Below are 55861 nucleotides of genomic sequence, written 5' to 3' on the forward strand. Positions count from 1 at the left end.
ATCTACACCGCGCCTAGATCGTCGGCAGCGGCAGATGTCTATAAGAGACACCTATGAGACGTGACGCGTGACGCCGGTGCGACGACTGCGCCAATAAAAAAGCCACGGATTCAGCATCCGTGGCTTTTTTCGCAGACTCGTCGCGAACGCCTCGACGAAGCGCCACCCCGAGTCTCAAAGCATCCGCATTACTTCGCGTTCACTGCCTTGCGTGCGTTGGCCGACGCCACTGCCGTCATGTTGATGATCCGGCGCACGGTCGCAGCCGGCGTCAGGATATGCACAGGCTTTTCCGCGCCCAGCAGGAACGGACCGACCGTCACGCCTTCGCCGCCGATCATCTTCAGCAGGTTGTACGTGATGTTCGCCGCTTCCACATTCGGCATGATCAGCAGGTTGGCTTCGCCGGTCAGCGTCGTGCCCGGGAACGCAGCCTTGCGCACGGCTTCCGACAATGCCGCATCGCCATGCATTTCACCGTCGATCTCGAGCCACGGCGCGCGTTCTGCGATCAGCTTGCGAGCCGCGGCCATGCGTTGCGACGACGACGACGGCGCGCTGCCGAAGTTCGAATTCGACAGCAACGCCACCTTCGGCGTGATACCGAACTTCTCGATTTCACCCGCGGCCAGCATCGTCATATCGGCGAGCTGCTCGGCGGTCGGCGTTTCGTTCACGTACGTGTCGCAGATGAACAGATTGCGGCCCGGTAGCATCAGCAGATTCATCGCGGCGAAGTTCTGCACGTTGTCCGCCTTGCCCAGCACCTGCTCGATGAACTTCAGATGCGTGTGGTACTGGCCGATCATGCCGCAGATCATGCCGTCCGCTTCGCCGAGGCGCACGAGGATCGCGCCAATTAGCGTGTTGAACTTGCGCATTGCGGCCTTCGCCACGTCCGGCGTTACGCCTTCGCGCGCGCCAAGTTCGTGGTACGCCTGCCAGCATTGCTGATAGCGCGGATCGTCTTCCGGATCGACGATCTCAAAGTCTTCCCCGCACTTGAGCTTCGAGCCCATCTTCTTCAGACGCATCTCGATCACCGACGGACGGCCGACCAGAATCGGCTTGGCGATCTTTTCCAGCAGCACGAATTGCGCGGCACGCAGCACGCGCTCGTCTTCACCTTCGGCGAACACGATGCGCGCCGGCTCCGACTTCGCCGCGGCGAACACCGGACGCATCACCATGCCCGTGCGATACACCGTCGTGCCGAGTTCTTCGCGATACGCGTCCATGTCCTTGATCGGACGGGTCGCAACGCCCGAATCCATCGCCGCTTGCGCGACGGCCGGCGCGATCTTGATGATCAGGCGCGGATCGAACGGTTTCGGAATCAGATACTCGGGGCCGAATTCCAGCGAGTGGCCTTCGTAGGCCTTCGCGACTTCATCGCCCTGATCGGTTTCTTCGGCCAGCTCGGCGATTGCACGCACGCAAGCGAGCTTCATTTCTTCCGTGATCGTGGTGGCGCCGACATCCAGCGCGCCGCGGAAGATAAACGGGAAGCACAGCACGTTGTTGACCTGGTTCGGATAGTCCGAACGGCCGGTCGCGATGATGCAGTCCGGGCGAACCTTCCTGGCGTCTTCCGGGCGGATTTCCGGCTCCGGGTTCGCCAGCGCGAGAATCAGCGGCTGGGTGCCCATTTCGGCGACCATCTCCGGCTTCAGCACGCCCGCGCTCGAGCAGCCGAGGAACACGTCGGAGCCGCGGATCGCGTCAGCGAGCGTGCGTGCTTCGGTGTTCGCCGCGTAGCGTTCCTTCGACGGATCGAGGTTGCCGCGGCCTTCGTAGATCACGCCCTTGGAGTCGGTGACGAGAACGTTCTTCTTCGACAGGCCCAGATTCACCAGCAGGTCCAGACACGCGATTGCCGCAGCGCCCGCGCCCGAACACACCAGCTTCACTTCGTCGAGCTTCTTGCCGACCACTTTCAGGCCGTTCAGGATGGCCGCCGACGCGATGATCGCAGTGCCGTGCTGATCGTCGTGGAAGACCGGAATCTTCATACGTTCGCGCAGCTTCTTCTCGATGTAGAAGCACTCGGGCGCCTTGATGTCTTCGAGGTTGATGCCGCCGAGCGTCGGCTCGAGCATCGCAATCGCTTCGACCAGCTTGTCCGGATCGGACTCGGCAAGCTCGATGTCGAACACGTCGATGCCTGCGAATTTCTTGAAGAGACAGCCCTTGCCTTCCATGACCGGCTTCGCAGCGAGCGGGCCGATGTTGCCGAGACCGAGCACGGCCGTGCCGTTCGTGATGACGCCGACGAGGTTGCCACGCGAGGTGTACTTCTGCGCGTCGAGCGGCTCGTCATAGATCGCCATACAAGCCGCGGCAACGCCAGGCGAGTACGCCAGCGACAGATCGAGCTGGTTCGATAGCGGTTTGGTGGGCGTGACCGAAATCTTGCCAGGTTTCGGATTCTGGTGGTATGCGAGAGCGCTTTGCTTAAGTTGTTCGTCCATTTTTTGGCCTGCGAGACGTAAGAAATTGGGCCCGGCACACCGCACCGTCAGCGTCGCGTGCATCTATCGAATGGGTAATCGATTGAGGCGGTTTTCGCTTGCGCCGGTTGGGCGCCGCGTCGAACCTCGCCGGAGGACAGGACGATGCGGAGTGCTTCGCGGGTCGGTTAGTGTACACCCCGCATGAGTCGATGGACTGACTGGTTAACACGGCTCACCATCGGCGAAACAGCGCTTGTGCAATGCTGCAGCGCGGCATCCAGCGGCCCTCTTGGGGTTTGTCATCTGCAGGTCACGGACAGGCTGTTCGCGCTCACTCGAGCTCGGCGCCGCGTCGTTCGGGAATCAGGAAGAGTGTCGCGAGGATGTCGAGCAAATAGATCGACGCGAGCAAAGCGAGCGCCGCGCCGAACGAATAGCGCGCGGCCAGAGCGCCGACCACCACCGGCCCGAAACCGCCGACCGCGCGGCCGACATTGAACAGCACATTCTGCGCAGTGGCGCGCGCATCGGTCGGATAGAGCTCCGAGATCAGCGCACCGTAACCGCCGATCATGCCATTGACGAACACGCCCATCGCCGCGCCGCCGATCAGCAGCGCCATCGGCATGCTCAGGTGAGCGTAGACGAACACCATCACCACCGCGCCCGCCTGGTAGAACAGAAAGGTCGGCTTGCGGCCGAAGCGGTCGGCGGCGATGCCGAACAGCCAGATGCCGCACGCCATGCCCAGAACCGTCGCGGAGGTCCACAGTCCGGATTTGGTCAGCGAATAGCCGAAGGTTTTCGACAGATAGCTCGGCAGCCAGATCATCAGGCCGTAGTAACCGAAGTTCTGCACCGAACAGAGAATTGCCACGCCGATGCTGGCGCGCGTGGTGCGGCCATCGGCCACCAGCAATTTCAGCGGCAGCTTGCGCATGCCGCGCGCCACGCGCTCGGTGAAGAGCGCCGGTTCCTCGACGCGGCGCCGCACGAAGAACGACACCACCGCCGGCAACAGCCCGAGCGCGAACATGCCGCGCCAACCGATCACCGGCAAGAGCAGCGGCGTCAGTAAGGCTGCGGCCAACACGCCGAGCTGCCATCCCAAGCCGACATACGACGACACGCGCGCCCGTTGCGACGCCGGCCATGCCTCGGCAACCAGCGTCATGCCGATGCCGAACTCGCCGCCGAGCCCGATGCCGGCAATGGTCCGGTAGGTCAACAGATCGGCATAGCCTTGCGCCAGCGCGCACAAGCCGGTGAACACGGCGAAGATCAGGATCGTCCACGTCAGCATGCGCACGCGGCCGAAATAGTCGCTCAGCACACCGAAAATCAGACCGCCCGCCACCGCGCCGATCAGCGTCCAGGTGACCAGCGAGCCGGCCTGCGCGGAGCTCAGATGCAGATCGGCCGCGATCACCGGCAGCATGAAGCCGAGGATCAGCAGATCAAAGCCGTCCATCGCGTAGCCGAGCACCGAGGCGATCAGCGCCCGGCCGGCGTAGCCATTTCTCACGGATGCGAGGCGGTCGGTGGCGGAGGGAGCGGCGTTCATTGAAAGCATTCCGTAGGTCGAATGGGCGGCAGCGGCGGCAAACGCCCGAGAAATTCGCGTGAGTGTAAAGGCGCCCCTGACAGCCCACAAGCGAACCAAAAAGCGCTCGTGGATGCGGGCGCCCGATGCGCCCTTCGATGCCCGCCGAAGCCTGCCCGATGCGTCCGTTATGACCGTCATTCGCTGCGGCCACGCACGACAGCCTCCTCGGAAGAGCCTGTTTCGGGTAAAATGTCGGCCTACGCGCGCAGCAAAAACCGGCCTGCACTCCACTGACCGGCTGCGTATTCTGCCCAGCATGGCGCGGAATACCCCGCTTGCTGCGCCACCGGGCCCCGCGCCCGCTTCTCCCCGCTCACACCCAAGGATCCGCCCATGACAGGCTTCGATCGCCAGACGATCTCCGACACGACCGCCAAAATGCTGCTGGAAGTGCAAGCAGTGCACTTCAACGCGGAGAAACCGTACATTTTCACGTCCGGCTGGGCGAGCCCGGTTTATATCGACTGCCGCAAGCTGATCTCGTATCCGCGCGTGCGCCGCGGCCTGATGGAAATGGCCGAGTCCACGATTCTGCGCGACGTCGGCTATGAGCAGATCGACGCGGTCGCCGGTGGCGAAACCGCCGGCATCCCGTTCGCGGCATGGCTCTCCGATCGCCTGATGGTGCCGATGCAATACGTGCGCAAGAAGCCGAAGGGTTTCGGCCGTAACGCGCAGATCGAAGGCCTGCTGACCGAAGGTCAACGCGTGCTGCTGGTCGAAGACCTGACCACGGACAGCCGCAGCAAGATCAACTTCATCAATGCGCTGCGCACCGCCGGCGCCACGGTGAACCACTGCTTCGTGCTGTTCCACTACAACATCTTCAAGGAAAGCGTGTCGGTGCTGAAAGACATCGACGTCGATCTGCACGCGCTCGCCACGTGGTGGGACGTGTTGCGTGTCGCGAAGGAAAACAAGTACTTCGACACCAAGACGCTCGACGAAGTGGAAAAATTCCTGCACGCGCCGGCTGAATGGTCGGCGGCGCACGGCGGCGCAACTTCGACGCCGCAGTAAGGCTCTCCGCCTCGCGCGGATCGAATAAAAAGGGCGCCTGTCTTATCGACAGGCGCCCTTTTCTATTTTTGCCTTAAGTCTCGTATGCGACCTTAAGAGACTCCGCCTTTGTCTTCCGTTGAATGCGACGACAGGTTCAGCAAGCCATTACTCTGCGCGTATTGAAACAACTCGGAATCCCGTTCGATGCCGAGTTTGCGCATGGCGGTGTTCTTCTGCGTGCTAATGGTCTTGATGCTGCGGTTGAGATGCTCCGCGATTTCCTTGATCGTCATGCCCGACACGAACAGACGCACCACTTCCAGTTCGCGTTTCGACAGCATCACTTCGTCGTTTTTGCCACCGGCATTCATGCGCAGTGTATCGAGCGACGCCTTGACCGACGGGCTCATGTATTCGAGGTTGCGGCTGACGTGCTGCACCGCGAGCCCGATATGGCTGAGATCGTCCGACTTGTTGACGACTGACGTCACACCGAGTTCGCTCAGCCGCTTGAGCAACGCGGCGTTTTCGAGCATCGTCAGGACGACGATGGGAAGGTTAGGGAAATTGCGGCGCAGATAGCCAATCAGCGGCAAACCGTCGCCGTATTGACCGCCTGGCATTGCCAGATCCGTGACGAGCACGTCGCACGCAATGGTTTGCAGCACCTTGATCAATTCGGTTGACTGTCGCGCACGCGCGACGACCTGTAGACCGGGAAACTTGAGCAAAGCCTGTTCGGCGCCGAACAGAATAACCGGATGGTCGTCAGCGACCACGACCCTGACTGGATCTTGCATTGCCCTCCCCTCGACAGATAAACCACTCTGCAAAACTTCCGACATGTCTTATGTATTCTAGTTACTGAAACAGGTGAGGACGCGGCCTATCTCCGCGCGGACAATTCCTCTGACTATAGCCGATTCCGGTCTGCAAATTCCAGCGGGCCACGACAATGATGCGTCGTAGAGCTAATGTTAGACTTGAATCGACCTTGAGGCACAAAATAGGGACAATAACCATCGCGAGGACAACCGCCTCGCGCCCTCACAGGAGAACCGGCACATGCGCTCGCGTTGCCTGGTTGTTTCGATTGCTTCGCCGTTCCGCCGTCTGCCGTCGTTCCCCTGCGCCATGCTGGGCCTCGCCCTACTGGCCGCTCACGGACCACACGCCCTCGCCGAAGGCGCGTTTGCGCTGACCAGCGCCAGCTTTCGTGCGGGCGGCACCGTGGCGGACGCTCAGGTTTTCAATCAGGACGACTGCAAAGGCGGCAACCGCTCACCGCAACTTTCGTGGCACGACGCGCCGCCCGGCACGCGCAGCTTCGCGGTCACCATGTTCGATCAGGATGCGCCGGGCCGCGGCTGGTGGCACTGGTCGGTGGCGGGCATTCCGGCCACGGTCAGCAGCTTGCCGGAGAACGCCAGCTCTTCCGGCTTCCTTAGCAAACTCGGTGCGGTCGAAGCGCGCAACGACTTCGATACCGACGGCTATGGCGGCCCCTGTCCGCCGCCAGGCAAACCGCATCGCTACATCATCACCGTTTATGCGCTCAGCACCGCCGACCTGCGCCTCGCGCAAGGCCGTCCCGCGCTGATGTTCGATCACGAGATCGGCACCGCCACGCTCGGCTTTGCGCGGATGGTGGTCAACTACGGGCGGTAGTCTCGCGCACCGCAGCGCGTCGCGTGCAAACCGGACCGCATGGCCGCCGGCACGAGCCGGGGCTGGTGTATGGCTTGCGTCGCATTGCCGCCCGCGCGGAAATTCTGTCATCCGCGCACGCTAATGTGCAGCCTGGCGGTGTGCGCCATGCTTGCCGCTGTCGCGCCGCTGCAGGAGCGCACCATTGCCGTGCCCGGCCCATTGTCTTTTCACTTTGCTGGAGTTGTCATGTCGAAGATCGTCATCGTTTATCACAGCGGCTACGGCCACACGAAGAAAGCCGCCGAGTCCGTGCTGGCAGGCGCCCTCGAAGCCGGCGCGGACGCGAAACTGATGCCGGTCGGCGAGGTCGACGATGCAGCCTGGGCCGAACTGGCCGCCGCCGACGCCATCATCTTCGGCGCGCCGACCTACATGGGCGGCCCCTCCGCCGACTTCAAGAAATTCGCCGATGCGAGCTCGAAGCCGTGGCTCGAGCAGGCGTGGAAGGACAAGATCGCGGCCGGCTTCACCAACTCCGCGACCATGAACGGCGACAAGTTCTCAACGATCCAGTATTTCGTCACGCTGGCCATGCAGCACGGCATGATCTGGGCGGGCACCGGCATGATGCCGTCCAACACCAAGGCGGCGACCCGCAATGACCTGAACTATGTCGGCGGCTCTACCGGCCTGCTCACACAGTCACCGGCCGACGCCTCGCCGGAAGAAGCACCGCCTCCCGGCGATCTCGAGACGGCGCGCATGTTCGGCGCACGCGTAGCCGCAGTCACGGCGCGCTGGATCGCCACCGCCCGCTGACGCGTGGATTGCGGCGATCCGGCCGGCATCGGCGTGCATCTGCCGCATAACGGGTCACGCCGATGTCATGTTCGGCGGGCATCGTCGTTTTTTCACCCCTTTTGCACGTCCGGCGCCGTCAGGTCTTAAAATGACGTTCCGGCGCGGTGTCGCGCCCCGTTTCCAGCAAGCCAGTGAGATCGAGATGAGCACGAAAGTTTTTGTCGACGGACAGGAAGGCACGACCGGCCTGAAGATTTTTGAATACCTGTCGCAGCGCGCCGACGTTGAGATCCTGCGTATCGAAGAAGCGAAGCGCAAAGACCTCGAAGAGCGCCGTCGTCTCATCAACGCGTCGGACGTCACGTTCCTGTGTCTGCCCGATGTCGCCTCGCGCGAATCCGCTGCGCTGGTCGAAAACGATCACACCGTGCTGATCGATGCCAGCACCGCGTTCCGCACGTCCGCCGACTGGGCTTACGGCCTGCCCGAACTGGCCCGCTCGCAACGCGAACGTCTGCGCACGGCGAAACGCATTGCCGTACCGGGCTGCCATGCGTCGGCCTTCGTGCTCGCCATGCGTCCGCTGGTCGAAGCAGGCGTGGTGGCGCCCGAGTTCGCGGCGCACGCTTACTCGATCACTGGCTACAGCGGCGGCGGCAAGAAAATGATTGCCGACTACGAAGCCGGCGGCAACGACAAGCTCAAGAGCCCGCGCCCGTACGCGCTCGGTCTCACGCACAAGCATCTACCGGAAATGGCCGCGCATACGGGCCTGAAGTCGGCGCCGATCTTTACGCCGATCGTCGGCGACTTCTACAAGGGTCTCGCGGTCACCACCTTCTTTTCGCCGAACCAGTTGGCGAAGAAGGCCACGCCGCAAGATGTGCAGGCGCTGTTCGCCGAGTACTACGCGGGCGAGGCGTTCGTGCATATCGCACCGTTCGACGCGGAAGCGAACCTCGACAGCGGCTTCTTCGACGTGCAGGCGAACAACGACACGAACCGTGTCGACCTGTTCGTGTTCGGCAACGAAGAGCGCTTCGTGACTGTCGCGCGTCTGGACAACCTGGGCAAGGGCGCGTCGGGCGCGGCGATCCAGTGCATGAACCTCGCGATCGGCGCCGCTGAGGAAAGCGGCTTGAAACGCTAATCTAGTTCGACATTACGGACGGTAATTCACCGTCAATATATTGAAAGGCCGGTCTGCGAAGACCGGCCTTTCTGTTTTAAAAGTCCGCCACTCAAAATTCCCTTTCCGCGTTTAATCAGTGATAGCCCGCATTACCTAAAAATTAAAAATCGGACTGCTAAAAAACCGCCGGTAATTCATTCCTGATATCACACGCATAGCGCATAGTTTTCCGCATAGGGAAACTCCGGATTTTTTCGCGAACGGTCGTTCGTAGATGATAGAGCCATTTTGCTCAAAGGCTTGCCTGGCAAGGGTGTGCGGCGAAGCAACGATGCCGCACGCCCAGCAAAAAATCCTTTTTTGTTTAAAAGGGCCGCAAGTGGCCACGCGGCGCGCGTTCGGCATAAATTGCGCTGTTTGAATCGGTCTTTTTAGACGGCTCATTCAATTGACAGCCATTATCCGGACAGCGAAATTAGCTCGCACAATTACATGAAGGGAGACAGCTGCATGTCGCACGCCATTACTCGAGGCCTCGCGATGGCCATTGCCACGGCCCCATTCCTGATTGCTTGCGGCGGTGGCAAGGCCGACAATCCAGGCGCGATTAACACACCGCAATGTTCAGGCGCGAGTTGCGGCGTGCAAGGTCCGCCCGCCTCGGGCGCCGGCGCGGCGGCGTTGTGCCCGGCGACGGCCGACATCGTCAAGAGCACCTTCCTCGGTGGCGCGGGTAGCGGCGAAGTGGTGCAACTGAATATCGACGCGACGGCGATGACCTACACGCTGAAGTGGCTCAGGTCGCCGATCCCGCTGACCAGCGCCGACGTCACGATCACGCGCGAAGGCACGCAAATCACCGGTGCGGTGATTCATCCCCCGACCGGCACGCTGCCGACCGCCGAGCAGACCCGTTGCGCGTTCATTCTCGGCAAAGGTACCGGCATCGCGCCTGCCAACGGCACGACCTACACGACACCGGACTTCGTCAACAACCCGAACCCGCCGATGATCCTGGTCGGCCAGGGCGTGGCCGGCGGCGGCATTCCGGGCGCGACCGTCGAGTACGACGGACTGACCATCATTCCTGGCGTCATCGATCACGTCGGCGCGGTGCCGAACCGGCACTTCGATTTCTATCCGTTCCTCGGCTTCGCCACCACGACGAGCGACGTCACCAAGCTGGCCGGCACCTACAACGGTCTGCTGTACCACCTGGTGCCATCCGGCTCGTACGCGGCGACCGCGACCAACACGGTCGAAACCTTCGACGCGGCCGGCAACTGCACGGGCTCCAATCCGGCGAACGCGGCCTTTACGCCGAGTTCGAGCGGCTGTCTGACGACGGGCACGGCGTGGACCGCCAACAGCAGCGGTTACTTCGACAGCCAGAATGCGCCGCAGATCGGCACGCAGCTCAAGCTGCCGCCGCTGAATCAGCCGAGCGGCGTGTCGGCGCAGGCGCACATGATCCTCGGCCAGATCAACGGCGCGACAGTACCGCTGGTGATCCGCACGGGCTCCGTGAATCTGGGCACGCCAGTGTTGCTCCACTCCGACGCCAAGGTCGACGACGAGTCCGGCATCGCGATGCTCGCCGCGGCCACACCGCTTGCCTCCGGCGGCTTCGACGGCGGCTACGTGGGCGCCGACTCCAACTTCAAGTACACCGCGGCGTTGATCCAGGGCGGCGTCGGCACCTTCATCAACCCGTCGACTTCCGCAGGAGAAGACGGCTTCGGCCTGGGCTACGCATTGCCGAGTCCGGGACTGGTCGGTGTCCAGCAGGCCAACGGCCAGACCGGCCTCGCGATCGCGTCCGGCGGGCTGTATGCGATCGAGATTCAAGGGACCGTCAACGGCGGCGTGGCGCCGACGTCGCAACTCAGCAGCACGGCTTCGAGCGCGCCGTACTTCGGCATCGGAGCGCAAATCAGCAAGTGAGCAACGCAAGTAAGCCTCAGCGGACCGGCAGTGGGCAGTACGAGAGACAAATAGCAAAAAGGTGGCGGGACTGGGAGCCGGCCACCCACAACGAGAAAATTCTGGAGGCGGTATGAAATGGAGAATCCTTTCGGTGCTCGCTCTTGCTGCACCGTTGCTGGGGGCGTGTGGTGGCGGAGGAGGAGGCGACGGGCCCGTGACGGAGGTCCGCCTGTGCCCGGCGTCGCTGGACTACGGCACGGTATTCACAGGCGGCGGCGGTGACGGCGAACTGGTCAAGCTGCAACTCGATACGACCAAGATGACCTGGCAGATCAATTACATCGAGTCGCCGATCCCGGCGACCACCGGCACCGTCGTCCCGACGCGCGCGGGCCAGACCGCCAGCGGCTCGCTGACTCAGGAAACCTTGCTGCCGACCAACAAGCTCAACCAGTGCGCATTCCGCCTGAACGGCGCGAGTCTCGATCCGAATCGTCCGGCGCGGATTTTCGTCGGCGAAGGCGTGGCGGGCGGCACGATCCCCGGCGCGGAAATTTCGTTCGGCGGAATTCTCGGCGTGGGCGCCGTGCCGGATACCAAGTTCCCGTACTACCCGTTCATCGGTTTCTCGTCGATTGAAACGAATCTCGCGAACGTGGCCGGCACGTACAACCAGCTCGGCTATCACCAGGTGCCGTCGCAAAACTTCGCGCCGGTCGCGGTCGATTCGAAGATCACCATCAACGCGGACGGCACGTGGACCGCGTGCGACAACTCCGGCGTGAACGCGGGCAAATGTCAGCAGCCGGGCGGCAACTTCGCGCCGTCGGCGGATGGCAGCGGCGCGTTCCAGACCAACAACTTCCTGGGCCAGGCGAAACCGACACTCGCGACGACGCCGGAAGCGCGCGGCTACATGATCGTCGGCAAGCTGCGTAACCAACTGGTGCCGATCCTGGTGAGAACGGGCGCGGCGAACTCGTCGGTGACTGTGCCGCAAAACGGCGCGCTCGGACCGTACGCCGACGATGAATCGGGGATCTCGATTCTGTCGCCGCAAAGCGCGATCACGGTGAACTCGCAAAACGGTGAGTACATCGGCGTGGATAGTCAGTTCGACTACCGCACCACGGCGCTCGAAGGCACCCAGGCGACGCTGCTCGATCCGTTCAACGCCTCCCAGGCATCACTGGCGACGGCGTTGAATCTGGACTTCACGCAAGCCGTGCCTGGCGTGGTGACGACGACGCAAGTAGGCGCCGCGACCGGCACTACGCCGACCGGAAAGATGATCTTCACGGGCGGTGTGTTCGGCTACCTCGATCTGACCAACGCGGCCTCGCCGTACTTCACCATCGGCGCTTTCGTCCAGTAACGGACGCAGCACGCGCCGCCAATCCGCAACGTGGCGTTCGCGTCCCGGCTGCAGCGCAGCGCAACCGCGCGGCGGCCGGCGCCCAACGAATACGCAGCGCGCCGGCGTGGTCGCCCACCTGCCGCCGCTTGCCGCGCGCGATGAGTTTCAGCGCGCCTCAGGAGGAACAAGATGAAAAAAATCTATTTCGCGTTACTGGCCGCCAGCCTGTCTGCTGGCGCGCACGCCCAGCAAGCGGGCGACAATGTCGCCGTGCTCGGCTGGTTCCACGTGATGCCGCAGGATTCCAGCACGCCGCTCACCACCCACGTCGCGCCGACGCCGATCAACACGCCGCTGCGCCTGCCGAGTTCGTTCACCTCGGCCGGCACGAGCTTGTCGACCAATAGCGCCGACACCGTGGGCCTCGTGTTCAGCCATTACCTCACCGATCACATCGCCGTGACGACGGTGGCGGGCGTGCCGCCAGTCTTCAAGATCTATGGCCACGGCACCATCAAACCACCGGGACCGGCCGGCGCGCTTGGTCAGCAGGATCTAGGCGATCCGCAGGCCAACCCGATCGTCAAAAGCGTGCGCCAGTGGAGCCCGGCGCTGCTGTTCCAGTACTACTTCAATGCACCGACGGCGAAATTCCGGCCGTTTGTCGGCATCGGCGTGTCGTACAACTGGTTCTCCGACGTTCAGTTGAGCCAGAACTTCGTGACATCGACGCAAAACAACCTCGGCGCCGTGCTGGCCGCCGGCGCGGGCAAGCCGGGACAGACGCAGGTGTCGGCGAAAGCATCGTCGTCGTGGGCGCCGGTGTTCAACGCGGGCCTCGCGTACAACATCACCGATCACTGGGGCCTCGTGGCTTCGGTCACCTACATTCCGCTGAAGACGACCTCGTCGGTGATCATCAAGGCGGCGGACGGCACGGAACTGGGAGTGTCGAAGGCGGACCTGAAGGCCGATCCGATCATTTCGTTCCTGGCCGTCTCGTACAAGTTCTGAGTTCGGTCCAGACGCAACAAAGCCGGTGGCCCTGCGCAAGGGTCAGCCGGCTTTGTCTTTTCTGGGGCGCTGGAAATTCAGGGCAAAAAAAAGCCCGCCTAAGTGGGCGGGCTGAATCCATATCAGAGGAGACATGGAGGAGACAAGACAAACTATAGCAAACGGCTTGGTGCGGCGCAACATGCAAATTAGGGTAGACCCTCAGCGTTGTAAATACGCAACAATCGACTCAATGTCTTGCCGCCTCCATTGACGCAGCGCTACGACGTGCGCTCAGTGGCGCACCAGCGCCATCATGGCGCCGAAGCCGACGAACACGCCACCCGTCAGACGATTGAACATCCGGGCGACGCTGCGGCTCTTCAACTTCGCGCCGATGCGTGTGCCGAAACCCGCGTACACGAGATACCAACTCACCTCGATCACGGCGAAAGTGGCAACGAGCACGCCGAACTGCGGCAACTTGGGCTGCGCCGCGTCGATGAATTGCGGCAACAGCGCCGCGGCGAACAGAATCGCCTTCGGATTGCTGCCCGCGACCAGAAAGCCGTTGCGGAACAGCGCGAAGCGCGAGCGCGCGGGCTTCGCGGCCAGTTCGTCGGCGTCGCCGGCAGCGGCTTCGTCAGCCGGCGTGCGCCACGCCTTGATGCCGAGATACACGAGGTAAGCCGCACCGATCATCCGCAGCGCGTTGAACATGGCCGGCCACGCCTCGAGAAACACGCCGAGGCCCGCCGCCGACACCGCCAGCATCAGCACAAGCGCCGACAGGCAACCCGCCATAGTCGCGCTGGAGCGGCGCAGGCCGTGCTGGGCGCCGTGCGTCATCACGAGCAGCATGTTGGGACCGGGAATCGCGGAAACGACGAAGACAGTGGCGACGAACAGCCACCAGGTATGCAGACTCATGGGAATCAGGGCGGATAAGGGATCGGGCGGCTATTATGCCCGCCCGCGCCGGTCAGTGCCGTCCTTCAGTGCCGCCGGTCAGTTGCTCCTAGCGCCCGGCTCGCCGCGCGGCGACCTGGCCCAGCACCGCGAAATCCTTGTCGCCGTCGCCGTGAGCCACGGCTTCGAGCAGGCTGTCGCGCACCACGCTGGCGATCGGCAGCGGTGTCGTCACGGCGTCGGCCGCGGCCAGCGCGAGACGAATGTCTTTCAGACCGAGACGCGCCTTGAACAGCGCCGGCTCGTAGCGCTGCTCCGCGATCAACTTGCCGTAGCCGGAATAGACCGGTCCCGGAAACAGCCCGCTCGTGATGACGTCGAGGAAATCCTGCATGGCGAGACCGTGCCCGGTCACCAGCGTGGCCGCTTCGCCGAGCGTCTCGACCGCCGCGCCGAGCATGAAGTTAGCGGCGAGCTTCATGACGTTCGCCTGCTGCGGCAGTGAACCGATGCGCCAGGTCTTCTGGCCGATCGCGTCGAAAATCGGCTGGACGCGGTCGATCGATTCAGCCGGGCCGCCCGCGACGATGGTCAGCTTGCCCGCCGCCGCGACATCGGGCCGGCCCATCACCGGCGCGGCGACGTAGTTGACGCCGCGCGACGCGTGTGCCGTCGCCAGTTCCTCGGCCAGCGCCACCGAGATCGTCGCCATGTTCACGTGGATCAGCCCGCGCGGAGCGTGTTCCAGGAGTGAAGCGGTGATGACCTCACGCAACGCGCTATCGTCGGCGAGCATCGAGAACACGGCGTCGCCCGCAAACGCTTCGGCCGGCGTCGCGACGATCCGCGCGCCCGCGTCGGCGAGCGGCTGCGCGCGCTCCGGTGAGCGGTTCCACACGCGCACCTGATGCCCGGCTTTCAAAATGTTTGCAACCATCGCGGCGCCCATCTCGCCGAGACCGATAAAACCGATGTCCATCTGTCGCTCCGTCTTCTAAAGAACTCGAAGTAAAGCACACCCATGCGACACGTGCAGGACAGCACGCAAAGAAACACGGTGCGATACTGCGGTGATGGTGACCGCGACATTCCGCTTCTACGAGGAGCTGAACGATTTTCTCGCCCGGCCGCTGCGCCGGCGCGCGTTCAGTTACGCCTGCGCACCGGGCGCCTCCGCGAAGCACATGATCGAAGCGCTCGGCGTGCCGCACACCGAGGTCGAACTGATTCTGGTCAACGGCGAGTCGGTGGGTTTCAATCATCCTCTCGCAGACGGCGATCGCATAGCCGTCTATCCAAAGTTTGAAGCGCTCGATATCCAGCCGCTTCTGCGTGTGCGCGAGCGGCCGCTGCGCGTGGTGCGTTTCATCGCCGATGCACATCTGGGCGGCCTTGCGCCGCTCCTGCGGCTCGCCGGCTTCGATACGCTCTACGACAACCACTATCCCGACGCCGACATCGAAGCGCTCGCCGCCGCGCAGCAGCGCATCGTCCTGACACGCGACCGCGAGTTGTTGAAACGCCGCAGCATCACGCATGGCTGCTACGTCCGCACGCTCAGGCCGCGCGAACAATTGCGCGAAGTGTTTGAACGGCTCGATCTGGCCGGTAGCGCGCAACCGTTCCGCCTGTGTCTGATGTGCAATGTGCCGCTGCGGCGCATTCCCAAAGAGGAAGTCGGCACGCGCGCGCCCGACGGCGTGCTGGAACGGCATGCCCAGTTCGTTACCTGCGACGTATGCCGCCGCGTGTTCTGGGAAGGCACGCATTGGCAAAGAATGCGCGCGCTGATGGACAGCGTGGCTACCGCGCCGAGTCGATCCGAGTGAGCTTCAATCGAGATTCATCCCGGTTCGCATTGCACCTGGCAAACCACGCGCACGGAAGCAGAACGCCATGCGTTCGCGCGACGCTCGGCGCGGTGCGTACAATGCGGGATTACTTATCTGGCAGAGGCCTTCCGTATGGCGATGAAAAAAACCGACCTTGAAAAGAACAAGGCACTCAAGCTGAACAACGCAATGAAGCTGTCGACCGCCGACCGTTTCGGCAAAGCCGCCGCGGCCGAGCCGAAGCTCGATCGCCGCGAACAACGCAAGCTCGATCAGGCGCAGGGCCTCGTCGCGTTTGCATGCAAGCTGAACGGCGATCTGGTGACCGAACTGAAAGAGCGCGCCGCGACCCATCCCGAAGGGATGACCGGATTGCTGAACGAAGTCATCAAGCGCGGCCTGGCCGGCTAATCGCCGTAAAAAAACCGCCCCGAATGCAAAAAGGCCAGAGCTTGTGCTCTGGCCTTTTTGCTTGCGACGCCTTCATCCGGAACGCGCTGCACCAGCCGGCTAGCGGCGCCGTGCGGTCGACCGGTAAAGCTGGCCCGAAGGATCGGGCGGCAGCTTAGTTTTGCGTGCCCTTGTCGTTCGTGCCAGCTGCCGAAGCGGCTGCCGAAACCGGAGCGCGCTTGCCGTGCGTCGTCAGCTTCTTGACGTGATGCTTCTTCGGCGCGCTTGCTGCAGCAGCCGGCGCTGCGTCCGACGCTTGTGCGAAAGCTTGAACAGAAACCAGCGCGATCGAAGCGGCTGCGAGCGAGACGATAACTTTTTTCATGTGTTGTTCCCCAAACCTGGACGACTGAGTCAATGTGAATGAATAGCTGCACGGTGAAGCAGACAGGGCTTGAGGCGCCTTCCCGCTCCCCGCGGGAGAGTATTACCCAGTGTAGGCGGTTTGTCATGCCCAAAACTCGATATGTATTTTCCGGGAGACAGCTTGCTTTCGACCCGCTTTCACTTGTTAAGCAGCCCATACCAGGGGATTTACCTAGACCTTCTCAAACCAGATTGCGCAGCAGGCTGGCGTTCTCCAAAAGGGTCGGCAACACCCGGTGCAGCGCGGCATTGGCCGACTCCTGTCCGATCGGCATGCTGACGCTGATCGCCGCCACGACCGAACCATGCCGGTCACGCAGCGGCACCGCGACACCGCGCACACCCAACTCCAGTTGCTGGTCGGTGACCACGTAGCCATGGCGGCGAATTTCGCCGAGCACATCGCGCAACTGTTGGATCGTCGAATAGGTGTGGGGCGTGAACACCTTGATCGGATACGACGCCAGCCACTGCTCGATGCTCTCCGGCGCCTGGAACGCCAGCAGGACCAGTCCCGCCGACGACAACGGCGCGGGCGCGCGCGAGCCGAGCACGAAACCGACCGCCATCGCCCGGTTCACGCCGTTGCGCGCCACGTACACCACATCGTGTTCGTCGAGGATCGCGACCAGCGCGGTTTCCTGCACCGTCGCGGTGATGCGCTGGAGGAACGGCTGCACGGTGCGCGGCAAGCGCGCCGAGTCCAGATACGACTGGCCGAGCCGCAAGACACGCGGCGCGAGCCAGAACAACTTGCCGTCGGTATCCACGTAGCCAAGTTCACGCAGCGTCAGCAGATAACGGCGCGCCGCCGTGCGTGATAGACCCGCGCGGCCGGCCACCATGGTAGGCGTCATGCGCGCGTGCTCTTCGTCGAATGCTTCGATGATCGCCAGCGCTTTCGCGGCGCCGGCGATCCAGTCTTTCTCGTCCATTGCGTTTGCCTGAAAATCGGCTGGTGGTTGGGTCGGTCGTGTGCCGCGTATCGTGGGTGACTCGCGCGATTATCGCGCGAGTCAGCGGAGAAACGAGCGGTCAAGGACCGGCTGAAGGAATATATGCGCGATCGTGTTCAAGTGTTTGCTGCGTCTCTGGCTTCTTGCGCACGCGGATAAAATCGACGCCTGCCTGTCGCAACTCACAACAACCGAATTAGAAAGACCACCCTTGAAAGCCGAAACCCGCCAACACCTGCGCGCCAATCTCCTGATGCTGATCGCCGCGATGATCTGGGGCTCTGCGTTCGTCGCGCAACGCCTGAGTCTCGACGCCATCGGACCGTTTCTGTTCACCGGCCTGCGCTTCCTGCTAGGCGCGCTCGTCGTGCTGACGCTGATCATCTGCGTGCGGCGCTCCGCGCTAGCTGAACTGTCGAAGCGCGAACCCGGCGGTGCACGCGAGCTGCTCGGCGCCGGCGCGCTGCTCGGTGTAGTGCTGGCCGCCTCGATTTCGTTGCAACAGATCGGCCTGCAATACACGAAGGTCGCCAACGCGGGCTTCATCAGTTCGCTGTACGTAGTGATCGTGCCGCTGCTGGGCGTGCTATTCAAACATCGCATGGGGATCGGCACGTGGCTCGGTGCGGCGCTCGCGGCCGTGGGCATGTATTTCCTGAGCGTCAACGAGCACTTTTCGATGCTGTACGGCGACTGGTATCAGCTCGCCGGCGCGCTCGTGATCTCCATTCAGATGATGCTGGTCGGACGCTTCGCGCTGCGTCACGACACGCTGATGCTCGCGCTCGTTCAGTTCGTGACGTGCGGGCTCGCGTGCCTTGTCGTCGGTCTCGCCGTCGAACCGTTCAGTCTTGCGGTGATCGCGCGCGCCGCGCCGACCATCCTGTACGGCGGGGCGCTGTCAGTCGGCATCGCCTACACGATTCAGGTGGTCGCGCAAAAACACGCGGCGCCGTCGCACGCGGCGGTGATTTTCAGCATGGAAGGCGCGTTCGCCGCGCTTGCGGCCTGGCTCGTGCTTGGCGAGACACTGTCGGCGCGGGCGCTGTTTGGATGCGCGTTGATGCTCGTTGGTTTGATCGTGTGTCAGGTGATGCCGGCATGGCAACGCGGGCGTGAACGCGTGCCTCACGCGTCGTCTTGAGGATCCAGCCAGTCGCCCCATTCGACGCCGAAGCGTGCGAGGCATTTGCGCACGCGCTCGGCGCAATCGGGTTGCCTGCTGCCCTTCAGGCAGCCCGCGGATGCGCATAGAGCGCAGGCGTATCGGCGGTCGGCGGAAACACGCACCAGCAGCCGTCGTCGTGACGAAAGAAGAACAACCCGCGCGAGCCCGCCCCCAGCGATGTCTCAACGCGTACATAACGCCGCCCTCCCAGGCGAGTACGGCTGAATTCGGTGACATGAATCGGCGCCGAAGGCTCCGGCGCGAGCCATTTCTCAACCAGAAACCGCAGCGACTGTTCGCTTGCCATTCTCATGATCCGCTCCGGGCCGGCTTGTCCTGCTGCGCGTCGCGCGTGGCATCGGTGTTGTCGTCGCTGTCGGCGAGGTCCGCTTCGTGTTCAGCGGATGCATGCGCGATGGCCCGGTTGGTGGCTGCCGCCCGCAGCGTGCTGCAATGGGTGGCATGTCGAATATCCGAGAGAAGACGGACAAGCTGTCGTGCTGTTCTGCGTTTCATTACACACCCCCGCACTGCACCAATAACCTCAGAAAACACTTTAACTCTATGCCTGGATCGGGCGTTGCCGAAATGGTTTTGACTAAATAGCAACAGTTGCGCTTGCAAAAAGAGAGACGCAATCTTTGTACCGTCCGTCTTCAATGTGCGCGTCTGGCAGGCGGCGGTCTGTACGGTGGCGAGCGCTTGGGCGACTTGAAAAACTTGCCCGGCAACGGTTGGAGAAATGACTTCGAACGCGAGTTATCCACAATTCCCTATGAATAACTTCGGGATAGCGCATGGAATAGCCTGTGTGCGGAATCTTGATAAGACGGCGGGTCAGGCAAGCCCCGTCAAAGTTATCCCGGTTTGGTAGTTTTTCTACAGACGTGTTCCGCAGGCTTATGGAGTTTGCATGACGTTGATGTGACGGAACTTTCGGGAGTTATCCACAGAAGGGGTTAACCCTTGTTAACTATTACTACATATGTATACGTATGAAGTAAAAGACATAGGATAAGTGATGCTTCGCGATGAGATTGAAGGCTGATCAGGTCTTGACCAGCCTCGATCCCGCAAACTCCCGCGATGAATCAGGGCGCGACGCCGACTCCGCTCGCCGGCTGCACGGACGCCGCCTTGCCGATCGCATCGGGCATCTCGGGAACGGGCACTGGAGCGGTCGCTTCGACTGGCACCGGCAGCAGGCGCGTTTCGACGCGGTTATTGGCGACCGGCTGCGTGCGCACCACTGTTTGCAGATAGTGATCGACGAGGCCGAAGAAACGGTCGTAGAACTTGCCCGATGGAATGGTCTCGCTTGAAATTTTGACCATCGCATCGCTGTTCGAGCGGATCGGTAGCGACAGCGAACCCAGCACGCTCAGTCCGACGCTTGCCGACGTGTCGCTTTTCTTCAGCGCAAAGCCGTTCTGCACAGCATTGACATAGACGATGCTGGTATCGCTCGCTTCTTCTCCCGGCGTACAGACCACGTGAAATTCGACGACCACGTGGGTATCGCCCGTCGGCTGGAAGTTCTTGGTGCCGTCGACGGTGTCGTTGCGAGTCATGGTCGTCAGATAGCCTTGGCTCAAGAGAGCTCGGCGCGCGGCCTCGCAGCTATCCGTGGTGCTCGAATTGAAATTGCGCGCATACGGGCTCGCGCCGGTTTCGAACAAATCCTGCTGGAACTTCGGCTGCGGCGTGCTGCTACAGGCGGCAAGGGTCAGCAGGCCGGCAAACGCGGCGGCTGTGGATCTGGAAAACGAGGTCAACATGGTCGATCGGAAGAGGCGCTGCGTCAGCGCGAATGGGAATGCATTGTAGAGCGGTTGCCAACTGTGCGTAAAAAGCGCGCAACGCAGCGTCTTGCAGGACGTGACCGTGCATTGCCGCGGCTGCGACGCTGCGACGGCGGATAAAACCGAGAAAGCGGAATGTCGCTTAGTGTGACGTCGCGGGAAGTCCCGTCGCCGATGTCGCCGCGCCGTTCAATCCGGTGGCATTCACGGACGGGACGGTGAACGCGTTGGCCCAGTTGCCCGGCGCCGCGCAGCGGTCGGACGTAGGCCGTGCCGCGCACATGCCGGCCTGCCCGTCAGATTGCTGGGCAGCGTCTTGCGACGGCGCGACCGAGGCGAAGTCTTCGACGCGCAAACTCACTTTCTGCGCGTACGCTTGCGATCCGCCGTAGCTCTTGAGCGCGGCATTCATGTCGCCATTGGCCGAGCGCATGTACCCGTAAAGAATCGCCGAGCCCACTTCGATGTTCGCGGTCGGCTCGGTGAGGTCCTTGACGTTCTTCAGCAGTCCGCGATGCGCGCCGGGCACGACCTGCATCAGCCCGGTCGCGCCGTTGGCGCCCTTGGCCTTTTCCTTGAAGCGGGATTCGATCGAGATGATCGCCAGCAGGAGCGCCGGCGGGAGGGAATATTTCGAGGCGGCGGATTGCACCGCGTCGGAAATCTTTTGAGCCTTTTCCTTTGCCAGACCGAATTTTTGCGTCAGATACGCGGACATTCGGTCGGTGTTTTCGTCTGCCGTCGCGGTCTGCATCAGGCCGAGCGAAAGCACGATCAGGCAAAGTAACCGGCTCATAACGGAGGACGGGAAAAAAAGGGGATCCGGCCATTATAGCTCTGCCCCCAAATTAACCCCAGAAAGCACCGAAATTCATCTGAGGAATCGGAGCTCGCGGGTCTTCTTTCGCGTTTCAGTGCGACGGCTTCGGCTTCAGCACGTAGTCGTCGTTTAGCGTGGCGAGGAAAGCGGCGACGTCGTCGATATCGCGCTCCGACCAGACCGGGCGCTCGCCGGCTTTGCGTGTGAGCGGCTCGTCGGCCGTATCGACGTTGACGCGCAGCGCGACCGGTAAATCGTTGAATTTGTCGCCCTTGCGGTGCGCATCCTTCGGATACCACTTCGCCGGATTGGTCTCGCGCTGCACGTAGAAGCGCAGTGCGTCCTTCAGCGTATGGAACCGGCCGTTGTGGAAGAACACGTCATCGAAATATAGTTGTCGAGGCTCACGTGACCCGTGCCGTAGTACTGCTGCACCATCGCGCCCTGCGACGCGACCCTTTGCGAAAGATACGGCGCCTTGCTGGTCGCCCCAAAGGGGGCGCGTAGTTTTCGTTCTCGAGCGTGATGACGAAGACGTGCCGGATCTGCTGCTGCCCGCTCAATTTCAACGACGAGGACGATGAGCCGCACGCCGCGACGATCAAGCCGATTAAGACCGCGCAAACGACCATGAGAAATGCACGCAACCCGCTGCGTTGTGACATGTTTTTGCCCGTGGGGACTGGAGTTTTATTCGCGGGCAAACTTTATTCAGCGTGTACGACGTCACCGTCAATCACGTCGCATTGTTGCCGTATGCCGGTCATCTCACGCGGCGTATGGGAATGCCTGCGACGCATCACCTCGCGCCGTCATTCCGCGTAACGGCGATGCAGCGCCGCCGCGATCTCCGACATGCGCGCGCGCAACTCGGGCGGCGCCAGCACTTCGGCCTCGGTGCCGAAGCGCAGCAACTCCGCGCATGCCTGCCTCACCGAACCGACGGGCAACGTCACGGTGCGCCAGCCGTCGCCGGGATCCGGTTCGCCGATGACCGCCGCCGAGCGCGCGAACGGCGACGTGAAGATTTCGAGCATCCGCATGCCCCAAGGCGATAGACGCAGCGTCGCTTCGCTCGCGTGCATTTCTTCGGAAAGACGCTGCGTGCTGTCCTGCCAGTAGGCGGCGAGATCGAATGCGGGCGGCCGCTCGAACGTCTCGTCCAGCAAGCTCAATTGGAGAATGCGCGAAATGCGGTAGATGCGCACGTGCGGCCCGACGCGCCCGACCACATACCACGCGCCGCTTTTCAGCACGATGCCGAGTGGTTCGATCCGGCGAAACTTCTCGGCTTTCCAACTCTGATAGCGAATCTCCAGCGGATGCTGCTCCCACACCGCACGCGCGATCGACGGCAGATGGGCGGGCTCGTCCGCGTCCGAAAACCACGCCGGTGCGTCGAGATGAAAGCGCGAGCGCATGCGCTCCGCGGTCGAGCGCAATTCGACCGGCAGCGCGGCCAGTAGCTTGGTCTGCGCGCCGGCCATCACCGCGCCCAACCCGAGCGCCTGCATCGGTCCCGGCAAGCCGGCGAGAAACAGCGACTCCGCTTCCTGCGAGGACAAGCCGTTCAGCCGCGTGCGGTAGCCGTCGAGCAGACGATAGCCGCCTTCCGCCCCGCGCTCGCTATGAACGGGAACGCCTGCGGCGCTCAGGGCGTCGATATCGCGATAGATGGTGCGCAATGAGACCGTGCATTCGTCGGCGAGCGACTGTGCGGTGACGCGGCCACGCGCCTGCAGCGTCATCAGGATGGAAAGAAGGCGGCTCGCTCTCATGCGGACAAGTGTAGTCATACCTGACACAAACTGACAGGTATGGGCGCTTAGGATGGACGTATTCCCGGCGCCTCGTCGTTGCCTCAGGCCCGGTTTTCGTCCATCACGCACATTCGGGAAGGTTCGAGCCATGACCACAGACCGCACGATCACGCTGTTCCACTCGCCGCAATGCCGCTCCGTCAGCGCGCTCACGCTGCTTGAAGAGCTTGGTGCACCGTACCAGTTGAAGGTGCTGAACATGAAGGCCGGCGAGCAGCGCAAAGCGCCCTATCTCGCCATCAATCCGCTCGGTAAAGTGCCGGCGATTCTCCATGGCGACGCGCTGGTCACCGAGCAAGTCGCGATCTTCATCTATCTGGCCGACCTCTTTCCTGAAGCCGGTCTCGCGCCGGCGCTCGACGATCCGTCGCGCGGGCCGTATCTGCGCTGGCTGGTGTACTACGCGGCGTGCTACGAACCGGCACTGGTCGACAAAGCGATGAAGCGTGAACCCGCGCCGCCCGCCACTTCACCCTACGGCGATTTCGATTCGATGATCGGAACGGTGACAAGCCAGTTACAAGCCGCGCCCTATCTGCTCGGGGACACGATGTCGGCAGCGGATATCTTGTGGGGCATCGCTTTGCATTGGGGAATGATGTTCAAGCTGGTGCCCGAAACGCCGGTCTTGCTCGAGTATGTCGAACGCATTTGCACGCGGCCGAGTTTCGTGGGCGTGAGCGAGCGGGACGTCGCTCTGGCGGCCGAGCACGCGGCGGCAGTCAAAGACGCCTGAAGATGGCGGTCGCCGCTCGGTTCGCGTGTGGGCTCGCCGGTTGAATCCGCCCGGATTTGAGACAATGAAGCCCGCCGGCGAATATCTTCCCGGGACAACCGGGTGTAGGCTTGGCGTTTCGTGCCGCTGCCGGCCCATCGAACAAGAGATGTTTTCAGGTATGAGCAAGACCGCATTTATTCCCAGCGTCCCCGCGACGTCGGAGGACGACTTTGAAATTTCAGCCACGTCGAAGCTGGCTGGCTACCGGCGTTTCTTCGGCGTGTTGAAAGTGGTTCGAACCACCGACGGACGCGTGCTGTTTCCGTTCGACGGCGCGCCCGAACTCGGGCCGTACGCGACCAAGCTGGAAGCGGTCGCGGCGGCGCAGGTGTACGGCGAACATATCGTCATCAGCGACCTGGCGCGGCCGGAGTTGTAGGCGCGAGCGCGTAGCGAGCGTTGCGTTGATCGTTGGTGGTGCTTACTTCGGGAGCAGCGAATGACCTGTGCGCGCAACGTCGGTTCATCGGCCGCTGTCATGTGGCGTGCGGCCTCTCTCGTGAGCGTGCTCGCTGCGGCGCTCTGTCAATCCAGCTTCGCGCAGGACGCCAGTGTACCCGCCGGACAACAGGCGCTCGGACGCGCCGAAGTGATTCACGCGCAAGTCCGCGTGGTCGCAATCAATACCGTCACGAACAGCGTCACGCTGCGCGGTCCGCGCGGCAATCTCGCTGACGTCGACGTCAATCCTGCCTTGGCCGATGTCAGCCGGCTCAAGATCGGCGACAAGCTCAACGTTGCATATCAGCAGGCGCTGCTGGTCAACATCGACAAGCTGGCGACCAAAGGTGTGCGCGAACGCGTGGAGACAACCGCAGCGATACCGGCTTCGGCGGGCTACGCGTCGTCGGCGCATAGCGTGAAAGTGGTCGCGACGGTGATGAAGATCGATCGCAAAAGCCGCATGGTGACGCTGCGGGGCCCGAAGCATCAGCAAGTGCTCAGGGCCGCAAAGGGGATTTCGCTCGATCGGTTGAAGGTCGGCGATAGCGTGCAGGCGGAGTTTGTTTCGGCGGCGGCGGTGGAGTTGGTAAGGGAATGAGGGTTTCCCGCGGACAGGATCGCGCTTCAGAGAACGGCCAGCGACGATCGGGCATTCGACTCCCTGGTGCGGCTGCATAACCTGGCCGACCTTCCGACACAAGTCGTCACGAAGGCCGGCCAACCGGATTCGACGCCTACAGCCTCCCAGCCTAAATTGCCGACATCAGTTGCGGCACCGCCTCGAAGAGATCCGCCTCCAGCCCATAGTCCGCAATACTGAAGATCGGCGCCTCGGGATCCTTGTTGATCGCCACGATCACCTTCGAATCCTTCATGCCAGCCAGATGCTGGATGGCGCCCGAAATGCCACAGGCGACGTACAGTTGCGGCGCCACGATCTTGCCCGTCTGCCCGACCTGCCAGTCGTTGGGCGCAAAGCCGGCATCGACGGCCGCGCGGCTTGCGCCAAGGGCCGCACCGAGCTTGTCGGCGAGCGGCGTCAGCACGTCGTTGAATTTCTCGCTGCTGCCGAGTGCCCGGCCGCCACTCACCACGATCCGTGCATCACCAAGCTCAGGCCGTTCGCTCTTCACGACGACGCGCTCCACGAAGGTGGACATACCGCTGTCCGCCACGGCGGTCACGGCTTCGATTTCAGCACTGCCGCCATCGGCTGGCGCGGCATCAAAGCCGGTCGCCCGCACCGTGACCACCTTGACCGGATCGCCGCTTTTCACCGTCACGATTGCGTTGCCGGCATAGATCGGACGCTGGAACGTATCCGCGCTGACAACCCGCGTCACGTCGGAGATTTGCGCCACGTCGAGCAACGCGGCAACGCGCGGCGCGACATTCTTGCCGCCGCTGGTGGCCGGAAACAGAATGTGGCTATAGCTCGGCGCGAGCGCCAAAACCTGCGCGGCGACGTTTTCGGCGAGGCCCTCTGCGAGTTGGGGTGCGTCGGCGTGGAGTACCCGCGATACGCCGGCCACTCGCGCCGCAGCCTGCGCGGCACTCGCGGCGGCTTCACCCGCCACGAGCACATGCACTTGACTCCCGCATTGAAGCGCTGCCGTCACGACATTGAGCGTGGCCGACTTGATTGAGACATGGTCGTGCTCAGCCACCACCAGCACATTGATGCGTGCAGTCATATCCGTTTCCCCTCAGATTACCTTGGCTTCGTTTTTCAATTTGGCGACGAGCGCCGCGACGTCGGGCACCCTCGTGCCGCCGCTGCGCTTTGGCGGTTCTTCCGTGCCGAGTGTCGTGAGACGCGGCGCGACGTCCACGCCCAATTGCTCGGGCGTGAGCGTCTCCAACGGCTTTTTCTTTGCCTTCATGATGTTCGGAAGCGATGCGTAGCGCGGCTCATTCAACCGCAGATCTGTCGTGACCACCGCAGGCAGCGCAAGGCGGAGCGTTTCCAGACCGCCGTCGATTTCGCGTGTGATGGTCGCGTGGCCATCGGCGAGTTCGATCTTGCTGGCGAAAGTCGCCTGCGGACGGCCAGCAAGCGCGGCCAGCATCTGCCCGGTCTGATTGCAATCGTTATCGATAGCCTGCTTGCCGAGAATGATGAGTTGCGGTTGCTCCTTATCAACCAGCGCTTTAAGGAGTTTGGCGACGGCGAGCGGCTGGAGGTCTGCATCGGTTTCGACCAGGATGCCGCGATCCGCGCCGATTGCCATCGCCGTGCGCAAGGTTTCCTGGCACGCACCGATACCACAAGAAACCGCAATCACTTCGCTGACCACGCCCTTTTCCTTGAGGCGCACGGCTTCCTCGACGGCGATCTCATCGAACGGATTGATACTCATCTTGACGTTCGCGAGTTCGACGCCCGAGCCGTCTGATTTGACCCGGACCTTGACGTTGAAGTCCACCACGCGTTTGACCGCGACCAATACTTTCATCTGTTATCTCCTCTAGCAATCTGTCTCATGTCGATCATCCCGCGCCCGACGAGTGTCATCAGGCACACGCGATATGCGCCACACGGCCCGCGTGATACAACTCATCAACCAGATGGGCGCGGCGCGCACGCGTAACTGCCTGGTTGACGTAACCCTTGTCGGCGATCTCGTTGGCATCGACCGAAGGTGGCTTGGCCATCGGCAGTAGACGCTCGACCTTCAGGCTCGCCCCGCCTGGGCGCTGATCCCGCAGCCGCGCCTGCAAACGCACGACGACAATCGGATGACGAACCAGCTCAGCCGCATCCAGCGTGGCCAACTCCGGAGCGATCTGTTGACAGGCGGCAACGTTGAGCCACGCAAGCGCGGCGATAAAGTCATGATCGTGACCACAGATCACCGCGTCGGTGAGTAGCGGAGCGCACTGTTCGAGCAGCGCGAGCCGCACAGACCCTGTTCTCATCCACGTCCCGCTGGTCAGTTTGAGTCCTCCACGACGCGACCCGCGAAGCGAAGTCCGCGAGACGGATTGACGGGGTCGACGAGCCGGACCGCATCGCCAAGGCGGAAGTAGGCTTCGTCGTCGAATGCATCAGCGGCCGGTCCTGCCGCAGACCAAGCTCAAGCAGCGCCGCGGCGAACACCTGCAACTGGCGCCACAACGCGCTCCAACTGATTGACCGCCAGCCGCTCTCCCCGTCTCTTTCGCGCAAGGCCGGCGTATCGGCACGGCGCTCGGCCCACGTAGCTACGAAATCGGTAAAGCCGCTTTGCTCGATGGCGACCGGTTGTGTCGCCGAGCGAAGAATGAGCGTGCCATCAATGCGGCGTTCGACGACTGTCGGCCGTACCGGCAGACGGGGCGATCGGTAGGGGACAGCCATGTTGCTGGCCGCGTTATGCGTAGTCATACTGCCTGTCTCCGGAGCTTTGTCTTGTCAGTGCTGGCGTTCCCGCGGAGTCGCGGAGAACACTCCTTTGTAGCCTAGGTTAGCGGTTTCCAATAATGACGGGACCACCCGGAGCGGGTGGCGATCCCGCGTCACGCACAGAACATCGCGTTCACGCTGACGCAGCGCGCCTTGAGGACCGTCTTCGCGAGACCGATCGGTCCAGACGCTGTCAAGGAAAACGTCGTCGGCACTGCGATGCAATCGACTGGCCACGACTTACTCACCTCGCGGCTCCAGAATATTTGGCGTAGCCACTGCAGCGCGTCGCGAACCTTTGCCTCACGCAACGTGTAAAGATTGTGCAGCGTGTGGGTCGCGTCCTCGGAAGCACAGAATGCCTCGAACTTTGGCAGGTAAAACATGAACTCAGCAGGCGCTTCCGATTCGGGCGCCATTAGCACCACAACCTCGACACCATCAAGCATCAGCTTTTCGCCACGGCTGGCGTCTTGAAGTCGGGTGTGTCAGCGAACGCGAGAAACCTGGCATAGTTTCTGGAGTCGATCATTCTTCAGTGAGAAGCTGTCAGCGACAAGATCGACTGAAGTCGTGCCAGATAACCGATTGAAAAACTTCATTGACGCGTATGCGTGAACAACCTGTCGATTCAGCGTAAGAAGAGTCCGTTGCTTTACCATACGCCGCCCCTCGCGAAGCCCACCTGCGACACACGGACACGGACGAGAGCGCACGATCGTTGACGAAAAAAAATGGGGCGCCGAAAACTGCTTCGGCGCCCCATTAGCTCAATCTACGTTTTTTAGCGCTACGGCTAGCGCCGTTTCCGCAAAGAAAATGCTCCCCTGTCAGCCCGCACGAAAAGCGAGCAACAAGATCAATTACTCCACTGTGACCGACTTCGCCAGATTGCGCGGCTTATCCACGTCCGTACCGCGCGCACACGCTGTGTGATACGCCAGCAACTGCAGCGGCACCACATGCAAGATCGGCGACAACAAGCCATAGTGTTCCGGCATCCGGATCACATGCAGACCTTCGTCATTGACGATCTTCGTATCCGCGTCGGCGAACACATACAGCTCCCCGCCGCGCGCACGCACTTCCTGAATATTCGACTTCAGCTTTTCCAGCAGCGCGTCGTTCGGCGCCACCGTCACCACCGGCATCGCTTCCGTCACGAGCGCGAGCGGCCCGTGCTTCAACTCGCCGGCCGGATACGCTTCAGCGTGAATATACGAGATCTCCTTGAGCTTCAGCGCACCTTCGAGTGCGATCGGGTAGTGCAGGCCGCGCCCGAGGAACAGCGCATGTTCCTTGCGCGAAAACTCTTCCGACCACGCGATGATCTGCGGCTCGAGCGCCAGCACGCTATTCAATGCGGCGGGCAAGTGGCGCAGTTGCTTCAGGTATTCGGCTTCCTGCTGCTCGCTCACACGACCGCGCATCTTGCCCAGCGTCGCCGCCAGCACGAACAGCGCAACCAGTTGCGTCGTGAATGCCTTGGTCGATGCCACGCCGATCTCGCGACCCGCGTGCGTCAGGAACGAGAACTCCGTCTGACGCACCATTGCGCTCGTCCCGACGTTGCATACCGCCAGCGTATGTTTGTGACCGAGCTCCTGCGCATGCTTGAGCGCCGCGAGGGTGTCCGCCGTTTCGCCCGATTGCGAGATCACCACTACCAGCGACCTCGGATTCGGCACCGACTCGCGATAGCGATATTCGCTGGCAATTTCCACCTGCGTCGGAATCTTCGCGATCGATTCGAGCCAGTACTTCGCGGTCAGCCCCGAGTAGTAGCTCGTGCCGCACGCCAGGATCAACAGGCTGTCGATCTCCGCGAACACCTTGTCCGCGCCCTCGCCGAACAGCGACGCGTCGAACGAATCCGCTTGCGGGATCGTGTCGGTGATCGCGCGCGGCTGCTCGAAAATTTCCTTCTGCATGAAGTGGCGATACGGGCCGAGTTCGACCGCGCCGCCATACGCCGCCACTTGACGCACTTCGCGCTGCGCTTCATTGCCGTCGCGATCGGCGATTCGCACGCCATCGAGCGCCAGTTCGCAGACGTCGCCTTCTTCGAGAAAAATGAACCGTTCGGTGCTGCCCGCGAGCGCCAACGCGTCCGAGGCGAGGAAGTTTTCGCCCTGGCCGAGCCCGACCACCAGCGGCGAACCCTGGCGCGCGCCGACCACCGTATGCGGCTGGTCCTTATGCAGCACGGCGATCGCATACGCGCCGTGCAGTTGCCCGACGGCTTCACGCACCGCCGCGAACAGGTCGCCGCGATACAGGCTGTGGATCAGATGCGCGATAACCTCTGTGTCGGTCTGCGAGACGAACGTGTAACCCTTGCCACGCAGCATTTCACGCAGCGTTTCGTAGTTCTCGATGATGCCGTTGTGTACCAACGCCAGCGCATCTTTCGAGAAGATCGGGTGCGCGTTGTCCGTGACCGGTGCGCCGTGCGTCGCCCAACGCGTATGGGCGATACCCGTGATGCCTTCGAGGTGGTTCTCGCGCACCTGCTCGTCGAGATCGGCCACCCGCGCCACGCTGCGCGCGCGGCGCGGACCGCCGTCGCCGAGCACGGCCACGCCGCACGAATCGTAGCCGCGATATTCGAGGCGACGCAGTCCTTCGATCAGGACGGGAACAATATTACGTTGCGCTACCGCGCCGACAATGCCACACATGGCTCATTCCTTTTCAGTGCTAGTGCTGCGTTTCAGGGAGCGCGCGCCGTGCGCGCGTCATGCCCATCAGCTCTTTTTCTTGGTCGGGCGCACGTAGCCCGTTTTGCTCGTTTGCGTCTTGTCGTTCAGGACCAGCGCGTCGGCTTCGACGTCCTTCCAGACCGTGGTGCCCGCCGCGATCGTCACGCCGCGCTTCACGCGCACCGGCGCAACCAGTTGCGTATCCGAACCGACGAAAACGTCGTCTTCGATGATCGTGCGGAATTTGTTCGCGCCGTCGTAATTGCAGGTGATAGTGCCGGCGCCAATGTTCACGCGCGCGCCGATATCCGCGTCGCCGATATACGTGAGGTGGTTCGCTTTCGAACCGTGGCCGAGCACCGCGTTCTTCACCTCGACGAAGTTGCCGACATGCGACTCGTCGTGCAGCGACGCACCGGGGCGCAACCGCGCATACGGTCCGAGCACGACATTCGCGCCGACTTCGGCGCCTTCGATATGTGTGAACGCGTCGACGCGCGTACCGGCGCCGATGTTCGCATCGCGGACGACGCAGTTCGGCCCGACGGTGACGTTGTCAGCCAGCGTCACGTGGCCTTCGAACACGCAATTCACGTCGATCGAGACATCGCGGCCGCATTCGAGCGTGCCGCGCACATCCAGCCGCGCCGGATCGGCGAGCGTCACGCCGGCGACCAGCAGCGCATCCGCCACGTTGTGCTGATGAATCCGCTCGAGTTCGGCAAGCTGCTGCTTGCTGTTCACGCCGAGCGTTTCCCACTCGTCGTCCGGCTGCGTGGTGACGACTTCGAGTCCGGCTTCGATCGCCATCTCGACCGCGTCGGTCAGATAGAACTCGCCTTGCGCATTGTCGTTCTTCAGCGCGGCAAGCCAGCCGCCCAGACGTTCGGTCGGTGCAACGATGATGCCGGTGTTGATCTCGGCGATCTCGAGCTGCTCGGGCGTGGCGTCTTTCTGTTCGACGATGCGCGCCACTTTGCCATGCGCATCACGCACGATGCGGCCGTAGCCGCTCGGGTCTGCGAGCGTGACCGTGAGCACGCCGTAGCCGCCCTGCCCCGCGCGATCTGTCAGCGCCTGCAGCGTACTGGCGCGCGTGAGCGGCACGTCGCCGTAGAGCACCAGCGTGGGCGCGGACGGATCGAGCAGTGGCAGCGCCTGCTGCACCGCGTGCCCCGTGCCGAGTTGCTGTTCCTGCACGGCGAACTGCACGTCCGGCGCGGCGACGGCCTTGCGCACGGCTTCGGCGCCGTGGCCGATCACCACTACGAGATGCGTGGGTTTGAGCGTGCGGGCAGTATCGATGACGTGAGCGAGGAGCGGCCGGCCAGCCAGGGGATGAAGCACCTTGGGAAGCGCGGACCGCATGCGCTTGCCGGTGCCTGCCGCCAAAATCACAATGTTCATGGCACGGCAAATAGACGAGTTTGGAGGCGTCGATTCTAACACGCACCCTCTAGCGAAAAAGGCCGCTGTGGCGGCCTTGCTGCGTACTGCAATGTGCGGAAACGCCCATACGGCGAGCGTTTTTCGTCAAAGATCGTCGAACTGGACGATTGAAATCGATTTTGCTCCGTTGAGCGTGGCGCCCTCGCCGGCATCGGTCGAACACGGCTCCTCGTCAAAGGCGATATCGCCTTGCGGATCGGCCTCGCCGGTCGCACGCAGACCCGCGAACGGGAACAGCTTGTGATCCATCAGATGCGAGGGCACGACGTTCGACAGTGCATTGAACATGTTTTCGATGCGGCCCGGGAAGCGCTTCTCCCAATCGCGGACCAGCGCCTTCATTTCCGCGCGCTTCAGATTCGGCTGGCTGCCGCACAGATTGCACGGAATGATCGGGAATTCGCGCAGTTCGGCGTACTTTTCCAGATCGGTTTCCTTCACGTAGGCGAGCGGGCGGATCACGATATTCTTGCCGTCGTCCGATTGCAGCTTGGGCGGCATGCCCTTCAGCTTGCCGCCGTAGAACATGTTCAGCAGCAGCGTTTGCAGAATGTCGTCGCGATGATGGCCGAGCGCGATCTTGGTCGCGCCGAGTTCGCCGGCGACGCGGTAAAGAATGCCGCGCCGCAGCCGCGAGCACAGCGAGCAGGTGGTCTTGCCTTCCGGCACCAGCCGCTTGACGATGCTGTACGTGTCCTGATTCTCGATGTGAAACGGAATGTCGAGTTGCTTCAGGTATTCGGGCAACACGTGCTCGGGAAAGCCTGGCTGCTTCTGGTCGAGGTTCACCGCGACGATGTCGAAATTGATCGGCGCGCGCTCGCGCAGCCGCATCAGAATTTCGAGCATCGCATAGCTGTCCTTGCCGCCCGACAGGCACACCATAACCTTGTCGCCGTTCTCGATCATGTTGAAGTCGACGATTGCCTCGCCGACCTGGCGCGCGAGCCGCTTGAACAGCTTGTTGTTCTCGTACGCTTCCTTCTGCTCACGACGCGTGAGCGGCGTCTTGGCGCGCGAGGCGGCTTGCCTGGCCTCGGTTGCATCAGCAGTCGAGGCGGTCGCCGCGCCATTCAGGATTTCCGGAGCATTCATGGCTCAATCCTCTTTGATACGGAAGACTTCGACGCCCACCGCGTCGCAGTCAGGATAAACGTCCGGCTTTTCCGTCGACACGCGCGCGGCCCGCACTTGCGGATGTTCGAGCATGGTCTTGACGAGGTCGTCGCAGAGCGTTTCCTGCAAGTGGATGTGGCCTTGCTCGACGCGGCGCGAAATGGTGGAACGCATGAAGTCGTAATCGACGACTTCGTCCAGCTTGTCCTGAACCGGCGTGGACAGCGCGAGCGGCACGTACAGTTCGACGTTGATCACGACGCGCTGTTCGCCGCGCTTTTCGAAGTCGTGCACGCCGATGTTGATGTGCACTTCGTAATTGCGCAGAAAGAGCCGGCGGCAATCGGCGAGCCGGGGATGCGAAAGAGCGGCAAACATGTTCGTTCCAGTCGAAAAAAGCGTGCGGGGCACGCAAAGGGGTGCTTCACAGCGCGGCGGCCACCGATACAACGGCTGGCCGTGCGCACTTCAGGCGCCCGTCAAAAACATCACGTCGCGCGGCAGCGGCACAAGGTGCTGCCCGCCGTCGACCACCAGCGTCGTTCCGGTGACGCCGGCTGCATCCGCGAGATACAGCGCGGCGGCGACAATATCCTCGGCCCGCGACGCGCGGCCCAAAGGCGTAGTACGGTGAGCGGCTGCGAAACCGTCCGGCGTTTGATCGCCGGATTGCATCGTCAGACCGGGCGCGAGCCCGACCACGCGCACTTTCGGCGCCAACGCCTGCGCCAGCGCGACCGTGGCTGTCTGCAACGCCGCCTTGGTCAGCGTGTACGACAGATAGTCCGGGTTCATGTTGTACAGCTTCTGATCCAGCACGTTGATGACGACGCTGCGCAGGCTTTCGTCGGTGCGGGCGGCTTCCGGCGTCGCCTCGAACAGCCTGCGCGCCAGCACCAGCGGCGCACCGACGTTCATCGCGGTCAGCTTCAGCAGCAAGTCGTAACCGACGGTCTGCGCCGTGTCTTCCTCGAAACGCGACGCATTGTTGACGATACACGACGGCCGGCCCAAGGCGTCGATACAAGCCGGCAAAAGCCGCTCGACTTGCGCTTCATCGCCCAATTCGGCCTGCAAAGCGACGGCCCGACGGCCCAAGGCAGCGATTTCCCCGACCAGTTCGTCGGCCTCTGCCCGCGAGGCGCCGTAGTGGACGGCCACGTCCCAGCCACGTGCGGCAAAGCCGAGCGCAAGCGCCCGCCCGATACGGCGGGCGGCGCCGGTAATCAGCACGACGCGCGGCGTTTCGAGCGCGCGGGGGGCGGCGGTGTCCAGAGAGGCGGTCATTTACAATGCGGGGATGAATCCGAAAGCTCACCAACCCGATAGTTTACCTGCTCCCGGCCCGAGCGCGCTTGCGCAGTCCGAAGCGCTGGTCGCGCAGATCCGTACGGAACTCGACGCCGCCGGTGGCTGGCTGCCGTTCGACCACTACATGGAACGTGCGCTGTACGCGCCGGGACTCGGCTATTACAGCGGCGGCGCCCGCAAATTCGGGCTGCGCGGCGACGATGGCAGCGACTTCGTCACCGCCCCGGAACTGTCGCCGCTGTTCGCCGCGACGCTGGCGCGACCGGTTGCGGAAGCCTTGCAGGCGAGCGGCACACGCGACGTGATGGAATTCGGCGCCGGCACGGGCAAACTCGCCGCCGGCTTGCTCAACGCGCTCGACGCTTTGGATGCGGAATTTGACAGCTATTCGATCGTGGATCTGTCGGGTGAGCTCCGTGAGCGCCAACGCGAGACGATCGAAGCCGCTGCACCCGCGCTCGCGGCCAAAGTGCGCTGGCTGGATGCGTTGCCGGAGCGCTTTGAAGGTGTGGTGATCGGCAACGAGGTGCTGGACGCGATGCCGGTGCGGTTGTTCGCCTTCACCGGCGGGGCGTGGCTGGAGCGCGGCGTGGTATGGCGCGACGAGGCGTTCGCCTTCGACGACCGGCCCGTGTCCGCCGCTGCGGACGTCGCGCTACTGTCGGAGATCGAAACCGCCGGCGAAGATTACGTGACCGAAACGCACGAAGCCGCGAGCGCATTCACACGCACGATCTGCACGATGCTCGGACGCGGCGCGGCTTTCTTCATCGACTATGGTTTTCCGCGTCACGAGTACTACCATACGCAACGTGCACAAGGCACGTTGATGTGCCATTACCGGCACCGGGCGCATGGCGATCCTTTCCTGTATCCGGGCTTGCAGGACATCACGGCGCATGTGGAATTCACCGGCATCGCCGAAGCCGGTGTCGAGACGGGCGCGGACTTGCTGGGGTTTACGTCGCAAGCGCGGTTTTTGCTGAATGCCGGGATTACCGAGGCGTTATCCGGGATCGATCCCGCGGACACGGCGAGATATTTGCCTGCGGCGAATGCGGTGCAGAAGTTGTTGTCGGAAGCGGAGATGGGCGAACTGTTCAAGGTGATCGCGTTTTCGCGTGGACTGGATGACACGCTGCAAGCGTTTTCCAGCGGCGACCGGTCGCATACGCTGTGAATTTTTGCTTCAGGGATTGGCTATGATCCGCTGGCTGTTGACTACGTTTGTCGCCGTGGCGGTGTTGTCGTCTTGCTGGCCGTGGCTTAGGAAGATTGGCATTGGGCGCCTGCCGGGTGATGTGACCTTGCGGGTCTTTGGGCGGGAGTACCCGTTTCCGTTTATGTCGACGTTGGTGCTTTCTATGGTGTTGTCGACTATTGCCAGGCTTTTGTAGGTGAGGTTTTTTGCCTTTTGGCGGCGGGTGTTGGTTCTTTGTTTGGTTGCCTGGGGTTTTGGCCTTTCCTTGAATTTTTAGTGGTCTATTAGCGTTGCCCCTGTGCGGGGCGGCACCTACTTCTCTTTGCCGCCGCAAAGAGAAGTAGGCAAGAGAAAGCGGCTCAAACCGCTAACCTCTAAGCGGGTCCCCCGCGCAGCCACGGTGGTGGTGCATCTGGAATCTGCGTTCTCGCACATTCGGCGTGAGTGACAAAGCAGTCATATTTCCGGCGGCGCTACGCGCGCCGAAGCGTATTTCTTAACGCCACCCACTACGTTCGAATCCGTCAAAAGTGCCCGCTACGCTTTTGCGCCCGCTGTTTGCCCCGCAGGCTCAATCGAACCTTAGGTTTCCCAAACATACCCATCCGCGACGCACGCAGTGCGGAGTGGGAGCTGATGAGTCCTTGGTCACTGGAGCGGAGTGTGCGAGGACACGGATTCCAGATGCGCCACTACCGTGGCTGCGCGGGGGACCCGCTTAGAGGTTAGCGGTTTGAGCCGCTTTCTTTTGCCTACTTTTCTTTGCGGCCGGCAAAGAAAAGTAGGTGCCGCCCCGCACAGGGGCAACGCTAATAGACCACTAACAAAGCAAGGAAAGGCCAAAACCCCAACAACAAAAAAAACCGCCGAGCAAACCCACCCCTCATGCAATAGCCCCTTCCACAGCCCGAACCCGCTCCTGATGCACAGCATCCTTAATCCCATCAGGCGCATCAACAAGCCGCTTAGCCACAGCACCGGCATCGACGCCGCGCGCAGCGACCAGCGCGACTCTCAACCGCTCAGCCTGCGGATACTCCCGCATCTCAAACCCAAGCCGCCCACGAGCATCCGCCTCACACGCCTGCAAGGCTTCAGCAAACCGCGCAGGTTTTCGGATCGCATCGCTACGCTCCAGCAACCTCACCAGCGCGGCAGCCCCCATATCCATCACACGATGAATATTGCCGTGCTCACGCGCAACCAGCACCGCAAGATCCCGGCAATCGTTCGGCACCCGCAGCCGCTCGCATAACGGCTTCAGCAGATCCACGCTGCGCCCCTCATGCCCGATATGCCGCGGCAGCACGTCCTCAGGCGTGGTGGCCTTGCCGAGATCATGCGCCAACGCCGCAAACCGAACCGGCAACGCATAGCCCTGCTGCGCGGCATGATCGACCACCATCATCACGTGCACGCCCGTGTCCACTTCCGGGTGATAGTCGGCGCGCTGCGGCACACCAAACAGCGCGTCGATTTCCGGCAGAATCCGCGCCAACGCGCCGCACTCCCGCAGCACCTCGAACATGCGCGACGGCTTCTTCTCCATCAAGCCGCGCGACACTTCCTGCCATACGCGTTCAGCCACCAGCGCGTCCACTTCGCCGTCGGCCACCATCTTGCGCATGAGCGTCAACGTCTCCGGCGCGACCGTGAAATCCACAAAGCGCGCCGCAAACCGCGCGATCCGCAAAATCCGCACGGGGTCTTCGAGAAACGCATCGCTGACGTGGCGAAACAGGCGCGCCTGCAAATCACCCTGGCCGTTGAACGGGTCGATCACCGGGCCGGTCAACTCGCCGTCCGGGCGCACCTCGCGCGCCATGGCGTTGATGGTCAGGTCGCGGCGCGCCAGGTCTTCCTCGAGCGTCACGTCCGGCGCATAGAAGAACTGGAAGCCGTGATAACCGGCCGCCGTCTTGCGCTCCGTGCGCGCGAGCGCGTACTCCTCGTGCGTCTGCGGATGCAGGAACACCGGAAAATCCTTGCCTACCGGCCGGTAGCCTTGCGCCACCATCTGCTCCGGCGTCGCGCCGACCACCACGTAATCACGGTCCTGCACCGGAACGCCCAGCAACTCGTCGCGGATCGCGCCGCCTACTGCGTAGATGTTCATGGGCACTCGTCTTGGTACGGAACCGCGTGTGTTTCACTCAGCGCGTCGTCGATCCACGCTTTCACCGCCGGCAGTTCCGTCACACGCTGCACATAAGCTTTGGATACTTCCGACAACGCCGGTTGCCACGTGTTAAAGCGCATCACGACCGGCGCGTACATTGCGTCTGCAATGCTGAACTCACCGAATAAAAACGGACCGCCGTAAGTGTCGAGACAGTTGCGCCAGATCGCCTCGATACGCGCGATATCGGCCAGCGCGCCCGGCGTCGCGTTCCTGCCCGGAAACGACGCGCGAATGTTCATCCACATGTTCGAGCGCAATTCGCCGAACCCCGAGTGCATTTCGGCGCTCACGCTGCGTGCGCGGCTGCGCGCCGCGGCGTCGCGCGGCCAGAGCGCATGTTGAGGAAATCGCTCAGCCAGCGCCTCGGCAATCGCCAGCGAATCCCACGTAGCGGAACCATCGTCGTTGACCAGGCATGGGATCTTGCCCGGACCCGACGGCGCAAGCGCAAGCACTTTCGCGTTGGTGTCCGGCAGATTCAGATGGATCAGCACTTCCTCGAACGGAATGCCGAAGTGTTTGAACAGCAGCCACGGCCGCATCGACCATGACGAGTAGTTCTTATCACCAATAAGCAGCTTCATGCTTTGTATAGGGAAAGGGAGGAAATTTAACGTCCCGCGCTGGCGCGGAACGTGTCGAAGCGCGAACGCGTGGACGTGCCGGTCAGATAGATCGGCGCGATCGTTTCGATACTGGCCGGCTCGATGCCGAGTTCAGGCGCAAGCGGTCCGCTCAACACGTTGTCGACTTTCATCGAGTCGAGATTGTCGCGTGAGATCACCGGTTCGCCGGGCGCCATTTCGAAGGTCAACGCCTGCAGCCGCGCGAACGCTTCCGGCAAGCGGATGATGCGTGCATGCTTGCCGATCACATCGCCGCAATATTTGACGAGATCTTCGAGCGAGTAAACAGTCGGGCCACCCAGCTCATAGGTGCGACCACTGGCAGCATCGAGATCGAGCACATTGACGATCGCCTTGGCCACATCGCCGACGTAGACCGGCTGAAACTTCGCATCCGGCATGGCGAGCGGAATCACCGGAAACATTCGTTGCAGGAAGGCGAACTTGTTGAGGAATTGATCTTCCGGGCCGAACACCACGGAGGGCCGGAAAATCGTCCACGCCAGATTAGCCGCGTGCACGGCCTTCTCGCCGTCGCCCTTCGAGCGCGTGTACATGCTCGGGCCGTTTGGGTCGGCGCCGAGCGCGCTGACATGAAGCAGCCGGTGCACGCCCTTGCCCTCGCAAGCGGCGACGATTTTAGTCGGCAGTTCCACGTGCATTCGCGCGAACTCCGGGCCATACGGCGTGCCGCGTTTGCCGTGCAGCGTGGCCACGAGGTTGATCACGCAATCGGCGCCTTCGACGAAGCGCGCGAGCTGGACCGGATCGAACACGTCCGCTTCGATCACGTCGATGGGTAACAGAGTGAGATGACGGGCGTTGTAGCGCCGCCGGGTGGCGATGCGCACGTCCTTGCCCATTTCGACGAGGGCGTTGACGAGATGGCTGCCGATAAAACCCGAGCCGCCGATGATCGCAATGGCTTTGTGTCGCATTTTCGACTCCCTGGTGGAAGCCGCGGCAACGGCTGGCGTGGCGCGCCGCCGCCTCTGAATGAAGCGGCGGCGGCACGGCGCTTACGGCGCGATATAACCCAGACGCGCCTTCAGCGATTGCGGACGGCCTTCGAACAATGCCGCGTAATAGACCGTGTTGGACAACACATTCTTGACGTAGTCACGCGTTTCCTGGAACGGAATCGCCTCGGCGAAGATCGCGCCTTCCACCGGATGCTGCAAGGACTGCCGCCAGTTGCGCGGACGGCCCGGGCCTGCGTTATAGCCCGCGGTGGCTAGCACGGCCGACCCATCGAACTGATTGTAGATCATCGACAGATAGTTCGTGCCGAGCAGGATGTTGGTGTTGATGTCGTTCATCTGCTCGCGCGAGATCGGACCGAGACCGATCTTCTTTGCGACCAGTTGCGCGGTGCCCGGCATCAACTGCATCAAACCGCTCGCGCCGACTTCCGAGCGCGCGTTCATGATGAAGCGCGACTCCTGGCGGATCAGGCCATAGGCCCATTCCACGTCGAGTCCATTCGACTGCGCATCGCGCTCGACGATATCCTTGAACGGCGACAGATAGCGCAGCGAGAAATCGTGCTCGCTCTTCGTGCGGTCCGCCGTGTTGACGGTGCGGTCATACAGCTCGATACGGCGCGCGTATTCGGCGGCCGCGATCAGTTGCCGGTCGCTCATGGTGCGCAGCGGCCAGTTCCATTCGCGATTGCCTTCGAGCCGCAGATTCAGCGCATAGAAACGCTGCGCCAGATCGAAGCCGGGCGTGTTGCCGGCTTGTTGGACTTCGGCGTCGCTCACCGTGGTTTTCGGCGGGACCGTGATCTTCTGGCCCAGTTCTTCCGCAGCCAACTGACCGTAAAAGTTGTAGCCCTGCGAGATCGACTCGAATTCCTGATTTGCCGTGGTCGTGTCGCCGGCCTGCTTGAGTGCGCGGGCATGCCAATACACCCACGACGGCTGATTGCGCAGCGCAGCGGGCATCTGTTCGATCGACCAGCGCACCATCGTCCAGTCGCCCGCGAGCAAGGCCGTGCGGGTGCGCCATTCATACGCGGGATTCGACAGCGGCGCATTCACCGACAGGCGATACCAGTCCACCGCGCTCGGCATTTGCTTCGCGGCGGCCTGATAGGCAATCGTGCCCCAGCCGATGGCGCGCTCGGGCGAACTCAGCGACGGCGCCACCGACGCGAACGTGGCCGCGGCCATGGCCGGATCGTTGCGCGCCATGCGCGTGATGGCCAGCAACGCCAGCTGATGCGACTGCGTATCCGGCCCGACGCCGCGCGCCAGCAGCAACGGCGGCGTGGTGGTGGCCTGATTGAACAGCACCGGATCAGGCGGCTGGTTGCTGAGCGCGTCGACGAGCCTCGCGCCCGTGTTGGTGTAGTTCTGTTCGTAGGCGAGGCGGATCTGTTGCCACACGTCGGCGGAACTGAACTGCTGGTTGATGGCGAGCGAGGTGACCAGATCGACGCAGCCGTCGCCGTACCACTTCGGATCGACCAGCAGCGCGCGCGCCGCGTCGGCGACGTTTTCGCCGCGCGAGGCCCGCGATTCGAGCGCGTAGCACTTCACCTGCGTGTCGTCGTTCAGCACGAAGCGGGCGTATTGCTGATCGAAGTTGCGCCAGTCGTGACGCGCGCCGAGCACCGTGAGGTAGTCGTTGCGCATGCGGTCGGCGATCGCCTGGCCGTCGTACTTCTGCAGGAACGCCAGCACCGGCGCGTCCGGCGCGTCGATCCGCGCGTGGCCGCTCGAATCGAACAACTGCGGCTTGATCTGGAAGAACTCCAGATACGCAGGCGCCGGATAGCTCGGGATCATGCTGGCCAGCTGCGCTGCGCGCGCCGCGTCGTTATTGCGGGCGGCCTCGCGCAGTTGGACGAAGGTCTGGTCGTCGTTCGTGAGTTGCGAAAGGGGAAGGGGCTTGACGGCGGAGGCCGTGCTGCACGCGACGAGTGCCGCAGCGGCAAGCGCCAGACCGGCCGCGCGATATACTCGGTAAAGGCGTTTTGACATCGTTGTTTCTGGAGCGCGAATTGAACCCAAGCATAGCATGCAACCCTGCCGCGGAATCGAAAAAGGCGCTGCGTAAAATGCTATTGGAAGCGAGGCTACAAGCCGCTTCTGAGCCGGCGCACAATACCGCGCTCGCCCGGCACCTGCTCGATGCGTTAAAGCAGTACGGCGTGAATAGCGTGGGATTTTACTGGCCGCTTGCCGGCGAGTTCGACGCGCGCGCGGCGATCTCGGTGTGGCTCGCGGCAAGCGCGCAACGCGAGGCGAGCCTGCCGGTGGTCAAGGAACGTAGCGCCCCGCTTGAATTTCACGCATGGACCCCCACCACGCCGATGAGGATCGGCCACCACAAGATCGGCGAGCCCACGTCCGGGCGCATTGTGATTCCGCAACTGCTGTTCGTGCCGTGCGTGGGCTTCGATTCGCATGGCTACCGGCTCGGTTACGGCGGCGGCTATTACGATCGCACGCTGGCTGCCTGGCCGGGAGAGACCAAGCCGATCACGGTCGGCATCGCATATGAAGCATGCCGCACGCAGGCATTTCTACGCGAAGTCCACGACATTCCGCTCGACCTGATCGTCACAGAGGCGGCGCTCTACCCGCGCCCGGTGGACTGAGCATCTGGCACGCGCCGCGCCGCCGCAAAACATACAGCCCTGCCTTATAAAGACGCTGCCGCCCGCGCCGCCGTGTCGTAAAGACCGGACGCGTTACGCATCAACTGCGCCGCTTCGCCGATCTGCTCGTTGGTCAGGCCACTTTCCTTCAGCGTCGAAATCAGACAGCTTTCGCGCACCTCGCGATATTTCAGACAGAGCTCGCGGCCTACATCGGTCGCCGAGAAGAACACTTCCTTGCCGGTCTTTTCGCTTTTTACATACCCTCTAGCTACGAGCTTCTTCAACGCGTAGGTGGCGACGTGCGTGTCCTCGATGTTCAGCACGAAGCAGATGTCCGCCAGCTTCTTGCGTCGCTCGCGATGGCTGACGTGGTGCAGCAGCGAGACCTCGATGGCAGTCATGTCCTTTTCGCCTGCCGCCGACATGCAGCGCACCATCCATCGGTTGAATGCATTGCCCGCCATGATGAGCGCGTACTCGAGTTCGGACAGTTCCGCGCTGGTTTCAGACACGAGATGTTCCGAGGAGACGATCTTGGTGGGATGGCGCGACATGGTGACGATTCTCGAGAGACAGGTTGGGAAGGTGTCGGGAGTGTACGACGCGCGTTCGATCCCAGGGAGCCTGGCAAAAACGCTTATTGAGAAATTGTTGATATTTTATTGATAATGTACGCTTCAACCGTCGCCTGCCCGATGCCGTTAACCGTTCAAAGGGTGTGCTGTGCCCGAATCCTCCGACTCGACCTGGGCTGTTAATCCATGAGCCAACCAAGAATCTTTCCGCTCGGCGATACCGCGCTAGTCTGCGAAGCGCCGCCGCCCGCCACGCTGGAATGCCAGCGGCGCGTGTGGGCGGCCGCCGAGGCCGCGCGCGACTGGCCGCATGTGCTGGAGGTGGTGCCGGGCATGAACAACCTTACGCTCGTCTTCGATCCGCTCGAGGCCGACCGTGACGCGCTGGTGGGCCACCTTCAGGCGGCCTGGGATGCGGTGAGCGACGCGCCCGCGCCCGGCCGCGAAGTCGAGATTCCGGTGCAGTACGGCGGCGAGTTCGGCCCCGATCTGCAGGCGGTCGCCAATCACACGGGCTTGAGCGTGCGCGAGGTTGTCGAACGTCATTCGCAGGGCGAGTACGTCGTGTTCTTTCTCGGCTTCCAGCCTGGCTTCGCCTATATGGGCGGGCTCGAAGCCGCGCTGCACACGCCACGCCGCTCATCGCCTAGGCTGGAAGTGCCGGCGGGGTCCGTCGGCATCGGCGGCGAACAGACCGGCATCTATCCGGCCACTTCGCCCGGCGGCTGGCAGTTGATCGGCCGCACAGAACTGCCGCTGTTCGACCCGGCGCGCCGCCCGCCCACGCTGTTGCAGCCGGGCGACCGGGTGCGCTTCACCATCGCGGGGATACACGCATGATCGATGTGATTCGCGCGGGTCTGTTGACCACGATTCAGGATCTCGGCCGTCACGGCTACCGTCATCTCGGCGTCGCGATGGGTGGCGCGCTCGATCGTCTGTCGCTCGAAGTCGGCAACCGGCTGGTCGGCAATCGCCCCGATGCTGCGGGGCTGGAAATCACCTTCGGTCCGACCGTGCTGCGCTTTCTGCGCGCCACGCGGGTCGCTATCACCGGGACCGAATTCGGCGCGACGCTCGACGGCAAGCCGGTCTATTCGTGGTGGAGCCTGCCGGTGCAGGCCGGCCAGGAACTGGTGCTCAACGCGGCGAAGCGCGGCATGCGCGGCTATGTGTGCGTGGCGGGCGGCGTCGACGTGTTGCCGATGCTCGGCTCGCGCAGCACCGATCTCGCCGGTCATTTCGGCGGACTCGGCGGCCGCGCGCTGCGCGACGGCGACCGCCTGCCGGTCGGCGCGCCGCCGCAGCGCGGCCATCTCGGCTTTACGCCCGAGGCGCCCGAGTTCGGCGTGAAGGCGCCCGCCTGGTGCAAGTTCGTGCTGGTTCACGAGCCGCTGCGGCGTGGCCGTCATCCGTCGGGCGTGCCGTGGGCCGTGCCGATCCGCGTACTGCGCGGACCGGAATACGACAGCTTCACCGATGAAGCCCACGAGTCGTTCTGGTCCGATGAATGGCTCGTCACGCCGAACAGCAACCGCATGGGTTACCGCCTGGCGGGCAACGAGCTCAAGCGCACCCGGAAAACCGAGCTGCTTTCGCACGCGGTGCTGCCTGGCACGATTCAGGTGCCGCCGAACGGCCAGCCGATCGTGCTGATGAGCGACGCGCAAACCACCGGCGGCTATCCGAAGATCGGCGCGGTGATCCAGGCCGATCTCTGGAAGCTCGCGCAGGTGCGCCTGAACGCCGCCGTCCGTTTCATCCCGACGACGCCTTACGAGGCACGTCAGGCTTTACTGGAAGAACGCACGTATTTGCGGCAGATCGACGCCGCGATCGCGATGCATGAGGAACGCTGCGCGCGGCAAGCGGCCGTCGCGGCACTGTAATGATGAACGCCCCGACCTGGCGCTTCGCGCCAGCCCCTGCCGAGGGGGCCCAAGAAAACTTGGGGCGGCGCGGCGTTTTCTTGAAGAGCAGAGGAGCACCATGAAAATCGATTTGAACGCCGATCTTGGCGAAGGCTGCGGGTCCGACGAGGCACTGCTCGATCTGGTCAGCTCGGCGAACATCGCCTGCGGCTGGCACGCGGGCGGCGCCAACGCGATGCACGATTGCGTGCGATGGGCGGTGCAGAAAGGCGTGTCGATCGGCGCGCATCCGAGCTTCAACGATCCGGAGAATTTCGGCCGCAAGGAAATGGATCTGCCGGCCAACGACATCTACGCGGGCGTGCTGTATCAACTCGGCGCACTGTCGGCGATTGCCCAGGCCGAGGGCGGGCGCATCGCGCACGTCAAGCCGCACGGCGCGCTGTACAACCAGGCCTCGCGTGACAACAAGATCGCCGACGCGATCGTCTCGGCGGTGCACGATTTTGATCCGTCGGTGGCGGTCTTCGCGCTTGCCAACAGCGGTCTCGTAACGGCCGCGCGCAACGTCGGTCTGGTCGCTATCGAAGAAGTCTTCGCCGATCGCGGCTATCGCGCGGACGGCTCGCTGGTGCCGCGCAAAGAACCCGGCGCGCTGCTCGACGACGAAGACGAAGTGTTGACGCGCACGCTCGCAATGATTCGCGAGCAACGCGTGCAGGCCGTGGACGGCCAATGGGTGCCGCTGAATGCGCAGACCATCTGCCTGCATGGCGACGGTCCGCATGCGCTGGCGTTCGCGCGGCGCATCCGCGGTGCGCTGCAGGACGCGGGCATCGAGGTCCACGCAGCCGGCGCCGCCCGCGCCTGAAGCGCCGGCCGACCCGCGAGCCGGACAGCGCGATTCAAGCCTGGTGCACGTTGGAACGCCCCGCTCCACGCGGGGCGTTTGCCAGGTACAGGACGCATTGCAGTACCCGCAGTCAATCAGCAGGTGCAGGTGTAGATGCAGGTGTAGCGAAGCAAACGCGGCCATCAAGAGCCGTGGCAACAAGACGGCGTCTGGACCACCCGGCGCCGGCCCACGTGAGCCGTCACAAGCGGCGAGGTTGAAACCCTGTTTGGAGATCCAGATGCAGTCAACAGTCAGTCTATGGCCGCTCATTGGCGTGGCCGTCATCATCGTCGGCTTTTTATTACGGTTCAATCCGATGCTGATCGTGGCGGTCGCCGCGATCATCACCGGCCTGGCCGCGCACTTCCCGCCTGAAAAGATTCTTGCCGAGATCGGCACCGGTTTCATCAAGACCCGCAATATCCCGTTGATCATCCTCCTGCCACTCGCCGTGATCGGTTTGCTCGAGCGGCATGGCCTGCGTGAGCGCGCGCAAACGTGGATCGGCGGCATCAAGGCCGCCACCGCCGGGCGTCTTCTGATCGTCTATCTGCTGGTGCGCGAGTTGACCGCGGCGGTCGGTTTGACCGGACTCGGCGGCCATCCGCAGATGGTGCGTCCGCTGATCGCGCCGATGGCCGAAGGCGCGACCGAAACCCGCTTCGGCAAGATCAGCGACGCGGTGCGTTTCAAACTGCGCGCGTTCTCCGCGGCGACCGACAACGTGGGCCTCTTCTTCGGCGAGGACATCTTCGTCGCGTTCGGCGCGATCGTGCTGATGACCACCTTCCTGAAGGAAGCGGGGATCATCGTCGAGCCGATTCACGTGGCCGTGTGGGGCATTCCGACCGCCATCTGCGCGTTCATCATTCACGGCTTCCGCCTGTATCTGCTCGACCGCAAGCTCGAACGCGAACTGCGCGGCAATGCCGGGGCGAGCAACGCCGCTGGTTCGTCGACGCAATCCGCTGCGGGAGACAAAGCATGACGCTCACGATTACCTATCTCTTCTGGCTGCTGGGCGTGGTGCTGCTGGTTGTCGGCGGCATGATCGTCACGGACAAGGATCACCCGCGCCGTTTCACCGCCGGCGGTTTCTGGATTCTCTACGCGCTGATCTTCCTGATCGGCGACAAGTTGCCGCCCGCCGTAGTCGGCGTGCTCGTGATCGTAATGGCGCTGATCGCCGGCTTCGGCGGCGTGACTGCCGGCAAGCCGAAAGTGCTGTCGCTCGAGGCGCGCAAGGCGAGCGCCGCGCGTCTGCGTAACAAGCTGTTCGTGCCCGCGCTGACGATTCCGGTCGTCACCGTGATCATCACACTATCGGCGAGCCATCTGGTGTTCGGCGGCATGCCGCTGATCGAGAAGGCCAACGTCACGCTGATCGGTTTCGGCATCGGCTGCGTGATCGCGCTCGCGATTGCCTGTGTGATGACGCGCGACACTGTCGGCCAGTCGATGAAGGAAACGCGCCGTCTGGTCGACGCGTTGTCGTGGGCTGCGGTGCTGCCGCAGATGCTCGGCATGCTCGGCCTCGTGTTCTCGGATGCGGGCGTGGGCAAGGCCGTCGCGCACGTGACTACGGCGTACATCAGCCTCGACTACCGCTTCATCGCGGTGGCCGTGTACTGCATCGGCATGGCGCTCTTCACCATGGTGATGGGCAACGGCTTCGCCGCGTTCCCGGTGATGACAGGCGGCGTTGGCGTGCCGATTCTGGTGGGCGTATTTCACGGCAACCCGGCGGTGATGGTCGCGATCGGCATGTTCTCCGGCTACTGCGGCACGCTGATGACGCCGATGGCCGCAAACTTCAACATGGTGCCGGCCGCGCTGCTGGAGCTGCCGGATAAGAACGCGGTGATCAAGGTGCAGATACCGACTGCGCTGACCTTGCTGATCGTGAACATCTTGCTGCTGAATTTCCTGATGTTCCTGTAAGACGCTTACCGCTGCTGTTGAGAAACACCGACGTATCGCAGGGCCTTTCTGCGATACGTCGATGAAATGGGCTCACGGCACGGCACGGATGCGACCGAATTAGGATGCGTCCGATCGTCGGGAAATGGGGGGCGACCATACGATGCTGGACGGTCTCCCATCCACACGCGCCGGTACGCGCAGCGCGCCGCCGACGCTCTCCCGCAGATTTCCATGGAACATCAATCCCAGCCTGATCGCGCGCGCAACGAGCCGCCGCACGCCGCTTACCTCGCCTCATTGATCGACGCCGCGCTCGAAGCGCATCAGGCCGGCCGGCTCGACGCCGCCGAATCCCTCTATCGCGAAGCCCTCGTGCTCGATCCCGCCCGTACGGGAGCGCTGCACTACTTCGGCGTGCTGCAATACCAGCGCGGCAATCACGACGACGCCGCCAGCCTGATGAGCCGCGCGCTCAAACTCGACCGTCACGATGCCGCCTGCTGGAGCAACCGAGGACTCGTGGCCGCCGCACTCGGCCATCTTGACGAAGCGATGATTTGCTACGACCAGGCGCTGCAACTCCAGCCTGATTTCGCCGACGCGCACAACAACTTCGGCGTCGCGCTGCAAGCGCAAGGTGACCTGGATGAAGCGATCGAACAGTACAGGTTGGCGCTGGCCTCGAACCCCACGCTGCTCGACGCGCATTTGAATCTCGGCACGGCGCTCAGCAAACTCGCGCGTTTCGACGAAGCCTTGGCGTGCTATCGCGAGGTCTTGTCGCTCGATCCGACATCGGCGGAAGCGCACTTCAACGCGGGCAATGCGCACAAAGCGCGAGGCGACCACGGCGCGGCGATCGCCAGCTTCGAGCGTGCCTTGGCGCTGCGCGCGAATTATGCGGAGGCGCACGTCAATCTGGGCAGCCTGATCGGCAAGCTCGGCGACTATGCGGGCGCCGAAGCGCATTACCGGCGCGCTGTCGCACTCAAACCGATTCCGACTCACCTCGTGTGCCTGGGCGGATCGCTCGGTGCGCAAGGCCGGTTGGACGAAGAGGAAGGTTTTTATCGCCGGGCGCTCGCGCTCGATCCGCACTACGCGGACGCGCATCAGAATCTCGCGTGGCTGTTGCTCAAGCGCGGCGACTATCAGCAGGGCTGGGCTGAATTCGCGCTGCGCTGGCGTAAGAGCGACTACGACGCGATCGCGGTGCCAGGCGTGGTCGAATGGCGCGGCGAACCGCTCGAGGGGCGTCGTCTGCTGCTGGTCGGCGAGCAGGGTTTCGGCGACCACTTCCAGTTCCTGCGCTTTGCAAGCGTGCTCGCCCAACGGGGCGCGACGGTCGACCTGTGCGTGCGCGAACCGCTGCTGCCTTGGGTCGAACGGATCGCGGGCGTGCATCGCGCCTTCAGCGGCAAGCCCGACGCCGAGTACGACTTCTGGGTGCCGATGATGAGCGTGCCGTCGTGCATCGACATGGATCTCTCCGACATTCCCGCAGACGTGCCCTATCTGTTCGCCGATAAAGCGAAGATCAAGGCATGGCGCAAACGGCTCGGCGCAGCCGACAAATCGACGCACAAAGTGGGCCTCGTCTGGGCCGGCAGTCCTACATTCGGCAACGACCGCTATCGGTCGATGACACTAACCAACCTGAGCGTGCTGAGCGAGTTGGAGAACGTAGCCTGGTACGCGCTGCAGAAAGGTCCGGCGCATGCGCAATTGGCCGACGCGCCGCCGGCTTTCCGTGCCCACGATTTCACCGCCGATCTGAACAGTTTCGAAGACACGGCCGCGTTGATCATGAACCTCGACCTGGTGATCGCCGTAGACACCGGCGTCGCGCATCTGGCGGGCGCGTTGGGCAAGCCGGTGTGGTTGATGTTGCCCGCCAATTCGGACTGGCGCTGGCTGGAAGCGCGCCGTGACTCGCCGTGGTATCCGGGGATGAGGTTGTTCCGGCAGGCCGTGCTGGGGGATTGGGCGCCGGTGGTCAAGGAAGTGACCCAAGCATTACGCGACGGCGGCTTCTAACGCCCACGCTGCGCCGAGGCCCGACGCCTGGGCGCAGCATCGCTCATACCGGGTGCAGACCAAATGCGGCTGTCCCGCGACTTAAGGACGCCGCCGCTGATGCGCCAGCATGTAGGCGCGCAACAATTTGTTGATGCGCGTCTGATAACCCTGCCCCTGCTCCTTGAACCAGCTCAACACGTCCGCATCCAGACGCATTGTCACTGCCTGCTTCGGCGGAACGTGCAATTCGGCGCGTTGAAAAAAGTCGTCGCCCAACTCGGGCAGGTCGCTCGTGTCGATTTGCGCGTCGTCCGTTTTGGCGAGCCGCTTCCAGTCTGTTCCCGATGCTTTAGCCATCATTTCACCTCTGCTCATGCCTCGATTGCCACAATGCCAGTCAATGCCAGACGCGCTGCTTGTAGTGTTTGATCTCGTGCCGCGTTGCCTTGCGTGCCGAAATGATCCGGACCACATCCACGTTGCGCTCGACATACACCGCCACGCCCACGATGGCTGCTATCCAGCCTAGCGCGACCCAACGGTCTTCGCCGTAGTCTTCCCGCGGGTCTAGCGCCGTGAGTACCGGGTGGTTGAACACGTCGATGGCATCCTGAAAATCGACGCCGTGTTTATGGATATTGATCTGATTTTTGACTTCGTCCCATTCAAACAGCACGCGCCACCTGTATTGACGTTTGTACATACATCATAGCATGCAAAGGCCGCTATGGCTGCGTGTGCCGCGAGCATTTTGCAGCACACGTGAGCGTCGGACTGGGCGCTTCAGATACCGGTTCCGATGATGGCCGAACGGCCGATCCCGCTTAGGATGCTTGCCACGATGCGTGTACTTCGTCTTAGGGCCTGACGAACCTCAGCCCGCCTCCACCACAAACCCGTGCTGTCGCAAAATCTGCAGTACGCCTTTGCGGCCACCCAGATGCAAAGCGCCGATCGCCACGAAAACCGGCTTGTTCGGCGCGGCGATCAGCAGCATCCGCGAAACGAAGCGCCGGTTGCGGTCATAGACGATCTTGTTGTCGATCGAATCGGAGATGCGTTTGTCGCGGGCCAGTTTTTCGGATTTCGCCGCCTGCCAGGCGGCGATCGCGTCGGCATCGCCCACGCGCCACAGACGGTGCAAGGTCCGCACATCCTCGACGTTTTCCGCCGGCGTCTGCACCAGATCCTGCGCCAGCATCTCGCGCTGCTGCGCGAGCGACAGTCCCGTGAACGCGCGCATCTGCTGCGACAACGTCTCCAGACCGACGATCTTGCCGCGCGTGCGGAGATAGACGTTTTGTAGTTGCGCTTCTGACCCGTACTCGGTCTGCAGGCCGGCACTCAGAGAATCGTAGGTTTCGACCAGCAACGAAGCGAGCCACGGCCGCATTTTCTTGATGGCGTCGAGCGCCGCCGGATTGCCGCGCAGCCGGAGGGCCAGCTTGTGCCACAACGGTTCGGGCAGCAGACCCGGCAGACAGTCGCGCCGGCAGACGCCGTACTTCGAGACGTCGTCTTGCGAAACCAGCAGTTCGTCGGGTGAGAGTTCGAGCGCCAACGTTGGCGAGGCGGCGAGCGCGCCGAGGATCGGTGCGCGGAAAGGCTGATTGGCGGGGTAGTCGGCGGGATCGCCGACATGCAGCGTGCCCAGCACGTAGATGGTGGTTGTGCCGCGTGTCGCGACATAGAACGGCATGCGCGCCGGCTGCGCGCGCACCGGGCCGCTCGCCGTGGTGCCCGGCAAGGCAGGCGGCGCAACGGGCGGCGGATTGAAGCCAGGCAAGCCGGCGCGTGGCGGCGCCGGCATGTTGGGCACCGGGAGCGCCGAACGCCCCGCCTGCGCGGGCGCATTGGCGGCCGCCCCGGCGGCATGCGCGATGCCGATCGGCCCCATGCCCGGAAGAAATACGGAACAAACGCCGAAGAGCGCGGCACCGGTGAGTGCACGCGCCCTCCAGCGCCACGTGAAAGCAGCACTGAGGCCGCCATCACGCAAGCGGCGCGTAAGACGACGCGCCGCCAATCCATCAGGCATCCACGTCCCCCACCTCCTCGGCGCGGTGACACGACACCTGACGGCCATCCACCTCACGCAGCTTCGGTTCTTCGCTGCGGCAGCGCTCGATCACGTACGGGCAGCGCTGATGAAACGTGCAGCCCGACGGCGGATTCAGCGGCGAGGGCATTTCGCCTTGCAGCTTGATCTTGATCGTGCGATCCGCCTCGAAGATCGAAGGCGTGGCCGACATCAGCGCGCGCGTGTACGGATGACGCGGGTTCGAGAAAATCCGCTTCTTGTCGCCGAGCTCCGCCACGCCGCCGAAGTACATCACCATCACATCGTCGGCGATATGCTCCACCACCGAGAGGTTGTGCGAGATGAACACGTAACTGGTCTTGAACTGTTCCTGCAGATCCATGAACAGATTCAGAATCTGCGCCTGGATCGACACGTCGAGCGCCGACACGGGTTCGTCGGCGACCACGATCTGCGGGTCGAGAATCATCGCGCGCGCAATCGCCACACGCTGCCGCTGACCGCCGGAGAACATATGCGGATAACGCTTCGCATGTTCGGGACGCAGGCCGACGGTGCGCATCATCTGCGCGATCCGCTCGGCGCGCTCGGTCGCGCTCAGTTGCGTGTTGATTGCGAGCGGCTCGCCGAGCGTCTGCTCGACGGTCTTGCGCGGATTCAGCGAAGCGAACGGGTTCTGGAACACCATCTGAACGCGCCGCCGCAGCGCCGCGATCTTCGCGTGATCGGCGCCGGCCACGTCTTCACCGTCGATCAGCAGACGGCCCGCCGTGGGCGCTTCGATCATGGTGAGTTGACGAGCGAGCGTCGATTTGCCGCAGCCGGATTCGCCGACCACCGCCAGCGTCTTGCCGCGATCGAGCGCGAACGAGACACCGTTGAGCGCCTTCACCGTGCCGGACGCGAACATGCCGCGCTTGACCGTGTAGTAACGCGCCAATTGCTCCGCGACCAGCACGTGATCGCCCGCATGGTCCGACTGGCGCCGCGTTTCGAGTACTGCGTTCATCGTGCGCCTCCATGGGTGTGAACGTTGGCGTCGCCGCTCAGGTTCAGGGGTTTGATGCAGCGCACGCGCGCCACTTCAGCGTGACCTTGCATCGGTGCGAGTGCGGGCCGCGCCTTCATGCAGTCGTCGACCACATATTTGCAGCGCGGCGCGAACAGACACCCTTTGGGACGGTCGTCGCGACCCGGCACCATGCCCGGCAATGCGGCAAGCCGCACGGCGCCGACATTGTGCTCGGGAATCGCCGCCAGCAACGCTTCCGTGTACGGATGATGCGGCGCGGCGAAGATGTCCGGCACTTTGTTCGTTTCGATCACTTCGCCAGCGTACATGACCGCGACGCGTTGCGCGACTTCGGACACCACCGCCAGATCGTGCGAGATCAGCACGAGCGCCATGCCGCGTTCCTTCTGCAGCTTGATCAGCAGCTCCATGATCTGCGCCTGGATCGTCACGTCGAGCGCGGTGGTCGGTTCGTCGGCGATCAGCAGCTTCGGGTTGCAGGCAATCGCCATGGCGATCATCACGCGTTGGTTCATGCCGCCCGACATCTGATGCGGAAACGAGCCGATGCGGCCTTTCGGGTCGGGAATGCCAACCTGATCGAGCAGTTCCAAAGCGCGCTTGTCCAGCGCACTGCCGCGCAAGCCTTCATGCAGCTTCAGCACTTCCTTGATCTGGTAGCCGACGGTGTAGCTCGGGTTCAGACTGGTGAGCGCGTCCTGGAACACCATCGCGATGTCTTTGCCGATGATCTTGCGGCGTTCCTTCGCCGATGCCTTCAGCAGGTTCTTGCCGTTGAAGGTGATTTCGTCGGCGGTCACGATGCCCGGTGCGTCGATCAGGCCCATCAGCGCCATCATCGTCACGCTCTTGCCCGAACCCGATTCACCGACTACGCCGACCACTTCGCCCGGCGCGACATCGAGGTTGATCCGGTCGACTGCGGGCAGCCCGTTGAAGTTCACCGCCAGATTGCGGATGGTCAATAGGCTAGACATTTAGGCCATCCTTTTCAGTTTGGGATCGAGTGCGTCGCGCAGCCCGTCGCCGAGCAGATTGATGGCGAGCACCGAGATCAGGATGGACAGACCCGGCATGGTGACGATCCACCAGGCGCTGTCGATATAATCGCGCGCCGAGGCCAGCATCGCGCCCCACTCCGCCGACGGCGGTTGCACGCCGAGGCCGAGAAAACCGAGCGCCGCGGCGTCGAGAATCGCCGACGAAAAACCCAACGTGGCCTGCACGATCAGCGGCGCGGTGCAATTCGGCAGCACTTGCGAGAACATCAGACGCAAGGTGCCGGCGCCCGCCACGCGCGAAGCCGTCACGTACTCTTTCTGCAACTCGCCCTGCGCCGACGCGCGCGTCAAACGCACATAGCCCGGCAAGGCCACGATCGCGATCGCGAGCATCGTATTGACGAGACCCGGACCGATAATCGCCACCACCGCGACGGCGAGCAGCAGCGACGGCAACGCGAGCAGCACGTCCATGATGCGCATGATCGGCGTGTCGGCCCACTTCTCGAAGAATGCTGCGATCAGACCGAGCACGACGCCCGGAATCAACGCGAGCACCACCGAGACGAAGCCGATCCAGAACGACAGCCGCGCGCCGTACATCAGACGCGAGAGGATGTCGCGGCCCGCTTCGTCGGTGCCGAGAATGAACTTCCAGTTGCCGCCCTCGAGCCATGCGGGCGGAATCTTCACGAAGTCGCGGTATTGCTCGATCGGACTGTGCGGCGCGATCAAGGGCGCGAAGATCGCGACGAAGATCAACGCCAGCACGATGACGCCGGCGCTGACCGCGCCGCGGTTACGCGAGAAATTCGCCCAGAACTCACGGGCGGCGATAGCGCGGCCACTCGGAGGAGTGACCGACTGGGGGACTGTATTTTGGATGTCTGCCATTTTCAGCTCACCTCGTATGGCGGATGCGCGGATTCAGCACGCCGTACAACAGATCGACGACGAGGTTCACAACAATGACCAGCGTGGCGATCATCAGGATACCGCCCTGCACCACCGGATAGTCGCGCCGGCCGATCGCGTCGATCAGCCACTTGCCGATACCCGGCCACGAAAACAGCGTCTCGGTCAGCACCGCGCCCGCGAGCAGCGTGCCGACCTGCAGACCGATCACCGTCACCACCGGAATCAGCGCATTGCGCAACGCATGCACGACGATCACGCGCCCCGGCGATAAGCCCTTCGCGCGCGCGGTGCGGATGTAGTCCTCGCGCAGCACTTCGAGCATCGACGAACGCGTCATGCGAGCGACGACCGCCAGCGGAATCGTGCCGAGCACGATGGCCGGCAGGATCAGATGGCTCAGTGCGGATTTGAACGCGCCTTCGTCGGTGGACATCATCGCGTCGATCAGCATGAAGCCGGTCACGTGCGGAATGTCGTATTCGACCGCGATGCGGCCGGACACCGGCGTCCAGCCGAGCTTCACGGAGAACACCATGATGAGGATCAAGCCCCACCAGAAGATCGGCATCGAGTAGCCGGTGAGCGCCGTGCCCATTACGCCGTGATCGACTACCGTGCCGCGCCGCAACGCCGCGAACACGCCCGCCGGCAAGCCGACAATCAGCGCGAAAAGCATCGCGCAGACCGACAGTTCGACGGTAGCGGGAAAGCGTGCGAGGAATTCGCCCATCACGCTGGTATTGGTGATGATCGAGGTGCCAAGGTCGCCGTGCAGGGCGCGCCCAATGTAGTGGACGTACTGCATCGGCAGGGATTCGTCGAGCCCGAGCCGGTGCATTGCCGCGGCGTGCATGGCGGGATCGACGCCGCGCTCGCCCATCATCACTTCGATGGGGTCGCCCGGTATCAGGTGAATCAGCGCGAACGCGAGGATCGTGATGCCGATGAAAGTCGGAATCACCATGCCGATGCGGCGCAAAACAAAGCGGAACATGGTTCGTCCCTATGGTCTTGGTGAAGAAAAAACGCAACCGGCGACGAGGGCTCGTGACCCCGGTCGCCGGACCATTTCGACCAGTTTTCTAACCGTGCGAAAAGCGTACTGCGTGAGCTTTACGAATTACTTGATGCTGACGCCATCGAAGCGCGCATAGCCGAGCGGTTCGATGCGCATATCCACCACCTTCTTGCTGACAGGCTGGTACACCGTGGAGTGAGCGATCGGCGAGAACGGCAGTTGCTGCGCGAAGATCTGCTGCGCCTGCATGTAAGCCGTCGTGCGCGCGCCCTGATCGGACGTGACGCGGCCCTTCTGGATCAGGTCGTCGAACGGCTTGTAGCACCACTTCGAGAAGTTGTTGCCGTTCACCGCTTCGCAGCCGAGCAGCGTGCCGAGCCAGTTGTCAGGATCGCCGTTGTCGCCGGTCCAGCCAATCAGCATCGTGTCGTCCTCGCCTGCGTGAGCGCGCTTGATGTACTCGCCCCACTCATACGTGACGATCTTTGCCTTCACGCCGATCTTGGCCCAGTCGGCCTGGATCATTTCCGCCATCAGACGGGCGTTCGGGTTGTACGCGCGCTGCACCGGCATCGCCCACAGCGTGATGTCGAAGCCGTTCGGATAGCCAGCCTTGGCCAACAGGGCCTTGGCCTTGTCCGTATCGTAGGACGCGCTCTTCAGGTTCTTGTCGTACGACCATTGAGTCGGCGGCATCGGATTCGTGGCAGCCTGGCCCGC

General features: G+C 63.0%; 55 protein-coding genes and 2 pseudogenes (1 of these 57 cut by a window edge). 22 read left to right on the forward strand and 35 right to left on the reverse strand.

Annotated features, from left to right (window positions below):
- Nucleotides 1-188: 188 nt before the first annotated feature.
- Together PQR32_RS28135 and PQR32_RS28140 are read right to left on the reverse strand one after the other, a co-directional pair.
- On the reverse strand, nt 189-2471 hold the full coding sequence (locus PQR32_RS28135; protein WP_408234654.1) for an NADP-dependent malic enzyme: 2283 nt from the start codon (nt 2469-2471) through the stop codon (nt 189-191).
- 313 nt (nt 2472-2784) lie between these two features.
- A complete protein-coding gene (locus PQR32_RS28140; protein WP_408234657.1) occupies nt 2785-4017 on the reverse strand; it encodes an MFS transporter in 1233 nt (410 codons plus the stop codon).
- A gap of 375 nt (nt 4018-4392) precedes the next feature.
- On the opposite strand from PQR32_RS28140, the gene PQR32_RS28145 reads away from it, so the two are divergent.
- Complete coding sequence (locus PQR32_RS28145) at nt 4393-5079, forward strand: orotate phosphoribosyltransferase (RefSeq protein WP_128585320.1); 687 nt, start codon at nt 4393-4395, stop codon at nt 5077-5079.
- Nucleotides 5080-5171: 92 nt separating this feature from the next.
- Here PQR32_RS28145 and PQR32_RS28150 read toward each other — a convergent pair whose 3' ends face one another.
- On the reverse strand, nt 5172-5861 hold the full coding sequence (locus PQR32_RS28150) for a response regulator (RefSeq protein ID WP_408234660.1): 690 nt from the start codon (nt 5859-5861) through the stop codon (nt 5172-5174).
- A gap of 265 nt (nt 5862-6126) precedes the next feature.
- Here PQR32_RS28150 and PQR32_RS28155 point away from each other — a divergent pair, with 265 nt between their 5' ends.
- From PQR32_RS28155 to PQR32_RS28180, 6 genes are all read left to right on the forward strand, one after another.
- Nucleotides 6127-6729: a YbhB/YbcL family Raf kinase inhibitor-like protein gene (locus PQR32_RS28155; RefSeq protein ID WP_408234663.1), complete on the forward strand. Its 603-nt coding sequence runs from the start codon at nt 6127-6129 to the stop codon at nt 6727-6729.
- Nucleotides 6730-6957: 228 nt separating this feature from the next.
- Nucleotides 6958-7530, forward strand: a complete 573-nt coding sequence (locus tag PQR32_RS28160) for a flavodoxin family protein (protein ID WP_408234666.1) — start codon at nt 6958-6960, stop codon at nt 7528-7530.
- Between the two features lie 184 nt (nt 7531-7714).
- On the forward strand, nt 7715-8662 hold the full coding sequence (argC, locus tag PQR32_RS28165; RefSeq protein WP_408234669.1) for an N-acetyl-gamma-glutamyl-phosphate reductase: 948 nt from the start codon (nt 7715-7717) through the stop codon (nt 8660-8662).
- A 492-nt stretch (nt 8663-9154) separates the two neighbouring features.
- On the forward strand, nt 9155-10588 hold the full coding sequence (locus PQR32_RS28170) for a DUF2957 domain-containing protein (RefSeq protein WP_408234672.1): 1434 nt from the start codon (nt 9155-9157) through the stop codon (nt 10586-10588).
- Between the two features lie 112 nt (nt 10589-10700).
- Nucleotides 10701-11945, forward strand: coding sequence for a DUF2957 domain-containing protein (locus PQR32_RS28175; protein WP_408234675.1), 1245 nt, complete (start codon nt 10701-10703; stop codon nt 11943-11945).
- Between the two features lie 171 nt (nt 11946-12116).
- Nucleotides 12117-12941 (forward strand): OmpW/AlkL family protein, encoded by an 825-nt coding sequence (locus PQR32_RS28180; RefSeq protein ID WP_408234677.1) that lies wholly within the window; start codon nt 12117-12119, stop codon nt 12939-12941.
- Between the two features lie 273 nt (nt 12942-13214).
- On the opposite strand, the gene PQR32_RS28185 is transcribed toward PQR32_RS28180, so the two are convergent.
- Nucleotides 13215-13850 (reverse strand): LysE family translocator, encoded by a 636-nt coding sequence (locus PQR32_RS28185; protein WP_408234680.1) that lies wholly within the window; start codon nt 13848-13850, stop codon nt 13215-13217.
- Nucleotides 13851-13938: 88 nt separating this feature from the next.
- Complete coding sequence (locus PQR32_RS28190) at nt 13939-14808, reverse strand: NAD(P)-dependent oxidoreductase (protein ID WP_408234683.1); 870 nt, start codon at nt 14806-14808, stop codon at nt 13939-13941.
- Nucleotides 14809-14902: 94 nt separating this feature from the next.
- Here PQR32_RS28190 and PQR32_RS28195 point away from each other — a divergent pair, with 94 nt between their 5' ends.
- Nucleotides 14903-15658, forward strand: coding sequence for a Mut7-C RNAse domain-containing protein (locus tag PQR32_RS28195; protein WP_408234686.1), 756 nt, complete (start codon nt 14903-14905; stop codon nt 15656-15658).
- 135 nt (nt 15659-15793) lie between these two features.
- Nucleotides 15794-16072, forward strand: coding sequence for a hypothetical protein (locus PQR32_RS28200; RefSeq protein WP_012434605.1), 279 nt, complete (start codon nt 15794-15796; stop codon nt 16070-16072).
- A 154-nt stretch (nt 16073-16226) separates the two neighbouring features.
- On the opposite strand, the gene PQR32_RS28205 is transcribed toward PQR32_RS28200, so the two are convergent.
- The gene (locus tag PQR32_RS28205) at nt 16227-16436 is read right to left on the reverse strand and encodes a hypothetical protein (protein ID WP_132376664.1); all 210 of its coding nucleotides are present in this window, start codon (nt 16434-16436) and stop codon (nt 16227-16229) included.
- A 223-nt stretch (nt 16437-16659) separates the two neighbouring features.
- Nucleotides 16660-17412 (reverse strand): IclR family transcriptional regulator domain-containing protein, encoded by a 753-nt coding sequence (locus PQR32_RS28210; RefSeq protein WP_408234689.1) that lies wholly within the window; start codon nt 17410-17412, stop codon nt 16660-16662.
- A 232-nt stretch (nt 17413-17644) separates the two neighbouring features.
- Here PQR32_RS28210 and PQR32_RS28215 point away from each other — a divergent pair, with 232 nt between their 5' ends.
- Nucleotides 17645-18577, forward strand: a complete 933-nt coding sequence (locus tag PQR32_RS28215; protein ID WP_408234692.1) for a DMT family transporter — start codon at nt 17645-17647, stop codon at nt 18575-18577.
- An 85-nt stretch (nt 18578-18662) separates the two neighbouring features.
- Here the strand turns inward: PQR32_RS28215 and PQR32_RS28220 are convergent, their stop codons facing one another.
- From PQR32_RS28220 to PQR32_RS28245, 6 genes and pseudogenes are all read right to left on the reverse strand, one after another.
- Entirely contained in the window at nt 18663-18914 is a 252-nt protein-coding gene (locus PQR32_RS28220) for a hypothetical protein (RefSeq protein WP_408234695.1), read from the reverse strand.
- A complete protein-coding gene (locus tag PQR32_RS28225) occupies nt 18911-19117 on the reverse strand; it encodes a hypothetical protein (RefSeq protein WP_408234698.1) in 207 nt (68 codons plus the stop codon). Before PQR32_RS28225 ends, PQR32_RS28220 begins: the two co-directional genes overlap by 4 nt.
- A gap of 575 nt (nt 19118-19692) precedes the next feature.
- On the reverse strand, nt 19693-20379 hold the full coding sequence (locus PQR32_RS28230; RefSeq protein WP_408234701.1) for a DUF2242 domain-containing protein: 687 nt from the start codon (nt 20377-20379) through the stop codon (nt 19693-19695).
- A 166-nt stretch (nt 20380-20545) separates the two neighbouring features.
- Nucleotides 20546-21199 (reverse strand): lytic transglycosylase domain-containing protein, encoded by a 654-nt coding sequence (locus PQR32_RS28235; RefSeq protein ID WP_408234704.1) that lies wholly within the window; start codon nt 21197-21199, stop codon nt 20546-20548.
- A 115-nt stretch (nt 21200-21314) separates the two neighbouring features.
- Nucleotides 21315-21602, reverse strand: a pseudogene (locus PQR32_RS28240) (cytochrome-c peroxidase); the annotation flags it as partial.
- 433 nt (nt 21603-22035) lie between these two features.
- Nucleotides 22036-23019: a helix-turn-helix transcriptional regulator gene (locus PQR32_RS28245; RefSeq protein WP_408234707.1), complete on the reverse strand. Its 984-nt coding sequence runs from the start codon at nt 23017-23019 to the stop codon at nt 22036-22038.
- Between the two features lie 112 nt (nt 23020-23131).
- On the opposite strand from PQR32_RS28245, the gene PQR32_RS28250 reads away from it, so the two are divergent.
- The 3 genes from PQR32_RS28250 (at nt 23132) to PQR32_RS28260 (ending at nt 24863) form a co-directional block, all read left to right on the forward strand.
- Complete coding sequence (locus PQR32_RS28250; RefSeq protein WP_408234710.1) at nt 23132-23779, forward strand: glutathione S-transferase family protein; 648 nt, start codon at nt 23132-23134, stop codon at nt 23777-23779.
- Between the two features lie 160 nt (nt 23780-23939).
- Nucleotides 23940-24200 carry a DUF6723 family protein gene (locus tag PQR32_RS28255; RefSeq protein ID WP_132376655.1) on the forward strand — a complete coding sequence of 87 codons (261 nt, stop codon included), beginning with the start codon at nt 23940-23942 and terminating at the stop codon, nt 24198-24200.
- A 60-nt stretch (nt 24201-24260) separates the two neighbouring features.
- A complete protein-coding gene (locus tag PQR32_RS28260; protein WP_408234712.1) occupies nt 24261-24863 on the forward strand; it encodes a hypothetical protein in 603 nt (200 codons plus the stop codon).
- A gap of 151 nt (nt 24864-25014) precedes the next feature.
- On the opposite strand, the gene PQR32_RS28265 is transcribed toward PQR32_RS28260, so the two are convergent.
- The 9 genes and pseudogenes from PQR32_RS28265 to PQR32_RS28305 form a co-directional block, all read right to left on the reverse strand.
- Nucleotides 25015-25947 carry an electron transfer flavoprotein subunit alpha/FixB family protein gene (locus tag PQR32_RS28265; protein ID WP_408234914.1) on the reverse strand — a complete coding sequence of 311 codons (933 nt, stop codon included), beginning with the start codon at nt 25945-25947 and terminating at the stop codon, nt 25015-25017.
- A gap of 24 nt (nt 25948-25971) precedes the next feature.
- Nucleotides 25972-26721: an electron transfer flavoprotein subunit beta/FixA family protein gene (locus tag PQR32_RS28270; RefSeq protein WP_408234714.1), complete on the reverse strand. Its 750-nt coding sequence runs from the start codon at nt 26719-26721 to the stop codon at nt 25972-25974.
- Nucleotides 26722-26779: 58 nt separating this feature from the next.
- A pseudogene (locus PQR32_RS28275) lies at nt 26780-27318 on the reverse strand (feruloyl-CoA synthase); the annotation flags it as partial.
- 445 nt (nt 27319-27763) lie between these two features.
- A complete protein-coding gene (locus PQR32_RS28280) occupies nt 27764-28099 on the reverse strand; it encodes a hypothetical protein (RefSeq protein WP_408234717.1) in 336 nt (111 codons plus the stop codon).
- A 414-nt stretch (nt 28100-28513) separates the two neighbouring features.
- Nucleotides 28514-30331 (reverse strand): glutamine--fructose-6-phosphate transaminase (isomerizing), encoded by a 1818-nt coding sequence (gene glmS / locus PQR32_RS28285; RefSeq protein WP_408234720.1) that lies wholly within the window; start codon nt 30329-30331, stop codon nt 28514-28516.
- A gap of 66 nt (nt 30332-30397) precedes the next feature.
- Nucleotides 30398-31759 carry a bifunctional UDP-N-acetylglucosamine diphosphorylase/glucosamine-1-phosphate N-acetyltransferase GlmU gene (gene glmU, locus PQR32_RS28290; protein WP_408234723.1) on the reverse strand — a complete coding sequence of 454 codons (1362 nt, stop codon included), beginning with the start codon at nt 31757-31759 and terminating at the stop codon, nt 30398-30400.
- Between the two features lie 126 nt (nt 31760-31885).
- The gene (ttcA, locus tag PQR32_RS28295) at nt 31886-32896 is read right to left on the reverse strand and encodes a tRNA 2-thiocytidine(32) synthetase TtcA (protein ID WP_408234726.1); all 1011 of its coding nucleotides are present in this window, start codon (nt 32894-32896) and stop codon (nt 31886-31888) included.
- Between the two features lie 3 nt (nt 32897-32899).
- Nucleotides 32900-33295 carry a dihydroneopterin aldolase gene (locus PQR32_RS28300; protein WP_091798215.1) on the reverse strand — a complete coding sequence of 132 codons (396 nt, stop codon included), beginning with the start codon at nt 33293-33295 and terminating at the stop codon, nt 32900-32902.
- Between the two features lie 90 nt (nt 33296-33385).
- The gene (locus PQR32_RS28305; RefSeq protein WP_408234729.1) at nt 33386-34204 is read right to left on the reverse strand and encodes an SDR family oxidoreductase; all 819 of its coding nucleotides are present in this window, start codon (nt 34202-34204) and stop codon (nt 33386-33388) included.
- 13 nt (nt 34205-34217) lie between these two features.
- On the opposite strand from PQR32_RS28305, the gene PQR32_RS28310 reads away from it, so the two are divergent.
- Together PQR32_RS28310 and PQR32_RS28315 are read left to right on the forward strand one after the other, a co-directional pair.
- On the forward strand, nt 34218-35408 hold the full coding sequence (locus PQR32_RS28310; protein WP_408234732.1) for a class I SAM-dependent methyltransferase: 1191 nt from the start codon (nt 34218-34220) through the stop codon (nt 35406-35408).
- Between the two features lie 22 nt (nt 35409-35430).
- Nucleotides 35431-35625, forward strand: a complete 195-nt coding sequence (locus tag PQR32_RS28315; protein WP_408234735.1) for a DUF2905 domain-containing protein — start codon at nt 35431-35433, stop codon at nt 35623-35625.
- Nucleotides 35626-36312: 687 nt separating this feature from the next.
- Here PQR32_RS28315 and PQR32_RS28320 read toward each other — a convergent pair.
- From PQR32_RS28320 to PQR32_RS28335, 4 genes are all read right to left on the reverse strand, one after another.
- Nucleotides 36313-37545 (reverse strand): multifunctional CCA addition/repair protein, encoded by a 1233-nt coding sequence (locus PQR32_RS28320; protein WP_408234738.1) that lies wholly within the window; start codon nt 37543-37545, stop codon nt 36313-36315.
- A complete protein-coding gene (locus PQR32_RS28325; protein ID WP_408234741.1) occupies nt 37542-38195 on the reverse strand; it encodes a glutathione S-transferase C-terminal domain-containing protein in 654 nt (217 codons plus the stop codon). Before PQR32_RS28325 ends, PQR32_RS28320 begins: the two co-directional genes overlap by 4 nt.
- A 26-nt stretch (nt 38196-38221) precedes the next feature.
- Nucleotides 38222-39175: a complex I NDUFA9 subunit family protein gene (locus PQR32_RS28330; protein ID WP_408234744.1), complete on the reverse strand. Its 954-nt coding sequence runs from the start codon at nt 39173-39175 to the stop codon at nt 38222-38224.
- 81 nt (nt 39176-39256) lie between these two features.
- Entirely contained in the window at nt 39257-41224 is a 1968-nt protein-coding gene (locus tag PQR32_RS28335) for a lytic transglycosylase domain-containing protein (protein ID WP_408234747.1), read from the reverse strand.
- Between the two features lie 77 nt (nt 41225-41301).
- Here PQR32_RS28335 and PQR32_RS28340 point away from each other — a divergent pair, with 77 nt between their 5' ends.
- Nucleotides 41302-41844: a 5-formyltetrahydrofolate cyclo-ligase gene (locus tag PQR32_RS28340; protein WP_408234750.1), complete on the forward strand. Its 543-nt coding sequence runs from the start codon at nt 41302-41304 to the stop codon at nt 41842-41844.
- A 44-nt stretch (nt 41845-41888) separates the two neighbouring features.
- Here the strand turns inward: PQR32_RS28340 and PQR32_RS28345 are convergent, their stop codons facing one another.
- On the reverse strand, nt 41889-42401 hold the full coding sequence (locus tag PQR32_RS28345; RefSeq protein ID WP_310813623.1) for a winged helix DNA-binding protein: 513 nt from the start codon (nt 42399-42401) through the stop codon (nt 41889-41891).
- A 207-nt stretch (nt 42402-42608) separates the two neighbouring features.
- Here PQR32_RS28345 and pxpB point away from each other — a divergent pair, with 207 nt between their 5' ends.
- From pxpB to PQR32_RS28375, 6 genes are all read left to right on the forward strand, one after another.
- On the forward strand, nt 42609-43262 hold the full coding sequence (pxpB, locus tag PQR32_RS28350; RefSeq protein ID WP_408234753.1) for a 5-oxoprolinase subunit PxpB: 654 nt from the start codon (nt 42609-42611) through the stop codon (nt 43260-43262).
- Nucleotides 43259-44311, forward strand: coding sequence for a 5-oxoprolinase subunit C family protein (locus tag PQR32_RS28355; protein WP_408234756.1), 1053 nt, complete (start codon nt 43259-43261; stop codon nt 44309-44311). The genes pxpB and PQR32_RS28355 overlap by 4 nt, the downstream gene beginning before the upstream one ends.
- Before the next feature lie 100 nt (nt 44312-44411).
- On the forward strand, nt 44412-45164 hold the full coding sequence (pxpA, locus tag PQR32_RS28360) for a 5-oxoprolinase subunit PxpA (protein WP_408234759.1): 753 nt from the start codon (nt 44412-44414) through the stop codon (nt 45162-45164).
- Nucleotides 45165-45426: 262 nt separating this feature from the next.
- Complete coding sequence (locus PQR32_RS28365) at nt 45427-46176, forward strand: DUF969 domain-containing protein (RefSeq protein ID WP_408234762.1); 750 nt, start codon at nt 45427-45429, stop codon at nt 46174-46176.
- The gene (locus PQR32_RS28370) at nt 46173-47129 is read left to right on the forward strand and encodes a DUF979 domain-containing protein (protein WP_408234765.1); all 957 of its coding nucleotides are present in this window, start codon (nt 46173-46175) and stop codon (nt 47127-47129) included. The genes PQR32_RS28365 and PQR32_RS28370 overlap by 4 nt, the downstream gene beginning before the upstream one ends.
- A 213-nt stretch (nt 47130-47342) precedes the next feature.
- The gene (locus PQR32_RS28375; RefSeq protein WP_408234768.1) at nt 47343-49148 is read left to right on the forward strand and encodes a tetratricopeptide repeat protein; all 1806 of its coding nucleotides are present in this window, start codon (nt 47343-47345) and stop codon (nt 49146-49148) included.
- An 81-nt stretch (nt 49149-49229) separates the two neighbouring features.
- Here the strand turns inward: PQR32_RS28375 and PQR32_RS28380 are convergent, their stop codons facing one another.
- From PQR32_RS28380 to PQR32_RS28415, 8 genes are all read right to left on the reverse strand, one after another.
- Entirely contained in the window at nt 49230-49490 is a 261-nt protein-coding gene (locus tag PQR32_RS28380) for a BrnA antitoxin family protein (RefSeq protein WP_408207265.1), read from the reverse strand.
- A gap of 37 nt (nt 49491-49527) precedes the next feature.
- On the reverse strand, nt 49528-49833 hold the full coding sequence (locus tag PQR32_RS28385; protein WP_408234771.1) for a BrnT family toxin: 306 nt from the start codon (nt 49831-49833) through the stop codon (nt 49528-49530).
- Between the two features lie 171 nt (nt 49834-50004).
- Nucleotides 50005-51168 (reverse strand): TraB/GumN family protein, encoded by a 1164-nt coding sequence (locus tag PQR32_RS28390; protein WP_408234774.1) that lies wholly within the window; start codon nt 51166-51168, stop codon nt 50005-50007.
- Nucleotides 51161-52180 (reverse strand): peptide ABC transporter ATP-binding protein, encoded by a 1020-nt coding sequence (locus tag PQR32_RS28395; RefSeq protein WP_408234777.1) that lies wholly within the window; start codon nt 52178-52180, stop codon nt 51161-51163. The genes PQR32_RS28390 and PQR32_RS28395 overlap by 8 nt, the downstream gene beginning before the upstream one ends.
- A complete protein-coding gene (locus PQR32_RS28400; protein ID WP_408234780.1) occupies nt 52177-53181 on the reverse strand; it encodes an ABC transporter ATP-binding protein in 1005 nt (334 codons plus the stop codon). Before PQR32_RS28400 ends, PQR32_RS28395 begins: the two co-directional genes overlap by 4 nt.
- On the reverse strand, nt 53182-54099 hold the full coding sequence (locus PQR32_RS28405; RefSeq protein ID WP_408234783.1) for an ABC transporter permease subunit: 918 nt from the start codon (nt 54097-54099) through the stop codon (nt 53182-53184). It lies immediately after the preceding gene.
- A 7-nt stretch (nt 54100-54106) separates the two neighbouring features.
- Entirely contained in the window at nt 54107-55117 is a 1011-nt protein-coding gene (locus PQR32_RS28410; RefSeq protein ID WP_408234786.1) for an ABC transporter permease subunit, read from the reverse strand.
- A 126-nt stretch (nt 55118-55243) separates the two neighbouring features.
- Nucleotides 55244-55861 carry the final stretch of an ABC transporter substrate-binding protein gene (locus tag PQR32_RS28415; RefSeq protein WP_408234789.1) on the reverse strand. It continues 1011 nt past the right edge of the window, so only the last 618 of its 1629 coding nucleotides appear in the window; the start codon falls outside the window, past its right edge — the gene reads right to left on this strand; it ends in the stop codon at nt 55244-55246.

The organism is Paraburkholderia dipogonis (assembly GCF_046027395.1).
GTDB classification, from domain to species: domain Bacteria; phylum Pseudomonadota; class Gammaproteobacteria; order Burkholderiales; family Burkholderiaceae; genus Paraburkholderia; species Paraburkholderia dipogonis_A.

Excerpts from the sequence above, each read along its gene's own strand:
- ttcA (WP_408234726.1), bottom strand. The coding sequence starts at position 32,896 with ATGAATGCTCCGGAAATCCTGAATGGCGCGGCGACCGCCTCGACTGCT.
- glmU (WP_408234723.1), bottom strand. The coding sequence starts at position 31,759 with ATGAACATTGTGATTTTGGCGGCAGGCACCGGCAAGCGCATGCGGTCC.
- PQR32_RS28260 (WP_408234712.1), top strand. The coding sequence starts at position 24,261 with ATGACCTGTGCGCGCAACGTCGGTTCATCGGCCGCTGTCATGTGGCGT.
- PQR32_RS28355 (WP_408234756.1), top strand. The coding sequence starts at position 43,259 with ATGATCGATGTGATTCGCGCGGGTCTGTTGACCACGATTCAGGATCTC.
- pxpB (WP_408234753.1), top strand. The coding sequence starts at position 42,609 with ATGAGCCAACCAAGAATCTTTCCGCTCGGCGATACCGCGCTAGTCTGC.
- PQR32_RS28330 (WP_408234744.1), bottom strand. The coding sequence starts at position 39,175 with ATGCGACACAAAGCCATTGCGATCATCGGCGGCTCGGGTTTTATCGGC.
- PQR32_RS28280 (WP_408234717.1), bottom strand. The coding sequence starts at position 28,099 with ATGCTTGATGGTGTCGAGGTTGTGGTGCTAATGGCGCCCGAATCGGAA.
- PQR32_RS28340 (WP_408234750.1), top strand. The coding sequence starts at position 41,302 with ATGCTATTGGAAGCGAGGCTACAAGCCGCTTCTGAGCCGGCGCACAAT.
- PQR32_RS28320 (WP_408234738.1), bottom strand. The coding sequence starts at position 37,545 with ATGAACATCTACGCAGTAGGCGGCGCGATCCGCGACGAGTTGCTGGGC.
- PQR32_RS28270 (WP_408234714.1), bottom strand. The coding sequence starts at position 26,721 with ATGAAAGTATTGGTCGCGGTCAAACGCGTGGTGGACTTCAACGTCAAG.
- PQR32_RS28250 (WP_408234710.1), top strand. The coding sequence starts at position 23,132 with ATGACCACAGACCGCACGATCACGCTGTTCCACTCGCCGCAATGCCGC.
- PQR32_RS28380 (WP_408207265.1), bottom strand. The coding sequence starts at position 49,490 with ATGATGGCTAAAGCATCGGGAACAGACTGGAAGCGGCTCGCCAAAACG.
- PQR32_RS28225 (WP_408234698.1), bottom strand. The coding sequence starts at position 19,117 with ATGAAACGCAGAACAGCACGACAGCTTGTCCGTCTTCTCTCGGATATT.
- PQR32_RS28145 (WP_128585320.1), top strand. The coding sequence starts at position 4,393 with ATGACAGGCTTCGATCGCCAGACGATCTCCGACACGACCGCCAAAATG.
- PQR32_RS28150 (WP_408234660.1), bottom strand. The coding sequence starts at position 5,861 with ATGCAAGATCCAGTCAGGGTCGTGGTCGCTGACGACCATCCGGTTATT.
- PQR32_RS28365 (WP_408234762.1), top strand. The coding sequence starts at position 45,427 with ATGCAGTCAACAGTCAGTCTATGGCCGCTCATTGGCGTGGCCGTCATC.
- PQR32_RS28395 (WP_408234777.1), bottom strand. The coding sequence starts at position 52,180 with ATGAACGCAGTACTCGAAACGCGGCGCCAGTCGGACCATGCGGGCGAT.
- PQR32_RS28210 (WP_408234689.1), bottom strand. The coding sequence starts at position 17,412 with ATGGACGAGAAAGACTGGATCGCCGGCGCCGCGAAAGCGCTGGCGATC.
- PQR32_RS28410 (WP_408234786.1), bottom strand. The coding sequence starts at position 55,117 with ATGTTCCGCTTTGTTTTGCGCCGCATCGGCATGGTGATTCCGACTTTC.
- PQR32_RS28345 (WP_310813623.1), bottom strand. The coding sequence starts at position 42,401 with ATGTCGCGCCATCCCACCAAGATCGTCTCCTCGGAACATCTCGTGTCT.
- PQR32_RS28325 (WP_408234741.1), bottom strand. The coding sequence starts at position 38,195 with ATGAAGCTGCTTATTGGTGATAAGAACTACTCGTCATGGTCGATGCGG.
- argC (WP_408234669.1), top strand. The coding sequence starts at position 7,715 with ATGAGCACGAAAGTTTTTGTCGACGGACAGGAAGGCACGACCGGCCTG.
- PQR32_RS28195 (WP_408234686.1), top strand. The coding sequence starts at position 14,903 with ATGGTGACCGCGACATTCCGCTTCTACGAGGAGCTGAACGATTTTCTC.
- pxpA (WP_408234759.1), top strand. The coding sequence starts at position 44,412 with ATGAAAATCGATTTGAACGCCGATCTTGGCGAAGGCTGCGGGTCCGAC.
- PQR32_RS28370 (WP_408234765.1), top strand. The coding sequence starts at position 46,173 with ATGACGCTCACGATTACCTATCTCTTCTGGCTGCTGGGCGTGGTGCTG.
- PQR32_RS28220 (WP_408234695.1), bottom strand. The coding sequence starts at position 18,914 with ATGAGAATGGCAAGCGAACAGTCGCTGCGGTTTCTGGTTGAGAAATGG.
- PQR32_RS28170 (WP_408234672.1), top strand. The coding sequence starts at position 9,155 with ATGTCGCACGCCATTACTCGAGGCCTCGCGATGGCCATTGCCACGGCC.
- PQR32_RS28400 (WP_408234780.1), bottom strand. The coding sequence starts at position 53,181 with ATGTCTAGCCTATTGACCATCCGCAATCTGGCGGTGAACTTCAACGGG.
- PQR32_RS28135 (WP_408234654.1), bottom strand. The coding sequence starts at position 2,471 with ATGGACGAACAACTTAAGCAAAGCGCTCTCGCATACCACCAGAATCCG.
- PQR32_RS28185 (WP_408234680.1), bottom strand. The coding sequence starts at position 13,850 with ATGAGTCTGCATACCTGGTGGCTGTTCGTCGCCACTGTCTTCGTCGTT.
- PQR32_RS28305 (WP_408234729.1), bottom strand. The coding sequence starts at position 34,204 with ATGACCGCCTCTCTGGACACCGCCGCCCCCCGCGCGCTCGAAACGCCG.
- PQR32_RS28255 (WP_132376655.1), top strand. The coding sequence starts at position 23,940 with ATGAGCAAGACCGCATTTATTCCCAGCGTCCCCGCGACGTCGGAGGAC.
- PQR32_RS28315 (WP_408234735.1), top strand. The coding sequence starts at position 35,431 with ATGATCCGCTGGCTGTTGACTACGTTTGTCGCCGTGGCGGTGTTGTCG.
- PQR32_RS28335 (WP_408234747.1), bottom strand. The coding sequence starts at position 41,224 with ATGTCAAAACGCCTTTACCGAGTATATCGCGCGGCCGGTCTGGCGCTT.
- PQR32_RS28205 (WP_132376664.1), bottom strand. The coding sequence starts at position 16,436 with ATGAAAAAAGTTATCGTCTCGCTCGCAGCCGCTTCGATCGCGCTGGTT.
- PQR32_RS28405 (WP_408234783.1), bottom strand. The coding sequence starts at position 54,099 with ATGGCAGACATCCAAAATACAGTCCCCCAGTCGGTCACTCCTCCGAGT.
- PQR32_RS28235 (WP_408234704.1), bottom strand. The coding sequence starts at position 21,199 with ATGAGCCGGTTACTTTGCCTGATCGTGCTTTCGCTCGGCCTGATGCAG.
- PQR32_RS28190 (WP_408234683.1), bottom strand. The coding sequence starts at position 14,808 with ATGGACATCGGTTTTATCGGTCTCGGCGAGATGGGCGCCGCGATGGTT.
- PQR32_RS28310 (WP_408234732.1), top strand. The coding sequence starts at position 34,218 with ATGAATCCGAAAGCTCACCAACCCGATAGTTTACCTGCTCCCGGCCCG.
- PQR32_RS28175 (WP_408234675.1), top strand. The coding sequence starts at position 10,701 with ATGAAATGGAGAATCCTTTCGGTGCTCGCTCTTGCTGCACCGTTGCTG.
- PQR32_RS28200 (WP_012434605.1), top strand. The coding sequence starts at position 15,794 with ATGGCGATGAAAAAAACCGACCTTGAAAAGAACAAGGCACTCAAGCTG.
- PQR32_RS28385 (WP_408234771.1), bottom strand. The coding sequence starts at position 49,833 with ATGTACAAACGTCAATACAGGTGGCGCGTGCTGTTTGAATGGGACGAA.
- PQR32_RS28300 (WP_091798215.1), bottom strand. The coding sequence starts at position 33,295 with ATGTTTGCCGCTCTTTCGCATCCCCGGCTCGCCGATTGCCGCCGGCTC.
- PQR32_RS28160 (WP_408234666.1), top strand. The coding sequence starts at position 6,958 with ATGTCGAAGATCGTCATCGTTTATCACAGCGGCTACGGCCACACGAAG.
- PQR32_RS28230 (WP_408234701.1), bottom strand. The coding sequence starts at position 20,379 with ATGTTGACCTCGTTTTCCAGATCCACAGCCGCCGCGTTTGCCGGCCTG.
- PQR32_RS28180 (WP_408234677.1), top strand. The coding sequence starts at position 12,117 with ATGAAAAAAATCTATTTCGCGTTACTGGCCGCCAGCCTGTCTGCTGGC.
- PQR32_RS28245 (WP_408234707.1), bottom strand. The coding sequence starts at position 23,019 with ATGACTACACTTGTCCGCATGAGAGCGAGCCGCCTTCTTTCCATCCTG.
- glmS (WP_408234720.1), bottom strand. The coding sequence starts at position 30,331 with ATGTGTGGCATTGTCGGCGCGGTAGCGCAACGTAATATTGTTCCCGTC.
- PQR32_RS28390 (WP_408234774.1), bottom strand. The coding sequence starts at position 51,168 with ATGCCTGATGGATTGGCGGCGCGTCGTCTTACGCGCCGCTTGCGTGAT.
- PQR32_RS28140 (WP_408234657.1), bottom strand. The coding sequence starts at position 4,017 with ATGAACGCCGCTCCCTCCGCCACCGACCGCCTCGCATCCGTGAGAAAT.
- PQR32_RS28375 (WP_408234768.1), top strand. The coding sequence starts at position 47,343 with ATGGAACATCAATCCCAGCCTGATCGCGCGCGCAACGAGCCGCCGCAC.
- PQR32_RS28155 (WP_408234663.1), top strand. The coding sequence starts at position 6,127 with ATGCGCTCGCGTTGCCTGGTTGTTTCGATTGCTTCGCCGTTCCGCCGT.